The sequence below is a fragment of the Cobetia sp. 4B genome, assembly GCF_018831605.1.
In the GTDB taxonomy this organism is placed as follows: Bacteria; Pseudomonadota; Gammaproteobacteria; order Pseudomonadales; family Halomonadaceae; genus Cobetia; species Cobetia amphilecti.
In genome coordinates this window covers 2,066,511-2,124,181 of the sequence record NZ_CP059843.1, presented here as the reverse complement: position 1 = coordinate 2,124,181, position 57,671 = coordinate 2,066,511, and the positions used below count along the sequence as shown (strand labels likewise).

The 57,671-nt window shown below is 61.8% G+C and carries 46 protein-coding genes (2 of these 46 cut by a window edge); 18 read left to right on the top strand and 28 right to left on the bottom strand.

Features of this window, described 5'->3' with window-relative positions:
• From H2O77_RS08945 to H2O77_RS08920, 6 genes are all read left to right on the top strand, one after another.
• Positions 1-662, top strand: the 3' portion of a protein-coding gene (locus tag H2O77_RS08945) for an ABC transporter ATP-binding protein (protein ID WP_215824418.1). It extends 391 nt beyond the left edge of the window; only the last 662 of its 1,053 coding nucleotides appear in the window; the start codon falls outside the window, past its left edge; its stop codon occupies positions 660-662.
• 50 nt (positions 663-712) lie between these two features.
• Entirely contained in the window at positions 713-1,738 is a 1,026-nt protein-coding gene (locus H2O77_RS08940; protein WP_240548801.1) for an oligopeptide/dipeptide ABC transporter ATP-binding protein, read from the top strand.
• A gap of 351 nt (positions 1,739-2,089) precedes the next feature.
• Positions 2,090-3,001, top strand: a complete 912-nt coding sequence (locus H2O77_RS08935; RefSeq protein WP_107334801.1) for a LysR family transcriptional regulator — start codon at positions 2,090-2,092, stop codon at positions 2,999-3,001.
• Positions 3,002-3,134: 133 nt separating this feature from the next.
• Entirely contained in the window at positions 3,135-4,499 is a 1,365-nt protein-coding gene (gene pepQ, locus H2O77_RS08930) for a Xaa-Pro dipeptidase (protein ID WP_215824416.1), read from the top strand.
• Positions 4,500-4,846: 347 nt separating this feature from the next.
• Positions 4,847-5,905 (top strand): hydrolase, encoded by a 1,059-nt coding sequence (locus tag H2O77_RS08925; protein ID WP_215824415.1) that lies wholly within the window; start codon positions 4,847-4,849, stop codon positions 5,903-5,905.
• A gap of 349 nt (positions 5,906-6,254) precedes the next feature.
• A complete protein-coding gene (locus H2O77_RS08920) occupies positions 6,255-7,424 on the top strand; it encodes a dicarboxylate/amino acid:cation symporter (RefSeq protein ID WP_131432039.1) in 1,170 nt (389 codons plus the stop codon).
• Between the two features lie 164 nt (positions 7,425-7,588).
• On the opposite strand, the gene msrA is transcribed toward H2O77_RS08920, so the two are convergent.
• The gene (gene msrA, locus H2O77_RS08915) at positions 7,589-8,227 is read right to left on the bottom strand and encodes a peptide-methionine (S)-S-oxide reductase MsrA (protein WP_153635761.1); all 639 of its coding nucleotides are present in this window, start codon (positions 8,225-8,227) and stop codon (positions 7,589-7,591) included.
• Between the two features lie 49 nt (positions 8,228-8,276).
• Here msrA and H2O77_RS08910 point away from each other — a divergent pair, with 49 nt between their 5' ends.
• Entirely contained in the window at positions 8,277-8,753 is a 477-nt protein-coding gene (locus tag H2O77_RS08910; RefSeq protein ID WP_153635760.1) for a YchJ family metal-binding protein, read from the top strand.
• A gap of 148 nt (positions 8,754-8,901) precedes the next feature.
• Here H2O77_RS08910 and H2O77_RS08905 read toward each other — a convergent pair whose 3' ends face one another.
• From H2O77_RS08905 to H2O77_RS08895, 3 genes are all read right to left on the bottom strand, one after another.
• A complete protein-coding gene (locus H2O77_RS08905) occupies positions 8,902-13,074 on the bottom strand; it encodes a translocation/assembly module TamB domain-containing protein (RefSeq protein ID WP_215824414.1) in 4,173 nt (1,390 codons plus the stop codon).
• Between the two features lie 92 nt (positions 13,075-13,166).
• Positions 13,167-15,230 carry an autotransporter assembly complex family protein gene (locus H2O77_RS08900; RefSeq protein WP_215824413.1) on the bottom strand — a complete coding sequence of 688 codons (2,064 nt, stop codon included), beginning with the start codon at positions 15,228-15,230 and terminating at the stop codon, positions 13,167-13,169.
• A 153-nt stretch (positions 15,231-15,383) separates the two neighbouring features.
• A complete protein-coding gene (locus H2O77_RS08895; RefSeq protein ID WP_215824412.1) occupies positions 15,384-16,580 on the bottom strand; it encodes a hypothetical protein in 1,197 nt (398 codons plus the stop codon).
• A 654-nt stretch (positions 16,581-17,234) separates the two neighbouring features.
• Here H2O77_RS08895 and H2O77_RS08890 point away from each other — a divergent pair.
• Positions 17,235-17,819, top strand: coding sequence for a Fe-Mn family superoxide dismutase (locus H2O77_RS08890; protein ID WP_043334256.1), 585 nt, complete (start codon positions 17,235-17,237; stop codon positions 17,817-17,819).
• Between the two features lie 392 nt (positions 17,820-18,211).
• Entirely contained in the window at positions 18,212-19,339 is a 1,128-nt protein-coding gene (locus tag H2O77_RS08885; protein WP_215824411.1) for an alcohol dehydrogenase family protein, read from the top strand.
• A gap of 232 nt (positions 19,340-19,571) precedes the next feature.
• Here the strand turns inward: H2O77_RS08885 and H2O77_RS08880 are convergent, their stop codons facing one another.
• The 3 genes from H2O77_RS08880 to mtnA all read right to left on the bottom strand — a co-directional run bounded on the left by H2O77_RS08880 (position 19,572) and on the right by mtnA (position 23,116).
• Positions 19,572-20,858, bottom strand: coding sequence for a nucleotide sugar dehydrogenase (locus H2O77_RS08880; protein ID WP_107334805.1), 1,287 nt, complete (start codon positions 20,856-20,858; stop codon positions 19,572-19,574).
• Positions 20,859-20,861: 3 nt separating this feature from the next.
• Complete coding sequence (galU, locus tag H2O77_RS08875; protein ID WP_054556681.1) at positions 20,862-21,746, bottom strand: UTP--glucose-1-phosphate uridylyltransferase GalU; 885 nt, start codon at positions 21,744-21,746, stop codon at positions 20,862-20,864.
• Positions 21,747-21,931: 185 nt separating this feature from the next.
• Positions 21,932-23,116 (bottom strand): S-methyl-5-thioribose-1-phosphate isomerase, encoded by a 1,185-nt coding sequence (gene mtnA / locus H2O77_RS08870; RefSeq protein WP_215824410.1) that lies wholly within the window; start codon positions 23,114-23,116, stop codon positions 21,932-21,934.
• A gap of 270 nt (positions 23,117-23,386) precedes the next feature.
• On the opposite strand from mtnA, the gene ubiG reads away from it, so the two are divergent.
• Positions 23,387-24,103, top strand: a complete 717-nt coding sequence (gene ubiG / locus H2O77_RS08865; RefSeq protein WP_054556732.1) for a bifunctional 2-polyprenyl-6-hydroxyphenol methylase/3-demethylubiquinol 3-O-methyltransferase UbiG — start codon at positions 23,387-23,389, stop codon at positions 24,101-24,103.
• A 2-nt stretch (positions 24,104-24,105) separates the two neighbouring features.
• On the top strand, positions 24,106-24,786 hold the full coding sequence (locus H2O77_RS08860) for an HAD-IA family hydrolase (protein WP_215824540.1): 681 nt from the start codon (positions 24,106-24,108) through the stop codon (positions 24,784-24,786).
• Positions 24,787-25,011: 225 nt separating this feature from the next.
• On the opposite strand, the gene H2O77_RS08855 is transcribed toward H2O77_RS08860, so the two are convergent.
• The 13 genes from H2O77_RS08855 to H2O77_RS08795 form a co-directional block, all read right to left on the bottom strand.
• Positions 25,012-25,776, bottom strand: a complete 765-nt coding sequence (locus H2O77_RS08855; protein ID WP_054556682.1) for a YciK family oxidoreductase — start codon at positions 25,774-25,776, stop codon at positions 25,012-25,014.
• A 209-nt stretch (positions 25,777-25,985) separates the two neighbouring features.
• Positions 25,986-26,771 carry a tol-pal system protein YbgF gene (gene ybgF, locus H2O77_RS08850; RefSeq protein ID WP_107334807.1) on the bottom strand — a complete coding sequence of 262 codons (786 nt, stop codon included), beginning with the start codon at positions 26,769-26,771 and terminating at the stop codon, positions 25,986-25,988.
• Positions 26,772-26,909: 138 nt separating this feature from the next.
• A complete protein-coding gene (pal, locus tag H2O77_RS08845; RefSeq protein ID WP_054556684.1) occupies positions 26,910-27,419 on the bottom strand; it encodes a peptidoglycan-associated lipoprotein Pal in 510 nt (169 codons plus the stop codon).
• A gap of 70 nt (positions 27,420-27,489) precedes the next feature.
• Positions 27,490-28,782 (bottom strand): Tol-Pal system beta propeller repeat protein TolB, encoded by a 1,293-nt coding sequence (gene tolB, locus H2O77_RS08840; protein WP_107334808.1) that lies wholly within the window; start codon positions 28,780-28,782, stop codon positions 27,490-27,492.
• Positions 28,779-29,978, bottom strand: a complete 1,200-nt coding sequence (tolA, locus tag H2O77_RS08835) for a cell envelope integrity protein TolA (protein ID WP_215824409.1) — start codon at positions 29,976-29,978, stop codon at positions 28,779-28,781. Before tolA ends, tolB begins: the two co-directional genes overlap by 4 nt.
• Positions 29,979-29,981: 3 nt before the next feature.
• Positions 29,982-30,428, bottom strand: a complete 447-nt coding sequence (gene tolR, locus H2O77_RS08830; RefSeq protein ID WP_054556687.1) for a protein TolR — start codon at positions 30,426-30,428, stop codon at positions 29,982-29,984.
• Between the two features lie 14 nt (positions 30,429-30,442).
• Positions 30,443-31,120, bottom strand: coding sequence for a protein TolQ (gene tolQ, locus H2O77_RS08825; protein WP_215824408.1), 678 nt, complete (start codon positions 31,118-31,120; stop codon positions 30,443-30,445).
• 135 nt (positions 31,121-31,255) lie between these two features.
• A complete protein-coding gene (gene ybgC, locus H2O77_RS08820) occupies positions 31,256-31,690 on the bottom strand; it encodes a tol-pal system-associated acyl-CoA thioesterase (RefSeq protein WP_176677072.1) in 435 nt (144 codons plus the stop codon).
• Positions 31,687-32,730, bottom strand: coding sequence for a Holliday junction branch migration DNA helicase RuvB (gene ruvB / locus H2O77_RS08815; RefSeq protein WP_043333609.1), 1,044 nt, complete (start codon positions 32,728-32,730; stop codon positions 31,687-31,689). The genes ybgC and ruvB overlap by 4 nt, the downstream gene beginning before the upstream one ends.
• 240 nt (positions 32,731-32,970) lie before the next feature.
• Positions 32,971-33,585, bottom strand: coding sequence for a Holliday junction branch migration protein RuvA (gene ruvA, locus H2O77_RS08810; protein WP_215824407.1), 615 nt, complete (start codon positions 33,583-33,585; stop codon positions 32,971-32,973).
• A gap of 312 nt (positions 33,586-33,897) precedes the next feature.
• On the bottom strand, positions 33,898-34,476 hold the full coding sequence (gene ruvC, locus H2O77_RS08805; protein WP_043333606.1) for a crossover junction endodeoxyribonuclease RuvC: 579 nt from the start codon (positions 34,474-34,476) through the stop codon (positions 33,898-33,900).
• A gap of 280 nt (positions 34,477-34,756) precedes the next feature.
• Complete coding sequence (aspS, locus tag H2O77_RS08800; protein WP_043333603.1) at positions 34,757-36,544, bottom strand: aspartate--tRNA ligase; 1,788 nt, start codon at positions 36,542-36,544, stop codon at positions 34,757-34,759.
• A 147-nt stretch (positions 36,545-36,691) separates the two neighbouring features.
• Positions 36,692-36,916: a zinc ribbon domain-containing protein gene (locus H2O77_RS08795; RefSeq protein WP_043333602.1), complete on the bottom strand. Its 225-nt coding sequence runs from the start codon at positions 36,914-36,916 to the stop codon at positions 36,692-36,694.
• Positions 36,917-37,235: 319 nt separating this feature from the next.
• On the opposite strand from H2O77_RS08795, the gene H2O77_RS08790 reads away from it, so the two are divergent.
• Positions 37,236-38,288, top strand: a complete 1,053-nt coding sequence (locus H2O77_RS08790; RefSeq protein ID WP_215824406.1) for a D-2-hydroxyacid dehydrogenase — start codon at positions 37,236-37,238, stop codon at positions 38,286-38,288.
• Between the two features lie 138 nt (positions 38,289-38,426).
• Here H2O77_RS08790 and H2O77_RS08785 read toward each other — a convergent pair whose 3' ends face one another.
• Positions 38,427-40,343, bottom strand: coding sequence for a hypothetical protein (locus H2O77_RS08785; RefSeq protein WP_215824405.1), 1,917 nt, complete (start codon positions 40,341-40,343; stop codon positions 38,427-38,429).
• A gap of 170 nt (positions 40,344-40,513) precedes the next feature.
• Here H2O77_RS08785 and H2O77_RS08780 point away from each other — a divergent pair, with 170 nt between their 5' ends.
• The 3 genes from H2O77_RS08780 (at position 40,514) to H2O77_RS08770 (ending at position 44,114) form a co-directional block, all read left to right on the top strand.
• A complete protein-coding gene (locus tag H2O77_RS08780; protein WP_054556692.1) occupies positions 40,514-41,434 on the top strand; it encodes a ribokinase in 921 nt (306 codons plus the stop codon).
• 151 nt (positions 41,435-41,585) lie between these two features.
• Positions 41,586-42,539, top strand: a complete 954-nt coding sequence (locus tag H2O77_RS08775; RefSeq protein ID WP_215824404.1) for a nucleoside hydrolase — start codon at positions 41,586-41,588, stop codon at positions 42,537-42,539.
• Positions 42,540-42,959: 420 nt separating this feature from the next.
• On the top strand, positions 42,960-44,114 hold the full coding sequence (locus H2O77_RS08770) for a bifunctional nicotinamide-nucleotide adenylyltransferase/Nudix hydroxylase (protein WP_107334817.1): 1,155 nt from the start codon (positions 42,960-42,962) through the stop codon (positions 44,112-44,114).
• A gap of 149 nt (positions 44,115-44,263) precedes the next feature.
• Here the strand turns inward: H2O77_RS08770 and H2O77_RS08765 are convergent, their stop codons facing one another.
• Complete coding sequence (locus tag H2O77_RS08765; protein ID WP_054556694.1) at positions 44,264-45,196, bottom strand: LysR substrate-binding domain-containing protein; 933 nt, start codon at positions 45,194-45,196, stop codon at positions 44,264-44,266.
• A gap of 321 nt (positions 45,197-45,517) precedes the next feature.
• Here H2O77_RS08765 and H2O77_RS08760 point away from each other — a divergent pair, with 321 nt between their 5' ends.
• The gene (locus tag H2O77_RS08760) at positions 45,518-46,927 is read left to right on the top strand and encodes an aspartate ammonia-lyase (RefSeq protein WP_235507031.1); all 1,410 of its coding nucleotides are present in this window, start codon (positions 45,518-45,520) and stop codon (positions 46,925-46,927) included.
• Positions 46,928-47,064: 137 nt separating this feature from the next.
• On the opposite strand, the gene H2O77_RS08755 is transcribed toward H2O77_RS08760, so the two are convergent.
• The 5 genes from H2O77_RS08755 to H2O77_RS08735 form a co-directional block, all read right to left on the bottom strand.
• Positions 47,065-47,553, bottom strand: a complete 489-nt coding sequence (locus tag H2O77_RS08755; protein WP_215824402.1) for a hypothetical protein — start codon at positions 47,551-47,553, stop codon at positions 47,065-47,067.
• Between the two features lie 158 nt (positions 47,554-47,711).
• On the bottom strand, positions 47,712-49,601 hold the full coding sequence (locus H2O77_RS08750) for a protein kinase (RefSeq protein WP_215824401.1): 1,890 nt from the start codon (positions 49,599-49,601) through the stop codon (positions 47,712-47,714).
• A gap of 42 nt (positions 49,602-49,643) precedes the next feature.
• Entirely contained in the window at positions 49,644-51,461 is a 1,818-nt protein-coding gene (locus H2O77_RS08745; RefSeq protein ID WP_215824400.1) for a dihydrolipoyllysine-residue acetyltransferase, read from the bottom strand.
• 21 nt (positions 51,462-51,482) lie between these two features.
• A complete protein-coding gene (locus H2O77_RS08740) occupies positions 51,483-52,451 on the bottom strand; it encodes an alpha-ketoacid dehydrogenase subunit beta (RefSeq protein ID WP_043333588.1) in 969 nt (322 codons plus the stop codon).
• Between the two features lie 134 nt (positions 52,452-52,585).
• Complete coding sequence (locus H2O77_RS08735) at positions 52,586-53,896, bottom strand: thiamine pyrophosphate-dependent dehydrogenase E1 component subunit alpha (protein WP_215824539.1); 1,311 nt, start codon at positions 53,894-53,896, stop codon at positions 52,586-52,588.
• Between the two features lie 228 nt (positions 53,897-54,124).
• Here H2O77_RS08735 and H2O77_RS08730 point away from each other — a divergent pair, with 228 nt between their 5' ends.
• Complete coding sequence (locus tag H2O77_RS08730) at positions 54,125-54,340, top strand: hypothetical protein (protein WP_215824399.1); 216 nt, start codon at positions 54,125-54,127, stop codon at positions 54,338-54,340.
• A gap of 189 nt (positions 54,341-54,529) precedes the next feature.
• Positions 54,530-55,786, top strand: coding sequence for a dicarboxylate/amino acid:cation symporter (locus H2O77_RS08725; protein WP_054556697.1), 1,257 nt, complete (start codon positions 54,530-54,532; stop codon positions 55,784-55,786).
• A 141-nt stretch (positions 55,787-55,927) separates the two neighbouring features.
• Here the strand turns inward: H2O77_RS08725 and H2O77_RS08720 are convergent, their stop codons facing one another.
• Positions 55,928-57,671 carry the 3' portion of an AMP-binding protein gene (locus H2O77_RS08720; RefSeq protein WP_276315235.1) on the bottom strand. It continues 59 nt past the right edge of the window, so 1,744 of the gene's 1,803 nt are visible here — the last part of the coding sequence; its start codon lies beyond the right edge, outside the window; the stop codon is at positions 55,928-55,930.

Below are 57,671 nucleotides of genomic sequence, written 5' to 3'. Positions count from 1 at the left end.
CCCTGCACAAGCTCAATCAGGTCTTCATTCCCTCTCCGGAAAAACGCCTGGATCAGTACCCCCATGAGCTGTCCGGCGGCATGCGTCAGCGCATCATCATCGCCATCGCGCTGCTGCTGGACCCGGATATCATCGTCGCCGATGAACCGACCACCGCGCTGGATGTGACCATCCAGGCCGAGATCATGGAGCTGTTGCTGCTGCTGTGCGAGAAGCACAACGTCGGGCTGATCCTGATCACCCACGACCTGGGCGTGGTCAGCCAGGTCACCCAGCGCACCCTGGTGATGTATGCCGGGCGCGTCATCGAACAGGGGCCGACCCGCGAGATCATCAATGATGCTCAGCACCCCTACACCCAGGGGCTGATCAACGCCCTGCCCCAGATGGCCACTCCGGGCAGCCGTCTGAACCAGATTCGTGGCTCGATGCCGACCCTGACCAAGATTCCGGCCGGCTGCGCCTTCAATCCGCGCTGTGACTTCGCGGCGAATATCTGCCTCGAGAAGGTGCCGGCCTTTGCCCATTCCGGCAACTGCAAGGTGGCCTGTCATATGGTCGATGCCATGGTGGCCGGCGAGCGCTGGACCCCGATCATCACCGATGCCTACGGCAATGGCGCCACTCCCACTGACAGCCACCGCACGGAGGTGAACGCATGAGCGCGGCAATTCTGAAGGACGCTCAGTCCTCCTCCCAGGCCTCCCCCCGTATGGATAGCGCCGAGCTTGGCGAAACCCTGGTAGAAATTCGTGATCTCGAGAAGCGCTTCTCGTTGTCCGGCGACTTTCTCGAACAGCTGACCTTCGAGAAGGGACGCCTGCGTCGCAAACAGGAATACGTGCACGCCATCAATGGCGTCACACTGGACGTCAAACGCGGTGAGGCGCTGTGCGTGGTCGGGGAATCCGGCTGCGGCAAGTCGACGGTCGCGCGGACCGTGATGGGGCTGCTCAAGCCCAGCGGTGGCGAGGTCCGTTTTGACGGCACCCGCATCGATGACATGGCCCCGCGTGACCTGCTGCCCTACCGCCGTCGCATGCAGATGATCTTCCAGAATCCCTATGCGTCGCTGAATCCGCGCATGACCATCCAGCAGACGCTGGAGGAGCCGCTGCGCTTCCATCAGCCGACGCTCAAGGATGGCGAGGTGCGCGACAAGATCGAGGAGGTGATGCGCTCGGTGGGCATCGACCCCGACTGGGGCAAGCGCTTCGCCCACGAATTCTCCGGCGGCCAGCGTCAGCGTATCTCGATCGCCCGCGCGCTGGCGGTGGACCCGGAATTCATCGTCGCCGATGAGCCGATCTCGGCGCTGGACGTGTCGATCCAGGCGCAGGTGCTCAACCTGATGATGGAGGCGCAGGAGCAACGCAACCTGACGTATCTGTTCATCACCCACGACCTGGCCGTGGTCGAGCACTTCGGCACCCGCGTCGCGGTGATGTATCTGGGCACGCTGTGCGAGCTGGCGGACACCCGTTCACTGTTCGCCCGCCCGCGTCACCCCTACACCCAGGCATTGATGTCGGCGATCCCGCGTCTGCACGATGACAAACCCAATCACATTCGCCTCGAGGGTGAGGTGCCGACGCCGGTCAATCTGCCTTCGGGCTGCGTCTTCCATGGCCGTTGTCCGCATGCCAATCAGCGTTGCCGCACGGAGATTCCGCGCCTGATCGCCACGGACACCGGTCAGGTCGCCTGCCACGCCGTGGAAGAAGGCCGCATCGACTGATGTGATGGCAGTGACGAAAGTGATGACGGCGATGTGATGGGCGCCATCGATCATTGCGTTTCCGGCCCCAAGCAAGGAAAGACCGCGTAAGGTTGCCATTGTCATCGGCAACCTTGCGTCTTGCGCTCATTGACGATTGCATCTCGCGTTTTGTATGGGCAAGATTTCGCTCATCCGCTACTGACCAACAGGTCAATTGGCGCCATTGCCCACGATGCTTGAAGAAGATTCAGCGTGGCACCGGGCCCCGATGACGCATCCCCAAGATACTCTGGTGTGACACGTCCGAAGAGATGTGCGCCCGACCTCCTGACATGGCCTTCTCCCAGGCCGACGAGGCACTCCGATTACATGGAAATTCGCTGGCTCGAAGACTTCATCGTTCTGGCTCAGACCCGGCATTTCTCGCGGGCAGCCGATGCACAGAATGTCTCTCAGCCCACCTTTTCCCGCCGCATCAAGTTGCTGGAAGAGGAGATGGGCACCACCTTGATCAATCGTCAGACCCTGCCGCTGTCGCTGACTCCCGCCGGAGACGAGTTTCTCCAGCTGTGCGAGCAGATCACCGAGCGCGTGCGCATCACACGCGAACGCCTGCAGGACATGGCCCAGCAGCAAGCCAGCAAGATATCGCTGGGGGCACCGCAGTCTCTGGTGTCCCACTTCCTGCCTGATTGGCTCGATCAGCTTCAGCTGCGTGAACAGGTGCTGCCCTATCTGCGTGCCACCGGCTGGCTGGCGGCCGACTATTTCCACGGGCTGGATCGCGGCGAATGTGATCTGGCGCTGTGCTATTGGCCCCAGGCACGTGTGGATCTGGGCTTTGAGCTGGACAGTTACCAATACCTGGTGGTCGGCGAAGAAACCTTCATCCCGCTGTGCGCGCCCGGCGCGGATGGCAATCCCCGCCATCAGTTGCCGGGCACGCGGCGCAATCCGCTGCCGTTCATCAGCCCGCATCCGCGCGCCGTCATCGCCACCTCGCTGATGGCCCATCTCGCTCAGGTCCCGATTCAGGCGCATCTGGTCACCATGAACGAGAATATTCAGGCGGCCAACATCAAGGCGCTGGTCTTGCAGGGCTATGGCATCGGTTGGTTGCCGCAGCGGCTGGCCGCAGAGGAAATCGCCAGCGGCAAGCTGGTACGTGCCGGTGACCCGCGCTGGGACCTGAGTCTGCATATCCGCCTGTATCGCCCGCGCGTGCCGCGCCACGACAGTGTCAGTGAACTCTGGCACCAGCTGGAAGCCCATTTCTCGTGAGTCATCCGGGCAGGAGGGTCGACAGCGCCGGCTCAGCGACGCTCTCCCCTTCATTCCTACATTCTCCATTACCTCACGCCATTGACGTTCACTCATCCAGGTCAGGCGTGCCGACCGTTTGCAAGGAAACATGATGTCTGACAGCCAGCTCAACGACCCGACTATCACCCACGCCGCGGCACACCGCGCGCATCTGGCGGCGCTGCAATCCGGCTACGAAATCGCCATGCAGCAGCATGATCTGGACGCCATCGTGCTGCACAGTGGCAAACCGAAGCGGCATTTCGCCGATGATCAGGATGCCAGCTTCAAATCCCATGCCCATTTCCTGCACTGGGTGCCGATGGCGGGCCTCAGCGATAGCTGGCTGGTGATTCGTCCGGGTGAGCGCCCGACGCTTTACCTCTATGCCCCTGATGACTTCTGGCATCTGTCACCCAGCCTGCCGACGCCGGACACCGCGCCCTGGGCCGAGCAGTTCGAGATTGTCCATCTGCGCAAGCCGACACTGCCACAGCGCCCTGAGGGCCGCGTGGCGCTGCTGGGCGAGATCGCCGAACTCCAGCCGCAGGTGGTCAGCGAACTTGAGGCACTGCCCAACCCGGTCGGCCTGGTGCGCCAGCTCGACGAGGGGCGCGTCTGCAAGAGCGAATTCGAGATCGCCTGTCTGCAAGAAGCCAGCCTGCGCGCCGCGCGTGGCCATCTGGCTGCCCGGCGCACCTTCATGGAAGGCGGCGCGGAGCTCGATATCCAGCTGGCCTATCTTGGCGCGTCGCGGCAACGAGAATCGGATGTGCCCTACGGCAACATCGTCGGTCTCAACGCGCATGCCGCCGTCCTGCATTACCAGCATTATGGCTTGCAGGCCCCCGCCGCCCGTCACAGCCTGCTGGTGGATGCCGGCGCCAGCGTGCACGGCTATGCCTCTGACATCACACGCAGCTGGGCGGGCGATGATGCCCTGCCGCTCTATCGCTCGCTGATCGAGGGCGTGGAGGCGCTGCAGAAGCGTCTGATCGCAAGACTCGCGCCCGGGGTGGACTACGTCGACCTGCACCTCGAGATGCATCGTGAGCTGGGTGAGCTGCTGCGGGAATTGGGCGTGGTGTCCCTGCCCGCCGAGGATCAGGTCGCACAAGGCATCACGGCAGCCTTCTGCCCGCATGGTCTCGGGCATCTGCTGGGACTGCAGGTCCATGATGTGGCGGGTCGCATTCCTGATCACACCACCGGCGATATCCGTCATCCGCCGCAAGGTCACCCGATGCTGCGCCTGACGCGTGTGCTCGAGACCGGCATGGCCATCACCATCGAACCGGGTTGCTACATCATCCCCATGCTGCTGGAGCCGCTGCGCAACGATGCACGCGGTGAGCATATCGACTGGAAGCTGGTCGAGGCGCTGGCACCGCATGGTGGTGTGCGTATTGAGGACAATCTGGTCATCACCGCAGACGGTGCCCTCAATCTGACACGCAGCCCGGCGACGGGTCTGTAATCAGGCCTGTCACAACACTGTCTGAGCCTCTCGCTGTGACGCTTGCCGTCACATGCCTGCCTCACGCCGCCATGGGCCCTGTGCCGATGGCGGCTTTTTGTCGCGTAACCCGGGGCTAAGTATTTGAGCGCCAGGCCAGGAATGTGATCCAGGGTCGAGCTATCACCATTGGCGTCGATGCGTATGCTGCACTGCGACTAGCGATTGGCGTCGCCAAGTGAAATGATGCCAACGATATCCGTGCAGAAATTTCTGTCAGATCTTGCTGCAGGCCACCGCCATCAAGGGCATGTCCATCACCCGACCACCAACGTCATCGCCCTGGCCTGCCACTGGAGCTACCTCACATGCCGCACTCCATCTTCACGTCAGAGTTTCGCCCTGCCCTTGGCCTGCGCAATCGCCATGTCCAGACCTTGTTGCCGCGATTTCTGCCCCGCGCGCCCCTGAGTCGACGCACCGAGATTCTCAATCTTCCCGATGGTGACTTCGTCGAGCTCGCCTGGGTCATCAGCGACGGTCATGAAAAGCGGGAGCGTACGACGACCCTGAGCGACGATGCGCCCCTGTTCGTGCTGTTTCATGGCCTTGAGGGTGACTTGAGTTCGCCCTACGCCCGTGAGCTGCTCAATGCGGCCGCCCGGATGGGCTGGCGACCGGTGATGATGCATTTCCGTGGCTGCGGGCAATCTCCCAACCGCCTGCCACGCGCCTATCACAGCGGAGATACTGCAGACGCCTATTGGGTGCTCGGCGAGCTGGGGCAACGCTATCCGCACGCCATCAAGGTCGCCTGTGGCGTATCGCTGGGCGCCAACATGCTGCTCAAGCTGGTGGCGGAGCAAGGCGGTGATGGTCTGGACCTGGCCGGCGCGATCGCCATCAGCGCCCCGCTGGATCTGGCAGCCAGCGCGGACGTGCTCAACCAGGGCTTCTCGCGCCTCTACCAGCGCCATCTGCTCAAGGGCTTGAAGGCCAAGGTGGCAGCGAAGCTTGCCAATGGTCCGTTACCCATCTCGATCGGAGCGCATCAGCTGACCCAGCTCAACAGTTTCTGGGCCTATGACAACGAAGTCACCGCACCCCTGCATGGCTTCACCTCGGCGAGTGATTACTACACGCGCTCCTCGGCGGGCCGTCTGCTGAGCGAGATCGAACTGCCAACGCTGATACTGCAGTCGCTGGATGACCCCTTCATGCCACGCGATCTCTTCGCACGATTCCACCAACCCTCCGAGGCCGTGCGTATCGAGCTCAGTGAGCGCGGTGGGCATGTCGGCTTCGTCGAGTGGCGCCGTGGGCGACTGAGCTCCTGGTTGGCTCGCCGTGTCAGTCAGCAACTGGATGCCTGGAGCGGGCTGCCCAAGCCGCAAGCGCAGGCAGAGGTGCAGAGCGAAGCGCACTGAGCTGCCTGTATTTAACCGGCTGCATTGAACTGTCGTGCATCGAACTGGCGGCATTGTCCGCCATTCAGACGCCAACACGCTTTCCCCTCCCTGGCTTTCTTGTCCTTGGCTTTCCATGCCTCTTTTGCTTCTTCCACCCTTGCTCGCCTTCCCACCTTCAAGTTCGGTGGGAAGCCCTGAGCCCTGACTACGACCGTATGCGTTTTGGGATGGCTAAATTTAGAGCATTAAAAAATGATAACGGTATACAGGATGTATGGTGTGAAGGGTGACACGGATCACTGTCACGATTCAGGGAGAATGGTAGACTGCGCGCCCATCCTACGTTCAAGACTCTACTGGCCTGATAATGAACCTGATTTTTCGCCTGGTGCTCGGCATCGTGGCTGGCATACTGCTGGGACAATGGGCTCCCGAATCCCTGATCCGCGCCCTGCTGACCTTCAAGGTACTGTTCGGTGAACTGCTGGAATACGCCATTCCGCTGATCATCCTGTTCTTCATCATGAGCGGGATCGCACGTCTCGAGCGCTCCTCGGGCCGTCTGCTGACCCTGACCATCGTGCTGGCCTATGCCTCGACCACGCTGGCAGGACTGTTGGCGGGCATCGTCGGGCTGGAGGTCGTGCCGCATATCGTGCAACAGGACCAGCTGCCGGTCAGTCATGCCATCAAGCACTTGAGCCCCTACTTCACGCTGGATATTCCGCCGCTGACCGATATCAGCACCGCCCTGGTGACGGCCTTCCTGTTCGGCATCGGCATTTCCGCCACCGAGCATGACGGCATGCGCCAGCTGGCCGACGGCGGCCGCGACATCGTCGAGCGCTTCATCGCCAAGGCGTTGATTCCTGCCCTGCCGTTCTATATCGCCGGCCTGTTCTGCGAGATGACGATCGCCGGCACGGTAGCCAACACCCTCAAGAGCTTCGGCATGATCCTGCTGCTGGCACTGACCCTGCACTGGCTGTGGCTGAGCTTGCTCTACGTCACCAGCGGCACCAGCACCGGCCGCTCGCCCATGAAGGCGCTGGCCCACATGCTGCCCGCCTACTTCACCGCCGCTGGCACCATGTCTTCCGCGGCCACGATTCCGGTCACCGTGCGCCAGATGCACCTCAATCACATCTCGCCGTCCGTGGCGAGCTTTGCAGTGCCGTTACTGGCCACCATCCACATGTGCGGCAGTGCCATCACGCTGACCGTGTGCGCCATTGGCGTGATGCTGGTCACTCCCTCACTGGCAACGCCCGAGCTCACCACCCTGCTGCCGTTCATCGCCGCACTGGGTGTGACCATCATTGCCGCACCCGGCTCGCCCGGCGGGGCCGCGATGACCTCGGTGGGCGTATTGCAGAGCCTGCTGGGCTTCGATGCCGCCGCCGTCGGCCTGATGATGGCGCTCTATCTGGCGCAGGACAGCTTCGGCACCGCGTGCAACGTCACCGGCGATGGTGCCCTGGTGCAGTGGATCGATCGCTTTGCAGAAGCCGAGCAGGATCGACAGCGCTACCGCTGACACTGTGCCTCGCAGCGCCTGACCGAAGGCTGCTCCAGACAGAAAAAAGCCTCATGGCGGCCGTGAACTTCGCGGCGACCATGAGGCTTTCGTGTCTCTCAGCGGCAATCTGTCACCAACAGTCTCATGACGGCATGCCCTGCCTGTCATGACTGCCGAGGCTATCAGCCGATGGGGCAGCTGATTCCCGTGCCTTTCAGGCCGCAGTAGCCGCCCGGATTCTTGGCCAGATACTGCTGGTGGTATTCCTCGGCGTAGTAGAACTCGCGCAGCGGTGCGACCTCGGTGGTGATGCGGCCGAGACCGGACTGGTCCAGCGCCTGCTGGTAGTCGGCCATGCTCTTCTCGACGATGGCGCGCTGGTCATCGCGGGTGTAATAGATCGCGCTACGGTACTGGTTGCCGATGTCATTGCCCTGACGCATGCCCTGGGTGGGGTCATGGGCCTCGAAGCTGGCCCGCAGGATCTCCGGCAGGCCGATCACCGTCGGGTCAAAGATCACGCGTACGACCTCGGTGTGGCCTGTCTTGCCGGTGCAGGTCTCTTCATAGCTCGGATTCGGCGTATGGCCGCCGGCATAACCGACCGCCGTCACCTTGACGCCCGGCAGCTGCCAGAAGAGGCGCTCGGCTCCCCAGAAGCAGCCCAGCCCCAGCACGATCTCCTCACACTCACTGTCGAACGGCGGTACAATCGAGCGGCCATTGACGTGATGAACGCCGCTGATGCGAACCGCTTCACTGCGCCCTGGCAAGCTGTCCTGCGCTGAAGGAATGGTCTGCTTATCTTCCGTTATCCACATGGCGGACTCTCTCCTGTGTCGCGTCGTGCAATCGTGTATAGGTTCAATGATGTCATCTCTGCCCCCCAAGATCTGCCCCTGCCAGCCCAACAGCGCCCAGGCGCGACGCTACGCCGATTGCTGTCAGCCGATTCATGCTGACATCACCCGCGCCGAACGCCCCGAGCAATTGATGCGCGCCCGCTACAGTGCCTTCTGCCTGTCGCTCGCCGACTTCCTGATCGACAGCTGGGACCCGGCCCATTGCCCGGCACGCGCCGACCTCGAAGGTGCTGGCCCGCAGTGGCTGGCATTGGAGATTCTGGACAGCGGACAAGACGCCGATACCGGCATGGTACGCTTTCATGCCACCTTCTTCGAGCAGGGAAAGTTCCAACAATTGCAGGAACTTAGCCGCTTTCATCACGATGGCCATCACTGGCGTTATGTCGACGGTGATGCCGAGTGGCAGACACTGACGCCGGGGCGCAACAGCCTGTGTCCCTGTGGTAGCGGCAAGAAGATCAAGCGTTGCTGCACTGCGTGACCGTCAGCGTCTTGTGCTGTCGCGCGTGCGCTTGAGCTCTCAAGCATAAGCGAAACTAGCACCTCTGAAATGCCCCTCCATAACGAGACAGCCCCCACCGAACCTGTCGATGGGGGCTGAACCTGTGGCAATCAATTGGCCTGACGTGTCATCTGTCCTTGCCGACTCTGGGCGCCAGCTCGCTGCGACCCAGCGAGAAGCTGTAGAGCAGATCCACGGCCTGCGCCGTGCCGGACACCGCTTCGGCATACAGATTGCGGAACAGCTTGTAGCGCAGCGTCAGCTCCGCGATCGGCGAGAACAGCCCGACGCCGTAACTGAGCTTCAGGTCCGGAGCGATATAGCCGCTGACCACCACCTGGCTGTCATCCCCGCTGCCGGAGCTGTCCAGACTCAGGTCGCGCACACCGAAGGTTTCCCCGATCTGGCCGACCACCTGGCCACTTTGCGCCAATGACATGCCGATCAAGGCGGACGTGACCGCACTGTCACTGCTGGTGTCGCTGTCCAGGCCCTCACCGCGCAGCAGATAACTCAGTGCCGAGGACTCATCCATCGACGGGTCCGAGAAGATCTCGACGCTGGGTGACGAGGCAAGCCCCGTCACACGCACCCCTGCGGTCACGTCGTCCTCGGTGTTGTCAGGATCACGGATCGCCTCGATATTCAGACGCGGGCTCGAGGGCGGCCCGGCCAGCAAGACTTGTCCCTTGCTGATCTGCAGGTCCTGCCCGAAGCTCTTGTAGGTTCCGTCGACCAGATTGACCTCACCGAAGACCTGCACGCCGCCCTTGGACTGACGCACATCGAGATCGCCTCTGAGCTTGGTCTTGAGCCCCATTGCCTCCAAGCGCGCATCCGGTCCGATATGGATGCCGATACGCACATCCAGCGCCATGCCGGCCTCGTTGAGCGCCTTGGCGGTATCGCTGCCATCGGCAAGCTCGGCCGGGTTGGAGGTGGCCTCATCACTGGGACGCTCGATGATGATGGTGTCACTGGAGGGTGACACGGCAGACGGCGGCACCTGGTCCACTTCGATGCGTGTCCACGGCACCTTGACGTCACCCCGGAGCTTGAGCAGCGTGGGGCTGGCATTGATCTCGAGATCCGGCGCGACGCGCATGCGGCCGATCCCGGCGATATGCAGCTCGAGCGGGTTCTTCGCGCCGTCGAGGTTCAATGACGCCGTCCAGTCCTCAAGCGTCGGCCAGGCCGCCTCGCCATCGATGCCCCAGCGCGCATCATTGCCCATCAGATAGCCATCGATATCGGCATTGTTGCCATCGAAGTCAACGGAGAACTGGGCATCCGACAGCGACACCGGCAGGCCTTCGCCCTGCACCTTGACACCGGTCAGCGCGATTGGGCCGGTCAACGACGGTAGGCTCAGATTGCCGCCGACCTCGACGTCACCCGCCAGCATGCCTTCCAGCTGAGTCATGCCCGCCACCAGCGGACGATACGGCGAGAGGTCGATGTCGCGGATGGCCAGCGAGCCATCCAGCTGGCCTGCGCCCGCCGGGTCGAGGACCGACACGGTGAGACCGATGCCGCCAGCGCTGTCGAGGCGAATCTGGGTATCGAGATCAGCCTTGTCGGGCGTGGCCTCCAGCGCCAGTTGCAGGGTGGTCTCCGGCAGTGACCAGGCATTGCCGTCGGCGTCTTCGCCGGCCAGCGTCAACTTGCCCGCCAGCTCCGCGTCAGCATTCCAGCGTTGGCCACCCTGCTTCCAGCTTGCCGTGATCTTGCCGCCCGTGGCACCGCCGATGGTCCAACTCTCCGGCATGGCGCTCTGGGCCATGTCCAGCGGTATCCCCTCGAGAGTCACCACGGCCTGACCGTCATTGCCCGCGCTCAAGGGTTCGGCGACACAGATCTGGCCGCCCTGTTCGCGACTCAGACAGAACGGCTGCACCAGCACGCTGCCCTTGGCGAGATTGGCATCGAAGCTCGCCGGTGTGTCGAAGTTGAAGTCCCCGAAATCGGTATTCGCCGTCAGCGGAGACAGCGCACCGCGATAATGCTCACGCGCCTTGTCGAGCCCCCCCTTGAGGGTCAGCCCCAGACGAGAAAGCGGCATCTCACCGGCCATCTCGGTATCGAACTGCAGGGTGTGATCGCTCAGGAAGCCTCCCAGCGTCAGCGCGACGGTCGCGATCTGCTGTCCGCCAGCTCTGACATCATCGGCATTGAGGGCGATATCCAGTGCCGGGTCATCAATCCCCCGCTTGCGGGCATCGACCCCGGCCGACAGTGCCATGTCGGAGATACGGTTCTCACCGATCTGCAGGCGTCGTGCGGTGAAGTTGCTGGCCAGCTGAGGCTTGTCGAGAGTGCCCGAGGCATCGATCTTGCCCTTGAGCTCACCCGCGATATCCGGCATCAGGGTCGATAGCGCCGGGAAATCGATGTTGGCCGCCAGGGTGATGGTCTTGGCAATCTTGCCATTGGCGCTCAGACGGTTCTGGCCCTGGCGCAGCTCCAGCGCGTTGACGTCCCACTGCATGTCGGCATTGCCTGAAAGCTTGCCGGTCAGCGTGAGCGGACGCTCGAGCAAGGTGCCATGGATATCCAGCTTGCTGACATCGACGGCCCACGGACCTTGTTGCGGCTGATGGAAGCTGGCCACGAGATTGCCGCTCAGCTCACCACGCACGGCTTTCTGGCCGCCTCCGGCCGGGGCCGGCAGCAAGTCTTCGGGATGCAGCTTGTCGAGGGCCAGCTCGGCGGCGACCTGAATACCTTGCTGCCAGTGAATCTCGCCACGGGTGGTGGCGGAGCCGCGCTTGAGCGCGATCTTGAGTGGCTGCCAGCGGTAATGCTCGAGATCGCCGTCGCCTGCCAATGACAAGGTGGCGCGCGGAATGTCACGCCCCTCGATGATGGCATCCAGCGTGGTCGTATACCCCGACAGTGAGCCCTTGGCGACCAGCGCCAGATTCTCGACGCTATAGTCAGGCGTGAAGGAGGCAGCGGCAGCGGAGCCAGACGTGTTCTTGCCATCCTTGGCTTGGGTCGCTGTCTGAGCGCCTTTCTGCGCATCCGCGGAGGTGTCATCAGAGGCATCAGTGACAGCGGCAAAGGGCCAGGTGATCCGCTCGGAGCTCAGGCGCGCCTCGAAGGGCAGATCGCTGTCCAGTACATCCGCGCTGGCCACAAGCTCAGCGGCAAGTGGGCCGTCGGCCTTGAGAGAGGCTTCAAGATCCGCCAGCGAGCCTTCCAGAGACAGGCGCAGCTTTTCATGACGCACGGGATCAATCAGGGTCTCGGCATTGAGCGTGGCGCTCAGGGGATACTCGTCCTTCAAGGTGACCTGCGCCACGAGATCGGCGTTGACGTCGCGGGAATCGACCTCGAGACGCGAGAGCGTGATGTCATGCCCTTCCGCCTTGAGTGCCAGCGACAGGCGGCTGACCTCATACGGGCTTGGCCCCTCGATCGCAAAGTCTTCGATGGCGAGATCGGGAACCTCGATGGTCAGCGGAATATAGACTTCCGGCAAGGCGATGCGCCCGGCCTGTGCTGTCTGATCCGAGGTTTCAGCGGCAGTCTTGCCAGACACTTCTGCGGCGTCATCCGTGATGGTCTTATTCGAGATAGCCTTGGCGGCGCTCTCTGCTTGAGACGTCACGACCTGAGTGTGGACCACTGCACTTGCCGCTTGCTGAGCCTCAGGCGTGATGCTCACACCCTCGAGACTGACGGCATCTGACGCCGTTTGAGCCGCGTCGGCATCGGCCGGAATGAAACGACTGGTGATAAGGCGTGTCTCGCCCAGCGTCAGCGTACTCACTGACAGCGCGGCCGAGGTATGGAAATGATCGAAGGTGACGCGACTGCCATCCGCCAGCGCCAGGGCGAAGTCATCAATGGCGACCTTGCGCACCTCGATGGGAATCGGCACCACGATGGGCACATTGAGACTCTCACCGCTCTCCGGTTCCGGTTCAGTGCTGGCACCGCTATCGCTCAGGGTGATCGCGAGGCCACTGGACTCCAGCGACTCGAGACACAGCTTGCCCTTGAGCAGGCAGTCCTCGCCCCAGGCCAGCGACAGCGAGTCGGCATTGACGGCCAGCCCCGGCAGGTCCAGCGAGACGTCCTTGAGTGACAGCGCTTCCAGCGGTGAGCCGGAGGCCTGGGAGTAATCGATGAAGCCACGCGAGCGCGCCTGATCGAGCACCAGTCCGGTGCCCCACGGAGACAGCACGCCCCCGACCAGCAGCATCGTCAGCCCGATCAGGAACACGAGCAGCCATATCAGCAACCGGATGACCAGGCCGCCCCGACGTACATAGGGATTAGACAATTCCAACATCTCCATATCTTTTTTATCAGCTCACCCGCTCAGCTGATGGTCCTTTGCTGGCGCTTGATCCGCACGACACTCGCTCAAGAGACGCGAGCCGCTCAGAATTCCGGCCCGATCGAGAAGTGAATACGGTAATCGTTGTCATCGTCATCGAAGGGATGGGCGATATCGAGACGAATCGGCCCCACCGGCGAGATCCAGCGAATCCCCATGCCGGCCGCCGTCTTGAGCTCGAGTGCGTCCCAGCCATTGAAGGCGTTACCGGCGTCGTAGAAGGTCGCGCCCCACCAGTCGCCGGTCAGGCGGTAATCGTATTCCAGGCTGCTGGTGAGCAACGAGCTACCGCCTTCCAGGTCGCCGTCGTCATCTTCCGGGGCGAGTGTCTCGTAGGAATAGCCACGCACACTGTTGTCGCCCCCGGTGAAGAAGCGCATCGAGGGTGGCATGTCATCAAAGTTGTCGGTATCTACGTGGCCGACGCCCATGCGCGCCACGAAACGATGGTTGTCGCCGATGGAGCGTATCCAGTTGGTGTTGAACTGGGAGCGCAGGAAGGTCACGTCCGAGCCCCACATCTGATCGCCGTATTCGAAGGTCAGCTGTTGGCGGTCGCCCCACATCGGGAAGGTCTTGGGGCGCGTGCGGGTGCGGTTCCAGCTCACGCCGGGATACAGCAGCAGCACGGCCCCGGATTCATCCGCCTGGGTGTAGTCCTCATAGGTGGAACCGAAGAACACGCGCTGGGTCCAGCCATTGTCGAACTTCCACTCGCGGGTGAAGCGCACGGTGGTCTCGAGACTCTCGGTATCTTCATCGTCGGTGTTCGACATCCCGTACTCGAGGACATAGCTATCCTTGAGCGGGTCTTCGAGCGGCATGCGGTATTCGCCCTCGAAGGTCTGTTCCGGCGAGGACAGGAACAGGCTGTTGGTCAGGCTATGGCCATAGCGATTGACCCACGGCATCTCCCAGCTGAACTGCAGGCGTGGCCCGACATCCGTCGCGTAGCCGATACCGGTCTCGAACTTGTGACGGTCTGCGGGAATCAGGCTGATGTCCACGGGGATGATGGGGCCGTTGGCCGTCTTGACCGCGGCCTCCAGCGCATCGCCCGTCAGCACCGGCGTGTCGTTGCCGGCGGCTTCGGTAGTGCCAGCCACAGCGGAGCCAGCGTCATCAGCCTCCACGGCGGTCTGCGCGACGGGCGCCGTGGAGTCCGAGGGGGACGCCGCGTCAGCGCGGCGGCTCTCATCCCCCGCCTCGATTTCAGCCCTCTCGACCTCGGCAAGCCATGAGCCCTCATAGCCCTGTGCCTGGGCGTAAGGTGTCTTTATCTCGCTGTCGGGGCTGGTGGTCTTGAGCTCGGCGCCCGGATTGAGCTGTGGCTTGATCGCGGCCGAGCGGAACCAGCCGGCCTCGCTCAGCCGCTGGTTGAACTGGGTCAACTTGCCGGCTTCGTAATAATCACCAGTCTCGAACGGCTGCATGGCCTTGACGCGATCCAGCTCTATCTGACTATTGAGGTAGGTGATATCGCCGAAGCGGTAGCGCTGACCGCTCTGCATGACCAGATAGATGCGTGCCGAGTGCAGCCAGGGGCGTACCTCGATGCGCTGCTGGGAGAAGGAGGTGTCGAAATAGCCGCGTTCGAGGCTGAGCGACGTCAGGGTCGACTTGAGACTGTCATAGCGAGAGTGACGCAGCACATCGCCTTCCTCGAGGTCGGCGTCGGCCAGCACCTTCTTCATGACCTTGTCGCGCGCGGCGTCGCCCTCGAGTCGCAGCTCCAGCGTCTCGATGGTGACCGGCTCACCGGCATCCACCGTCACGACCACATCATCGCCGCCCAGCAACCCCTTCTCGGGATAGCTGAGCGTGATCTGGGCATCGTAGTAACCGAACGCCTGCAGCGCTTCCTGGGTCCGCCGGATGATCTCATCCTCATAACGCTCGGCCGGCGCATCGCCCTCAAGCGTCATCCCGGCCAGGAAGTTGACCACGTTAGTGGCCGTCGCGCCCTTGACGCCCTTGACGGCGGCATCGATCGCCAGCGCCTGCGGCGCGAAGCACAGGCCGCCACACACGATCAGCGGCGTCAGATAGCGATGCGGCAAACCGCGCGTCCCGGTCGCTCGAGCAGACTCTTTGTTGTCGCCACTCATGATTCGTCCTTTGTTGAGTGCTGGTGGAAAGCACTGTCCATCGTTCCCATTCATCATGTCGTGCGGCGCTCGGTCATCACGGGGCGTGTCACATGGCCCGCCAGAGTGGCGGACCATGCCATATCTCATTGCTTATATCCCTGCGGAGCCAGCTCAGCGACGTTCCAGACGGCTGACGCGCTGCTCAAGCTCAGATACCTGGCCCAGCAGCGACGCGACACGGCCACTCAGCTGACGGCGGCTGGCATCCAGCGAGCGCAACTGCTCTCGCGTGTCCTCTGACGCTCCCTGTGAGCTGGCTTCAAGGCCGGCACTGAGCGCTGTCTGCTGACGGCGCAGCTCACCCAGCTGGGAGTCCAGTGAGCGTTGCGCGGTCTCAAGCGCAGCCAGCTCGTCAAGCGGCGCGAAACGGCCCTTGAGCTTGCTGGCCAGTTCATCGCCATCAGCGGCCTCCACAGGCTCCGGCAGTGACTTCAGCGTCTCGCTCAGTTGCTGCTGCGATTGCTGCAAGTCACGCGTCTGGGTCTGTTGCGTGGCCAGGTCCGTCTTGAGTGCCGTGAGGCGAGTCTCGAGCGAGGCCAACTGCTCGGCGCTATTGTTCTCAACCTCGCTCTCGATATCGCTTTGCAAGCTCTCGATGCGGGTAGCCAGCGTGTCCAGAGTGCTGGAGGTCTTGTCCACCAGCGGCTCGAGGTGCTCAAGCGTGGCCGACTGGGCGTCCAGGCGCGCGCCCAACGCTGCACGGCCATCACGGCTGAGGGATTCCAGCGCCGCCATCGAGCCTTGCAGCGCCGTGATCAGGGTCGCGTGGTTGTCATCTGTCTGGGCAAGCGTCGTGACGCGACCCTCCAGGCGATCAAGCGCCTCGTCCATGGCGGTCAGACGCTCTTGAGCGCCATCCGCGTCCTTCGCCACCTTGTCTTCCAGCGTCTCGAGACGCGCGACGGCCTCACTGGACAGGGACGCCTTGTCCTTCTGCAGGTTGGTCAGCGCCGGCACGATAGTGTCATTCAACTGGCGGTCCAGGGCGCTGAGTTGCTCACCCAGTGCATCACGCAGTTCGCTCAGGCGCTCATCACCCTGCTGCTCAAGCTGGGCCACGGAACGTTCGAGCTGGCTGACACGCGCGCCGAGCTGATCGCGTTGATCGCCACCGAGGGTCTGCAGGTCATGCAGCTGCCACTGTTGCCAGCCCACCACGCCCCCCAGGGCGAGGAGGCAAAGCCACGTCGGCCAGCGTCTGGGCGCGGGGGGACGAGTGTGATGCACGCCAAGCGCATCGTCGGGACGCGCGACCAGCGCATCGTCCGGTGAGTCATTGAGAGACGGTTCAGCGTTGTGCGGCCGCATTCTGGCTCCAGGTCCGGCAAACGATCATCAGCGAAAGGTTCAGCGCAGCATCTTCAAGGCGGCGCAAGACGACCGGAAGTGCGCTTTTTCGCCTTGCTGTATAAAAATACAGTCATGCAGGTTCTGCAAAAGATAAGTCACGGTTCACGTACAGGAAATCGAGTCTAACAGCTGACCTCGGTCATCTCATCAGGTTCCCGCCACGGCCCGTCATCGAGGGCAGAGTGGCAGGAATGTGGCAAAAGCCTGGCAATGCACGTGAGCCTTGCAAGACGCTTGAGAGGATCCCGCGGTCAGTGCCCACCAGCGTTGGCCTGTCGGTGTCTGGGTGCTATAGTGCCAGACACTGCGATACGCGCAGCCTCTGTCTTCGTAGCTATCTGGATTCACAAGGTTTTTCACGCTGATTGCACATTTCATGCGCGTAGCCACGGCATGAAGGATGCACGGCGAGTCATGCACTTTCGCCCTTGCCCGCTGCCTGAGCGGGTGGCCAGTTTCAGGGCCGGGAGTGATGCTGGTCGCGGAGCTTGAGTCTGTGCTTGTCTGACCCTCTTCCATCACGCGATGGCAGATCAGGCATTGAAATACTCAGCCCCAAGCCCCACGAAGGCAGAGTACGACCCAATTGGTGAGGAAAAGGAGCTGATCCCCATGGCATTTGAACTTCCAGCACTGCCGTACGAAAAGAACGCACTCGAGCCGACCATCTCTGCCGAGACCCTTGAGTACCATTACGGCAAGCATCACCAAGCCTACGTCACCAAGCTGAACAGCATGGTCGAAGGCACTGCTGACGCAGAAAAATCTCTCGAAGAGATCATCCAGAGCGCCCAGGGTGGTCTGTTCAACCAGGCAGCTCAGGTGTGGAACCACACCTTCTACTGGCACTGCCTGTCCCCGAATGGTGGTGGCGAGCCGTCCGGCCCGCTGGCAGACGCCATCGTGGCCAAATGGGGCTCCGTGGCTGACTTCAAGGAAGCCTTCAACACTTCCGCCGCTGGCAACTTCGGTTCCGGTTGGACCTGGCTGGTCAAGAACGCCCAGGGCGAGCTGGAAATCGTCAACACTGACGACGCTGACACCCCGATCGCCAAGTCTGGTCAGACTCCGCTGCTGACTGTCGACGTCTGGGAGCACGCCTACTACGTCGACTACCGCAATGCGCGTCCGAAGTACCTGGAAAGCATCTGGAACATCATCAACTGGGAATTCGCTGCACAGAACTTCGCAGCCTGAGCTTTCCCAGAATAAGGAGGCCGAGTCGTTACCGCTCGAGACTCCAGCTGAGCCAAGGCAACCGACGTCACCCTGATATGACTCCTGGACGCCCTGCTCTGAAAACCCCGCCACCTGGCGGGGTTTTTTCGTTCAAGACAACGTCACCCAGCCGCGAGCCTGCTACACGCAAGGCTTGGCTACGCTGTATGCACCACCAGGAGAAGAATCTCGTCTGTCGACTTGCAAATGACGGTGGTGCCCCTATCTAATGATGTAGAAGTAGAACGTATGCTCTACCTCGTTGCGTCCCCTTGATCGCTCACAGGGATTCGACGACATGGTTGGCACACACTGCTTGAAATGCATTCCTTGACTGCACGAAATACATACTTTGAAAAAAGGGAATACCGATGCCCACTGACACCTCGACCTCCTCTCTGCCCGACTCCATGCTGGCGATCGTGACCACCGGCCATGGGGGTTATGAATGCCTCGAGACGCAGCAGCGCCCGGTGCCGACACCCGGTGAAGGCGAGGTGCTGATCAAGGTGCTGGCGGCTGGCATGAACAACACCGAGATCAATACGCGTCTGGGCTGGTATTCCTCCACGATCACTACCGCGACCCAACAGGCCAGCAGTGTGCATGACAACGCGGATGCAGATGCGGCGACTGACAAGCCGGCGCCACCGGAAGGTGGCTGGAAGGGAGAGACGCCCTTCCCCCTGATACAGGGCACGGATTGCTGTGGCGAGGTGGTGGCATTGGGCCCGAATGCGGATGCCAGCCTACTGGGCAAGCGCGTGCTGGTACGCTCCTGCATGCGCAGCGAGGGCTGGGACTCACTGGAAAATGAATGGATGGGCTCGGATTTCGACGGCGCCTTTTCGCAGTTCGTCAGCGTGCGCGCCAGTGAAGTGTTCGCGGTGGACTGTGACTGGAGCGATGTCGAGCTTGGCTCCCTGCCCTGTGCCTACGGCACGGCGGAGAACATGCTCGAACAGGCAGAGCTCAAGGCAGGCGAGCGTGTGCTGATTCTGGGCGCCTCGGGCGGGGTCGGTTCCGCTGCATTGCAGCTGGCCAAGCGCCGCGGCGCGACGGTGTATGCCGTGGCGGGCGTTGCCAAGCATGAGGCTCTTGCAGACCTTGGCGCCGACAAGCTTCTGGACCGCAAGGCCGACCTGCTCGAGCAGCTGGGCCATGAAAGCGTCGATCTGGTGGTCGACAATGTCGCGGGCGACAACTTTCCAGTCATGATGAAGTTGCTTGCGCGTGGCGGCCGTCTGGTGACCACCGGCGCCATCGCTGGCCCGATGGTGACGCTGGACCTGCGCGACCTGTACCTCAAGAACCTGCGCCTGCTTGGCACCACTGCCTGGTGTGAAGCCACCTTCCCCAATCTGATCCGCTATGTGGAGCAAGGCGAGATTCGCCCGCTGATCGCGGCCAGCTTCCCGCTGACCGAGATCGTCACTGCCCAACAGCAGTTTCTGAGCAAGGGCCACGTGGGCAAGTTCGTGCTCGAGCCCTGGGCCTGAAGACAGCCTGGCGGTCATCATGAAAAGCCTGGCGGTCTGCATAAAAGGCCTGGCGCTCATGATGTAAAGCCTGGCGGCCTAGATTTCAAACCTGAGCCCACGACAAAAAGCCCTCATCCGGAACCGGATGAGGGCTTTTGCATACTGAGCACGCAAGGGTCAGCCTGAAGGAGCGTCAGTCTGAGAGAACATCAACTTCAGAGCCCGTCAGCCTGACCCACCGAGTTGCCCATCAGGGGCTGGCACGGCGGCCGATGCCGCGATAGACCAGCCCCTGGCTTGCCACGTAACGCGGGTCGAAGATGTTGCGGCCATCGAGCACCAGGCCCGCGCCCAGCTCACGCTTCAGGCGCTGCCAGTCCGGGTTCCAGTAGCACTTCCACTCGGTGACCAGCATCAGGGCATCAGCGCCCTCCAGGGCGTCATACATGTTGCCATCGACCAGCTCCAGCAACGGATGCGCACCACAGGCCTCCCCCAGCGCCGACAAGGCCGCGGGATCATGCACGCGCACGCGCACGCCCTGGGCCCACAGCGCCTCAAGCAAGGTCAAGACCGGTGCATGGTCGATACGCGCGGTACCCGGCTTGAAGGCCGCGCCCCAGATCGCCACGGTACGACCGCGCAATTCACCATCGAAGTGCTGCCACAGCTTGCGGAACAGCGTCTCCTTCTTGGCCTCGTTGATGTCGAGCACATGCTCGAGCAGCATCGATTCCCGCCCTGTCTGGTGCTGGACATCGGCCAGACGCATCAGGTCACGCGAGAAGTTCGGGCCACCGAACCCACAGCCCGGATAGAGATAGCCGAAGCCGATGCGCGGATCGGCGCCCATGCCCTGACGCACATATTCCACATCGACGCCGAGGGAGTCGGACAGACCCGCCACTTCGTTCATGTAGCTGATACGCGTCGCGAGCATGCCGTTGATGGCCAGCTTGGTCAGTTCGGCGGCGCGGCGCGGCATGATCTGGAAGACATCTTCACGCCGGTTGAAGGCACGCAGCAGCTCCTGCACCCGCAGGGTGGCAGGTTCCGCTTCGCTGCCCAGCAACCAACGGGCCGGACGCTCGAAGGTGGCCAGTGAACGGCCCTCCTCCAGCATGTCCGGCAAGGCGACGGCGTACTGGTCGTCACGCGGCAGCAACGCCTCGAAACGCTCGGTCGTACCCACCGGGAAGGTCGAGTTGTTGACCAGCACCAGCGGCTCATCCAGGGTCGCCACCAGCTGCTCGACACGGCTCAGCGCGCTTTCGCGCTGGTCCGGCGAGACGGCGATCCAGTGGATATCGATGCGCCGCAGTGACTCGAGGTCCTCGATGAGAGTGAGATCGCCCCGTTCCCGATGGCGATCAAGACGTTCGCGCAGGCCTGGCTCACTGTTCAACCAGTCGACGCGTTCCAGGGCAGCCCAGTCCATGTCCTCATGTGGCCACCACCAGACACGGTGACCCACGCTCGCCAGAGCGGCGCTGGCCGTTGCCGCCGCCAGTTCGCTTCCGTGCACCAGCACCTGCATGGCTTATTTCTCCTGGTAGCGAGTCAGCAGCTCGCGGAAGCCTTCACCGAAGGTCGGGTGACGCTTGGCGAAGGAAAGAGTCGCTTCAAGATAGCCCAGCTGGTGACCGCAATCGTAAGTATCACCGGCCATGCGGTAGGCCGCGACGGCCTTGTCGTCACGCAGGGTGTCGATGGCATCGGTCAGCTGGATCTCACCACCCGCGCCCGGCGGAGTGTTCTCCAGAAGCTCGAAGATACGACCCGGCAACAGATAACGGCCGATGACCGCCAGGGTCGACGGCTCGGTGCCCGGGGCCGGCTTTTCGACCATGCCATTGATCAGGGCGGACTTGCCGGCTTCCGGCGTGTCGCCGTCGATCGCGACGATACCGTACTTGTAGGCCATGTCCTGCGGAACATTCTCGACCATGATCTGGGCGGCGTTGGTGGCTTCGTAGGCCTCCATCATGCGCGCCAGGTCATTCTTCTCGAGCCCTTCGCCATCGACCAGCACGTCCGGCAGCATGACGATGAACGGCTCATCACCGACGATCGGCTTGGCACACAGCACGGCGTGGCCCAGGCCCAGCGGCTCCGGCTGGCGCACGCTGATGATCTTGACGTCATCCGGGATGATGTTACGCAGCTGTTCGAGCAGCTCGAGCTTGCCCTTGGCTTCCAGGGTGGTTTCCAGCTCGAAGTGCTTGTCGAAGTGATTCTCGATGGCATTCTTGCTGGAATGGGTGACCAGCACGATTTCCTTGATACCGGCTGCGACCGCTTCTTCCACCACATATTGGATCACCGGCTTGTCGACGATGGTGATCATTTCCTTGGGGATGGCCTTGGAGGCCGGGAGGCAACGTGTGCCGAGACCGGCAACAGGCAGAACAGCCTTGCGTATCATGTAGCGTCTTCCTTGTGTCTATGTCGTGGTGAAGCCCGTCGAAGGACCTCCACCGAGTTACTGTCGTCGAAGCCAATCAACGACCATCCTTCATCATAGGCAGAGATTATGCCAGTTTGATCAAGGAGTGCGAAATTCCTGCACTATCCGAGGCTTGGTAAGCGCTACCACTCTGTGAAACGCCATCAGCGGCGCATGGCGCGCCCGAGCAGCGCACCGACACTGTCGCTATCGGGCGACTCTATCACGCCATGTTCGGTGACGATGGCATCAATATACTCATGCGGTGTGACATCAAAGACCGGATTGAAGACATCGATGTCCTGCGGCGCGATCTGACGACCACCCGCCTCGCGCAGCTCGGCGGCGTCGCGCGTCTCGATGGGGATGTCCGCGCCACTGGCCAGGCTGCCATCGAAGGTGGCCAGCGGGGCCACCACCATGACCTTGATGCCATGGGCGCGCGCCTGAACGGCCAGCGAGAAGGTACCGATCTTGTTGGCTGTATCGCCGTTGGCCGCAATGCGGTCCGCGCCGACGATCAACCAGCGCACCCCTTCCGGCGTCCGGGCACCCTGCTGCATGATCAGCGAGGCTGCGCCTTCCACGGCCAGACGCGCGGGAATCTTCTCCTGCACCAGCTCCCACGCCGTCAGGCGAGAGCCTTGCCACCAGGGACGTGTCTCGTTGACATGCACACGGCCGAGTATGCCCTGGGCGTAGGCGGTACGGATCACGCCCAAGGCCGTGCCGTGGCCGCCGGTGGCCAGCGCGCCGGTATTGCAGTGGGTCATGACCTCGCACCGCGTCTCGCCTTGCACGAGGGAGGCCGCAATCACCTGGGCGCCAAACTCGGCCATGCGCAGATTGTCATCCAGATCCTGCTCGTGAATGCGCACGGCCTCCTTCAGCAACGCCTCATACGGGGCCTGCGACCGGGTGGCGTGTGCGGCAATCACCTTGCGCATGCGATCCAGCGCCCAGAACAGGTTGACCGCTGTCGGGCGCGAGGCAGCCAGCACATCACAGGCGCTGGCCAGGCGTGACTGCCAGTCACCGCCCTCGCGGTTGATGACGAAAGCCTCCAGCGCCACGCCATAGGAGGCGGCGATCCCGATGGCCGGTGCACCGCGGACCACCATGTCGGTAATGGCAGTCGCGACCCCGCGTGCATCCTCGAGCAGCACCTCGCGGGTCTCACCCGGCAGCAGACGCTGGTCGAGCAGCGCAAGCTTCACCGCCGGCTGAGTGGCATCAGAAGTGACATCATGAGTGACGTCAGTGCTGGCATCGGGCGGGGTGCCTGCCGTGTCTTCTTCCCGCGACGCACACTCTTGCTGGCTTACCCAGCGAATCGGAACCAGGCTCATGACCACTCCCCGTTGCTACATGACAATAATGACGACTGGTCATCGCGCGTGGCGCGACGCCCCGCCCCATCGTAACGCAAGTGCCCGTCATGATGAGTTTTTTGCGCTGGACGCTGACCCGCGACGGCAGTCGGATTAGAATGGTGGAATCGTGCCCGAGGGTAAGGTGCCTGTACAGGCCTGCCACTTCCCGAACAGCACTTCCGTAACGGTAAGGATGCAAAGATGAGCGATAACGACACCCAGCAAGATGCCCAGCCCCAGGACCATCTGGGCAATGTCGATGCCAGCGAGATCGCCAAGTTCTCGGCATTGGCCAGTCGCTGGTGGGACCGTGACAGTGAATTCAAGCCGCTGCATGACATCAATCCGTTGCGGGTCGACTATATCGACACCCACGCTGGCCTGGCAGGCAAGCGCGTGATCGACGTCGGCTGCGGTGGCGGCATTCTCTCCGAAGCCATGGCGCATCGTGGCGCCCAGGTGACGGGTATCGACATGGGTGAGGCGCCGCTGTCCGTTGCCCGCCTGCATCAGCTGGAGTCCGGTGTCGAGGTGGACTACCGCCAGACCACCGCCGAAGCCGCCGCAGAAGAGATGGCCGGCCAGTTCGACGTCGTCACCTGTCTGGAAATGCTCGAGCACGTGCCGGACCCATCCTCGGTGATCGCGGCCTGCGCACGGCTGGTCAAGCCCGGCGGCATGGTGTTCTTCTCGACCATCAACCGCAATCCCAAGGCGTATGCCTTCGCGATTCTCGGCGCGGAATATGTGCTGCAGATGCTGCCGCGTGGCACCCACGAGTATCGCAAGTTCATCCGTCCGGCCGAGCTGGGTCGCTGGACACGCGATGCGGGCCTCAAGATGGAAGGCTCCACCGGCATGACCTACAACCCGCTGACGCGCAAATATCGCCTGAATTCCTCCGACCTTACCGTCAACTATCTGATGCACACGCGTCGCCCGACCGAGGAAGAGCTTGCGTGAGCCTGCCGGCAGCGCTACCTCGTCCCGCCGCCTTGATCTTCGATCTCGATGGCACCCTGGTGGACACCGCGCCAGACCTGGCGCGCGCCACCAATGAGCTGCGTCAGCATCACACCCTGCCGGCGCTGGACTACGACGTGATTCGCGCCGAAGTCTCGCATGGTGGCAGCGCTCTGGTGACGCTGGCCCTGGGTCATGAGCTCGATCACCCCAAACACGCCAGCGAGCGCACTCGTCTGCTGGAGTTCTATGCCCGCGATGTCGCGGCGCACAGTGTGCTGTTCCCGGGCTATGACGCCCTGATCGAAATCTGTCAGCGCGCCGGCCTGCCGTGGGGCATCGTGACCAACAAGCCCCGTCAGTTCGCCGAGCCGCTGATCGCCGCACTCAAGCTCACGCCCGGCTGTCTGCTGTGTGCCGATGACCTGCCGGTCAAGAAGCCGCATCCAGAGCCGCTGTGGGAGGCGGCACGCTGCCTCGGTGTCGACGCCTCCGAATGCTGGTATCTGGGGGACCACGACCGTGACATGCAGGCGGCACGCGCGGCGGGCATGCTGGCGGTCGCGGTGCGCTACGGCTATGTCCGCGAGGGCGACGATGTGGACGCCTGGCCTGCCGATGTGTGGTTTGACACCTCGGAAGAAGTCATCAATGCCGCGCTGCGGGCAGCGGACCTGCACTGACCGAGCGACACGCACGTAGCTCACACGAAGCTCGCACGAACCAGCCCCCCACGAGCGGGTGATCCGTAGATGGACATCAGAAGATAGACACAAGCAGCCAGAAACAAGCAGCTAGACACAAGAACGCCGACGGCCAATGCCGTCGGCGTTCTTGTTGCAGGGTATGACGAATGGCCCGCCTGGCGGCGTCACTCGTCAGCTAGCGAGATGACAGCTGACAAAGGCTCAGACTTTCGGCGGCTGGGCGTCGAACATCTCGCCGGTATGACCACGACTGTCCGGCCCCATCAACCACAGATAGGTCGGCATGATGTCGGCGGGCGTACGCAAGGTATCGGGGTCTTCGGCCGGGAACGCCGACTTGCGCATCGGGGTCCGCGTCCCACCGGGATTGAGCGTATTGACGCGCACCTGGCTGGTATTCTCCAGTTCCTGAGCCAGCATCTGCGAGAAGCCTTCCGTAGCGAACTTGGAGACACTGTAGGCGCCCCAGAAGGCACGCCCCTTGCGCCCGACACTGGAGCTTGTCAGCACGACGGAGGCGTCCTTCGAGGCCTTGAGCAACGGCAGCAATGCCTGGACCATCCAGATGGGGCCATTGATATTGACCTGCATGACCTGCTCCCACAGCGCCGGATCATACTGCTCGAATGGAGTGATCTTGCCCAGCAGGCTCGCGTTGTGCAGCAGGCCATCCAGACGACCGAACTCGCTGTGCAGGGTATCAGCCATCTGCTGATAATCCTTGAGCGATGCCCCTTCGAAGTTGAGTGGATAGATGGCCGGTTGCGGTGCTCCCAAGGCCTCGATCTCGTCGTAGACTTCTTCCAGCTTGGCAATGGTTCTGCCCAGCAATATCACTGTCGCTCCATGGCGCGCGTATTCGACTGCCGCTTCACGCCCAATGCCGGACCCCGCCCCGGTCACCAGAATGATTCGCCCTTTCAGCATGTCGTCCGGGGCCTGATAGTCGATCTTGCACTCTGCCATGGTGATATCCCTGTCTGAGATCTGTCGTCAACCGCCGATGAGAGTCACTGCCTCTTCACCGGCATTATTACTTGCTCGGCTACATGAAGCGCGCCCGGGTTGCCTGCCGATGGCATGAGGCGCCGAGCGCCACAAAACGCAAAGCCCGCACCTGGTAGAATACCAAGCGCGGGCTTTGGGGAATACAGGTGGCCAATGGCCACGGGCACTCAGGCGCCGGAGGACAGGAAGTCCTTGGCCATGGTGCCAGCCTTGCTGTCCGGATACTGCTGGACCAGCTTCTCGAGCAAGGAGCGACTTTCCTGCGCCTTGCCTTGACGCGCCTTGACCAGGCCCAGCTTGTACATCGCATCCGGCACCTTGCTGGATTGCGAGAATTCGCTGATCACGGTGTCGAAGGCCTGGGCAGAAGCATCCAGCTGGTTCTTGGCCGAATACAGCTCGCCCAGCCAGTAATGGGCATTGGCGGCGAGGTTGGAATCCCCATGGTCCACCACGAAGGCTTCAAAGGCGACAATGGCACCGTCGAAGTCGCGAGACTGCACCTTGGCGAAGGCATTCTCGTAATCCTTCTGGGCAGCTGCACCGCTGTCGGCATTGCTGGCGCCATTGGTGCTGGCTGCACCACCGGCACTTGCGCCGCCAGTGACTGCCGCTGCTGCCTGTGAATCGACAACCTGACCGTTCTCCCCGGCGGAAGCGCCGCCAGAAACCCGCTGTTCCAGATCCAGGTAGCGTTGCTGCGACATCTCGGTCAGACGCTTGAACTGGTATTCCAGCTCATCGATCCGGCCGCGAAGTCGGGCAATTTCCTGTGCCTGTTCGTCGAGTTGATTGAGAAGGGTCAGGGTGCCGCCGCCACTCAAACGAGTATTGGCCTGCTGATAGAGCGAGTTTGATTGCCCAGTGAGGTCCTCGACCGTCGGTGCGGCCAAAACGGACAACGGGAGCAACAAGGCTCCCGCACCGAACAACCCTTTCAGGCTGTGTTTCATGCTGTCGGCTCCGCCGAATCATCATGGTATCGCGCAAGCAAGCCCGGGGTTCAAGGACACGCCTCTTGCCCGGGCCAGCTCAACACAAGTTTCTAGCGTCTCCACGGCTCATTGGAGAGTCGCGGAGATGAACCGTACTTAGTAGTCGAAGACCACACGACGATTCTTGGCGTAGGAAGACTCGCCGTGGCCCTGGACAGCCGGACGCTCTTCACCGTAGGAGACGATCTCGATCTGTGACGGAGACACGCCCTGGACAGTCAGGAAGCGTGCGACAGACTTGGCACGACGCTCGCCCAGACCCAGGTTGTATTCACGAGTACCGCGCTCATCAGCGTGGCCTTCCAGAACGACATTGGCGCTGGTGTTGGCTTTCAGGTACTGAGCGTGACCCATCAGGACGCTTTCGAACTCAGGACGGATGGTGTCCTTGTTGAAGGCGAAGTAGATGGTACGCACGTCAGGCATGGTGGCGTTGCTCATCTGGTTGGCGTTGCTGTTGGCACCAGTGTTCATGCCGGCAGTGTTCGCACCGCTGTTGGCTGAATCCATGTCGCCGTCCTGAGCGCCGCCGCTGCTGGAACAACCTGCCATGACGCTCAGGGACAGGGCAACCAACAGACCTTTTGCATACGGGGTGAACTGCATTGTGAAACTCCTTGCTCTAATGGGTACGAATGCCAAGCCTTTCTTGGTGGCTCAGTTGCATTCTAGTGGTTTAGTTCAGGAACGGCGACCACGCAGGTTCACGCACGTCGCCTTGTGCTGACGGCAGGGAGAATTGTGCCCTTCCGTCTGCCGACACCTGTCCCAGGACCCCGCGGGTTCCTTGCTGAGTGGCATATATCACCATAGTGCCATTCGGCGCAACACTTGGTGATTCATCCCACTGAGTATCGGTCAGGGAGGTAACCCGACCGCTCTTCAGATCTTGCTTGGCAACCTGATAACCGTTGCCTGCGCGGTTGATCATGAACAGGTTCTCTCCATCGGGTGAGATGCGCCCGCGGGAGTTGTAATTGCCGGTATATGTCACACGTTCCGTGCCGCCGGACAGATCAAGACGATAGATCTGTGGGGAGCCTGCACGATCAGAGGTGAACACCATACCGCTACCATCCGGCAACCAATCCGGCTCGGTATCGATCGCAGGATTGTTGGTCAGACGCTGGAACTGACGGCTGGCAATATCCATCACATAGATTTCCGGCTGGCCATCCTTTGACAATGCCATTGCCAGTTTACGTCCGTCCGGCGACCAGGCCGGGGCACCATTGATGCCTCGGAAACCTGTCAGTTTTGCACGACGACCACTGCCCAATTCCTGCACATAGATAGCGGGACGTTCGGCTTCAAAACTGACATAGGCCAGCTTCTTGCCATCCGGCGACCATGCCGGTGACATGATCGGTTCATCGGAGGCCAGAATCTCCTGACTATTGTGGCCATCTGAATCCGCCACGTACAGGGCAAAACGAATATTGTCGCCAACACCATTGGCGGTAATGTATGCGATTTTTGTCGAGAAAGCACCGCGAATTCCAGTGATTTCCTCAAATATTTCATCGCTCATATAATGGCCACGCGCGCGCAGCTCACCATTGCTTCCGGTGATGACTTCGCCAAGCATGCGCTTGTTGCCCAGCACATCCATCAGCTCATACTGGATGCTATAACCGCCATTGCTGGCCGTCTTTACCTGGCCCACCACAAGGTAACTGGCCCCCAGACGCTTCCAGTCATTGACGAAGACGTCCTGCGTCGTGCCCGGCAACGCAATCAGATTGTCGCGCTTGATCGGGTCGAACTGGCCACTGCGCGCCAGGTCATCGGAGATGATGCGTGCGAGGTCCTGCGGCAGACTTCCCCCTGTCAGATTCTCGAACGGCACGACAGCGATAGGTGTGGCGCTGTCATTGCCCTTGGTGATCTCGATGGTCAGGTCAGCTCTTGCCAGGCTGGTCACTGCCAGCAAGGCGGCTGCCATCATCCATGCGGTCAATCGTCTCATCGGCCCAGGTCCTCTGGATTGAAGTCTAATGTAAAGCTTCGGAACTGACTTTTAGCACTAGCTGGCAACTGCTGCATCTCTGTGAATGGTGCTGCTTTTTGAAGCGCTTGGATAGCCGATCGATCGAAGGCGGCGTTGCCACTGCTCTTGCTGACCGCAGCGGAGACCAACTCCCCAGTAGGCAGCAAAGACACGCGAACGAAAACTCTCATACCAGGAGTAGTACCAGACGGCCGGTTCCAATTCTGTCCGACATACTTCTTAATCAGGTTCTCGAAGCCATTGGCTGCCTGAGCGGCCTGTTTGGCGCCACTGATGGCGTCGCTTTCACTGTCTATCAGGCTATCCAGCGAGCCGGCAGAGGCCTGCGCCGCTTTCTCGGCAAGTGCCTTCTGGCGTGCGGCTTCCGCGGCCGCCTTCTTGCGCGCTTCTTCCGCCGCCTTGGCCTTGGCTGCCTTCTCCTTGGCGGCCTTGTCGGCTGCCGCCTTGGCCGCCTTTTCCTTCTCGGCCTTCTCCGCTGCTGCCCTGGCCTTGGCTGCCTTTTCGGCTTCCGCCTTCTTGGCTTCAGCGTCTGCCTTGGCCTTGGCAGCCTTCTCTGCTTCGGCTTTCTTGCGCGCTTCTTCTGCGGCTTTTTCCTTGGCGGCCTTTTCGGCTTCCGCCTTGGCCTTGGCAGCCTTCTCGGCTTCCGCCTTCTTCAAGGCATCGGCCTTGGCCTGCTTTTCCGCTTCGGCTTTCTTGCGATCAAGGGCAATCGCCTTGGCTTCCTCTGCACGCCTGGCCGCTTCTGCCTTGGCCTTTTCGGCCGCCGCCTGCTCAGCCTTCAACTGCTCCGCCGCCTTGGCCTGCTCAGCCGCCTTTTGCTGTTGCGCCTTCTGGGCAGCCGCCTTTTCCTCGGCGGCGCTGCGTTGCTGCTCCGCTGCAAGCTCTGCCTCTCTGGCCGCCTCTTCCTTGGCGCTCTGGCGCTGATCGGATTCTTCGGCCGCATCACGCGCCTTGCTGGACTTCGCCTGCTGGGCCTGATTGGTCGTGGTCTCGGTACTGACCAGTGTCGCGTTGACGATGGTGGTGTTGGTCTTCTCCGGTTCGGATTCTGGCCAACTCACCAGAGTCAGAATCAGGATGCCCAGGTGCAGGCCAACGGCCAGCACCACAGGCAATCCCAACCCGACCCGCTGTTCTATCTCTGGCTGACTCATCCATCAGCCCTCGGTCGGTGGTTCTGAAATCAGCCCGACATTGGGGACACCGGCACCCTGCAACGTGCTCATCAACCCCATGACATCGCCGTAGGGCGCCGTCTTGGCACCCTTGACCAGCACGGGCGTCTTGGGCTTCTCGGCCACGATGGATGCGACCTTGCTGCCCAGTTCATCCAGTGCCACCGGCGTGCGCTTGTCTTCATCCGACCCCAGGTCGATGTAGTAATTGCCGCTGTCGTCCAGCGAGACGATCAATGGTGTCACATCATCGGGATTGTCGATCGGCTTGGAGGTGACCTTGGGCAATTCGACCTGAACCCCCTGCGTCATCATCGGCGCGGTGATCATAAAGATGACCAGCAACACCAACATGACGTCGATGAAGGGCACCACATTGATCTCGGAGGACAGCTTGCGCTTGTGGCCTCTGCTATACGGTCCTTTCATTGACTCGCCTCCCTTCAAGCGTCGTTGCTGCCACGACCGTGCAGATTACGATGCAGAATGGAGTGAAGTTCTTCGGCGAAGTCTTCATAGCGGCCTAGCAACTGATCAGCACGGCTGGCCAGACGGTTGTAGAAGATGACGGCCGGGATTGCCGCGAACAGGCCCATGGCGGTCGCGACCAATGCTTCGGCAATCCAGGGGGCGACAGTGGTCAGAGTTGCCTGCTGAGCCGTACCCAGTGCCTGGAAGGAGCCCATGATGCCCCACACGGTACCGAACAGGCCGACATAGGGGCTGACGGAGCTGACCGTGGCCAGAAACGGCAGATGAACGTTCAGGCGCTCTTCTTCACGTGACAGCGTGACGCGCATGCTGCGTTGCACACCATCCATTACCGCATCGGCATTGCGGGACTTGGGCTTGAGGCGACTGTACTCGCGGAAGCCGGCACGGAAGACGCCAGAGGCGCCCGGGGTGGATTCTTCATCCGTCGGCAATTCACGATAGAGGTGATTGAGGTCGACCCCGGACCAGAAGCGCTTTTCAAAGGCCGCGTAAGCCTGCTTGGCACGGGACAATGCCATCCCGCGCTGAAAGATCACCACCCAAGATGCAATGGAAGCTGCCAGCAACAGCAACATGACTGCCTGAACGACCAGACTGGCGTTCACGAACAGCGAAATGATCGACATCGAATCTTCCACGGAAATCCCTCTTTACTTGGTTCAGTCTGTGCCACCGTCAATCAGTGACACGATAAATAATCTGTTCATCAGCCTGGCGCCTCGGCGCCTGGCTGGCAGTGGCCTCATCTGCGCCTTGTGATCTCAGACCTCAAGAGCCGCAAGCAATTCCCCGGGCCAGCGTCTGGGGCGCAAGGTCGTGGCATCGACGCAAGCGATCACGACTTCCGCTTCGCTCAAGATCTGCTCACCGCGCAGCGCCTTCTGGGTGAACGTCAGGCGTGCACCGCGCAAGGCGCCTGCCGTTGCCGTCACGGTCAGCAGGTCATCCAGATGCGCAGGACGAAGATAACGATTTGTTACACTGTGTACTACCAACTGAATGCCTTTTTCAAGCAAGGCTTGCTGCGTGAAGCCCTTCGCTCGCAACCATTCACTGCGCGCGCGCTCCATGAAGCGCAGATAATTCACGTAGTAGACGATGCCACCGGCATCAGTATCCTCGATGTAGACGCGCACAGTGTGGTGAAAACATGCAGCTTCACCCTTCAACGTATTTCCTGCGTCTTCAGATGTCATGACGCGTCATTTCCTTCCTGTCCCAGCCGCGCCTGCTCTTCACGCGGGGTGATCCCGAAGTGCAGATAGGCCGAGCGCGTGACCAGACGCCCACGCGCCGTGCGCATCATGAAGCCCTGCTGAATCAGGTAGGGCTCCAGCACATCCTCGATGGTATCGCGCTCTTCCCCGATAGCCGCCGCCAATGAATCGACCCCTACCGGCCCGCCATCGAACTTCTCGATCATTGCCAGAAGCAGTCGACGGTCCATGTGATCCAGGCCGTGGCTGTCGACATTGAGCATGTTGAGCGCCTTGTCGGCCACTTCCAGCGTCAAGCGACCATCCGAGCGCACTTCAGCGAAGTCACGCACCCGGCGCAGCAGGCGATTGGCGATACGCGGCGTGCCGCGGGAACGACGCGCAATCTCCAGCGCCCCTTCCATCTCGACTTCCATGCCGGAAAGCCTGGCACTGCGCGCCACGATGTCGGTGAGTGACTCGATATCGTAGAACTCGAGGCGCTGGACGATGCCGAAGCGATCGCGCAGCGGCGCCGTCAGCAGTCCTGCACGCGTCGTCGCGCCGACCAGGGTGAATCGTGGCAGCTCAAGCTTGATCGAGCGGGCCGCGGGGCCTTCACCGATCATGATGTCGAGCTGATAATCTTCCATCGCCGGATAGAGCACTTCCTCGACGGCCGGTGACAGCCGGTGTATCTCGTCGATGAACAGGACATCGCCTTCCTGCAAGTTGGTCAGCATCGCTGCCAGGTCCCCTGCCCGCTCCAGCACAGGCCCGGAGGTCGACTTGATATCGACACTCATCTCGCTGGCGATGATATGCGCCAGCGTCGTCTTGCCGAGTCCGGGCGGGCCGAAGACCAGGGTGTGATCCAGACTATCGCCTCGTCCTCGCGCGGCACTGATGAAGATTTCCATCTGCTCGCGGACGATGGGCTGTCCGATGTAGTCACTCAGCGTGCGTGGCCGGTTGGCGCGATCGATCCGCTCTTCCGGATCATGCGTCGCCGCGGAGATCAGTCGGTCCGACTCCATCATGATGCTTGCTCAACTCCTGATGACGCAGGTCACGCACATGACGCGGGTCATGGGCCATGAACGTGCGTCAGTGGCAGGTGGCAAGGTTTGCCAGGGCGGTGCAACGATCTAGCGCATCTGCGTTCAAGCGCGCACTTTCTACCCCAGTAACCTGCCAACCCCTAGTCAATAAATCCAATCACGATGCGCCGTTTCCTTCACGGAAACTATAGGGCGCATGTTTGCTGCCCTGGCGGGGCCTCAGCTGGCCATCTTGCGCGCCAGCGCCGCCTTGATGAGCGCTTCCGTGGAGGCGCCGGTCTCGAGCCCGGAGAGCATCTTGGCCGCCTCGACAGGCTTGTAGCCCAGGGACACCAGCGCGGCTTCGGCATCCGCCAGAGGATGGGTGACCGGCGGTTGCGGCTGGGAGGCACGCGCCATTTCATCCAGCCCATCATCCGACGGCAGCGTCCAATGCTTGAGGCGATCACGCATCTCGATGATCAGGCGATCCGCCGTCTTCTTGCCGACGCCCGGCAGTCGTGTCAGCGCCCGGCTGTCTTCGTCGTGCACACAGCGAATGAAATCGGACTGCTCCATTCCCGACAGAATCGCCAGCGCCAGACGCGGGCCGACACCGGAGATCTTGATCAATTCACGGAACAGACGACGCTCGGGCTCCTTGCCGAAGCCATACAGCAACTGCGCGTCTTCGCGCACCACCAAGTGGGTGTAAAGCTGACAATGTTCGCCCACGGCCGGCAAGCCCAACAGGGTGTTCATCGAAGCTTCCAGTTCATAACCGACACCCTGTACATCAAGCACCAGCTGCGGCGGTTGTTTTTCCAGCAATGTCCCGGTCAGGCGTCCAATCATGTTGCGGCTGTCCTTGCTCGGCAGAGAACGTGTTCGGTGGGATCGTGCTGCTCGCAGACCCGATTCTCTGCACGGATTGTTACAATGCGGGCAAGCCTACCAAAGATGAAGCGTAGGCGGCATGTCCCAGTGTCACGACGAATTTGTCGCATCTTTCTGACAGTCATACCTTGGGTGATGGCACGAAGCCTGATGCCACGCGGCTTGGCGCATCACGCAATCGACTGCTGCCAGGCTCGGCAGACATTCTACAAGTGACTGAAAAATCGCTATTAATTGAGCACAATACCGCATTTGTCGCTCAGCGGCATGTCAGGCGTCGGGCTCGAAGTCTCGCCAGCTGCTGCTACGCCGCACGCGGGTTCCCTTGCGTCGACTGGTATTCCCCAGCCCCAAGGCTTCCAGCTGATCATTGCCGGGCGTCAGGCGTCGACGTGCGAAACAATGCGTCAGGGCAATGGCCAGCGCATCGGCGGCATCAGCCTGCGGCGTGGCGGAGAGCTTGAGCGTATGCGTGACCATATGCTGCACCTGAGACTTCTCGGCGGCACCGGTACCGGTCACGGCCTGCTTGATCTGCCGCGGCCCATATTCGAACACCGGCAAGCCGTGATTGGCCGCACACACGATGGCAGCTCCGCGCGCCTGGCCCAGCTTGAGCGCCGAATCGGCGTTCTTGGACATGAAGACCTGCTCGATGGCGAATTCCGCGGGGCGATGCAGGGCGATCACCTCGCTGATACCGGCATAGATCTGCGCCAGGCGCTGATCTAGGCTGACCTGTGACATGCGAATGCAGCCACTGTCCACATAGCGAGGCTGGGCCGCTGAGACATCCAATACCCCGTACCCGGTCAGACGTGAGCCCGGGTCGATGCCAAGAATGATCATGCTGCCGCCTCTTCTCTCACACCTTCCACCTTCGCTGTCGTCATCGCGCCATCGCTCTTACTGTGTATATAACCAGCCACCATGCCACAAAAAAGGCGGTGCGACACTGTCATTGCCTGACGTGAACGCCAGCAAACAGTCTCGCACCGCCTTGTCGGGCTTGCTCGCCCCCTCGCCTACCAGGCGAAAGGGACAAACCTGCCATTGAGGGACCGCCCTTGTCTGATCGAATCAGTCCAGACGGCCCCACCAGTCACTCTCTCGGTCATGCGCCGCTGAATCAGGCCTGACCGCTTTCGTCCTCGACCTTGACCTTCTGACGCAGACGGATGTTCAGCTCCTTGAGCTGCTCACCGCTGACCACGCCCGGGGCGTCGGTCATCATGCAGCCGGCGCTCTGGGTTTTCGGGAAGGCAATCACTTCACGAATGGTCTTGGCGCCAGTCATCAGCATCACCAGACGGTCGAGACCGAAGGCCAGACCACCATGGGGCGGCGCGCCGAACTTCAGGGCGTCGAGCAGGAAGCCGAACTTCTCTTCCGCTTCTTCTTCACCGATGCCCAGCACTTCAAACACGGTACGCTGCATGGCCTGGTCATGGATACGGATGGACCCGCCACCCAGCTCAGTGCCGTTGATGACCATGTCGTAGGCGCGAGATAGTGCCGCTTCCGGGTTGGCCTTGAGCTCTTCCGGCGTGCAGGAAGGCGCGGTGAACGGGTGGTGCAGCGCGCTCAGGCGGCCGTTGGCATCGGCTTCGAACATCGGGAAGTCGACGACCCACAGCGGTGCCCACTCGCGGGTGTAGAGGTTGAGGTCTTCACCCAGCTTGACGCGCAGCGCACCGATGGCCTCGGCCACGATGTTGGCCTTGTCAGCGCCGAAGAACACGATGTCGCCATCGACGGCGCCACAGCGGTCCAGCACTTCATCCACGACGTCTTCCATGAACTTGACGATCGGCGACTGCAGACCCTCGATGCCCTTGGCACGTTCGTTGACCTTGATCCACGCTAGGCCCTTGGCACCGTAGATGCCGACGAACTTGGTGTAGGCGTCGATTTCCTTGCGTGACAGGCTGGCACCGCCCGGCACACGCAGTGCGGCGACACGGCCCTTGTCGTCCTTGGCCGGACCGGAGAAGACCTTGAAGTCCACGCCGCTCATCAGGTCATCGACATCGACCAGTTCCAGCGGGATGCGCAAGTCCGGCTTGTCGGAACCGAAGCGGCTGATGGCCTCGGAATACGGCATGGTCGGGAAGTCACCCAGCTCGACATCGAGCACTTCCTTGTAGAGGCCACGGATCATGGTCTCGGTCATGCCCATGATGTCCTGCTCGTCGACGAAGCTAGCTTCGAGGTCGATCTGGGTGAACTCCGGCTGACGGTCAGCGCGCAGGTCTTCATCACGGAAGCATTTGGCGATCTGGTAGTAACGATCGACACCGGCGACCATCAGCAGCTGCTTGAACAGCTGCGGAGACTGCGGCAGTGCGAAGAAGCTGCCGGCGTAGGTGCGGCTCGGCACCAGATAGTCACGTGCGCCTTCCGGCGTGGCACGTGTCAGGATCGGGGTTTCGATGTCGAGGAAGCCCAGGGCTTCGAGCTGGGCGCGCACGCTGTGAGTGATGCGCGAGCGCAGACGCAGCTTCTCGATCATGTCGGGACGACGCAGGTCGACATAACGATACTTGAGGCGAACTTCCTCACCGACCTTGTTGTGGTCGTCGAGCTGGAACGGCGGCGTCTGTGCGGTGTTGAGCACTTCGACGTCCTTGGCCAGCACTTCGATCATGCCTGTCGGCATGTTCGGGTTCTGGGTGCCTTCCGGGCGCAGACGGATACGGCCCTTGATACGCAGCACGAACTCGCTGCGCGCCTTGTCGGCAGTGGCGAAGGCATCGACGGTGTCCGGATCGACGACGATCTGGGCGATGCCATCACGGTCGCGCATGTCGAGGAAGATGACGCCACCGTGGTCGCGACGGCGGTGCACCCACCCGCACAGAGTGACATCCTGATCGATCAGGGTCTCGTTCAGTTTGCCGCAATAGTGGCTGCGCATGTTGATTCCTTGTTGCTCAAATTCATGATCGACGCGCTGATGCGCATCTGTCTCAGAGGGCCTGCCGTTGGCGATGAGGGTCAAGGGTACCCGCCGGGCGCCCTTGACCCTCATCACGCTGATGCCTGACGCACTATCCCAGCTGTGTCAGGCGGTGCTGTCGCTACCACCGGCCAGATTCTTCTTGCTGCCGGACTTGAAATCCGTCTCGTACCAGCCACTGCCTGCCAGACGGAACCCGGCGGCGGAGACCAGCTTCTCGAGCTGGTCCGTCTTGCATTCCGGGCACTCCGTCAGCGGCGCAGCGCTGATCTTCTGCAACTTGTCCATCCGATGGCCACAGGCCTTGCAGTGGTATTCATAGATCGGCATGGTTTTCTTTCCTGACAATACTGGTCACGGGGCTGTCTGAGCACCGTGAACCATGACAATGTTATGCCTTGCGGCGCATCTTGCGTTCAGCGCGCCTGCGACCCCAACATGAGAGCTTTCGCAAGCACCAGCAAGAGACGCCTACAATAAGGCCAGTTGAGCGGCTTTCAAGTCAAAGCGAAAGGGGCACATTATAGCGTGCTCGGCCCCGTGCGGGGCAACACCCAAGCACAAACCGGCCCAGACGCTACGTACTCGTCATTTCCGGGCCAGCCTTTCTGTCTTCCTATCTATCTTCCTACGCCATCATGAGGCACCTATGTCCGATCACGATCGTACTGCGCAGTCTCCCTCTCATTCTTCCACTCCCGCTTCCTCTCACTGCGAGCCTGCCTCGTCCACCGGCGCCCCGCAGGCCGTCATGCTCGATGCCGGCTCCGTCGGTGACGGGCTGGACTTCTCGGGTCTCGAGGCCCGCCTGGAAGGATTGGTCTGTCATGACGCGACCACGCCCGAGGAAGTGGTGCCACGACTGAGCGGTGCCTCCATCGTGCTGGTCAACAAGGTACGCATCGAGGCGCACCACATGGATGAGCTGCCGACCCTCAAGCTGATCGCGGTGATGGCGACCGGCACCAACAATATCGACATGGCGGCCGCCGAAGCACGCGGCATTCGGGTCATGAATGTCAATGCCTACGGCACTCACTCGGTGGCGCAGCACACCTGGATGCTGATGCTGGCACTGGCAGGCCGCCTGCCGGAATACCAGACCGACATCGCCGCAGGCGAGTGGCAACGCAGCGCGACCTTCTGCCTGATGGGCCGCCCCGTGGTGCAGCTGTCCGGCAAGCATCTGGTCATCATCGGCAAGGGGGAGCTCGGCACTGCGGTGGGCAGGCTGGCCGAGGCGTTCGGCATGCGCGTGACCTTTGCCGCCCGACCGGGCACAGCTCCCACTGCCGAGCGCCCCGCGCTGGAAAGCCTGCTGCCCCAGGCTGACGCCATCAGCCTGCACTGCCCGCTGACCCCAGAGACGCAGCATCTGATCGATGAACAGGCGCTCGCCGCCATGAAGCCCGGTGCATTGCTGGTCAATTGCGCCCGTGGGGGCATCATCGACGAGGACGCAGCGCTGGAGGCACTGGCCACCGGACAACTCGGCGGCCTGGCGGTGGATAGCCTGCCGGAGGAGCCGCCACGTGAAGGCCACTCGCTGCTCTCGGCCCTGGAAAGCCAGCACCATTCGGCGAGTGCACCCTTGAACCTGATCGTCACGCCGCACAATGCCTGGATCAGCCAGGAGGCGCGCCAGAACATGCTCGATCTCAGTCTGGCCAATATCGAGACATTCCTGAGCGAACATGCCTGACACGGCCACAGCCTCGCGGCCTCAACCTCGCGATGACAGCCACTGACGCCGAGTGGCAGGTGTGAGCGGTACGTCACGAAAAAAGCCCCCGAACCGGCATATGCGCCGAGTCGGGGGCTTTTTATGAGTGGCCTGGCGTCAGCGGATGCGGATATGCATGCCCGCCGCCTTGAGGGCGTTGCCTTCAGCGTCCCACGACACCACACGACCGCGTGAGCTCAACAGTACCCATCGGGTGCCGCTCGCTCGCTCGCCGTCCTCATGCTCACCGTCATCGTCAGCGCTCAGGCCCCGCTGTTGCACGGACTTGTCGCCAGCCTTGCCTGTGGCATCCGCCATCCCTGCCTCGTTCATTCCCATCGCCTCGATCTGCTGCAGGTCCTCTTCCTGCGGCGCACGCATCCGGTACTGGCACTCACAGCTTTCGCCGTAGGTGGTGATGATCTTGTGTCTGAGCGCATGTACCTGCTCGAGATCCTCCGGGTGTATCAAGCGATCGAAGTCCATTTCGCGCATCGCCAACGGCTCGTGGCCCGAAGCGCCGAGCATCTTCCAGAGATTGGGGTGGATCTGGACGATGCGCTCAGGAATGTCCATTTCCCACAGGCTATCGCCACTGGCTTCGAGGGAATCCAGCAAGCGACGCTCGCTGGACTGCAATTCCTTATGGGTCTGGCGCAGCCGCTGGTACATCTCTTCGGCGGTGGCGTTGGCATCATCCAGCTCGACGATGCCACTGCCACCCGCGGACTCGACTTCCGCGCCCATGCCGATGCGATGCAGACGCTCACGCAGCTCGGCAAGCGGCACCGAGAGGCGACGGCTGATGTGGTGCGTGCGCCAGCTCATGAGAATGAAGAAGGTGAAATAGAACAGGATCAGGCCACCGACCAGCGCCATACCGACCAGCTGGAAGTTGCGCCCGATCTCGGCGGTACGAAAGAAGACGGCGCTTTCCTCGACCATGCTCAACATGATCCAGCCATTGCCCGGCAAGCGCTCCCACGCCACCTTGTAGGGTGCCCCCGCCACATTGACACTCTCCAGGCCACGCCGCTGCTCGAGGATACGGGGCGCGAGTCTCTTGAAGACATCATGACCTTTCAGCTCCAGCTGGGCGGGCCGAATGACATCCTCTTCCTGGAGGTCATTGGCATCGGGGATCTCCAGCGGCAGCAGCGACAACAACTGCTCACCGGCGCGCGGGACGGCGAGTGAGCGTCCCTCGGCATCAAACAGCATCGCGAAGCCTTGCCAGGGCAGCTCCATCGCCAGCACCTGATTGACGATCACGTCCAGGGTCATGTCGACGCCGGCGACGCCGAGAAATTCGCCTTGCTCGGAATAGAAAGGACTGACGGCCGACGTCATCCAGCCATTGCCGGCCGGGTCTTCGTAGATGTCGGTCCAGATGGTGTTTCGCGAGGGATTTGCCTCTGGCGCGGCCAGATAGAAGAAGGAGAAGTCACGACAATCGTGGTCGGCTGGCACCAGCGAGGCCAGATCGACATAGGGGAAGAGACGGACATAGCAGTCGGCCATCGTGACGAAGGACTGCACCACGGCCGAGTGCGAGGACACGACACTGCGCATGATCGGGTCGACCGCCGTCATGCGCAGCGCCATGGGGATGTCCTGCTCGAGGCCTGGCAAGGCGGGATAGAAGCCGCTGCCCTGATTGTCCGCCGTCTGCTGACTGGCCCAGACACCGCTGGGCAGGCTTGCGTGACGGGCAACCTCGCGCGCCGCTACCCCGGTACCGGTGTCGCCCATGGCCAGTTCGCCTGCCTGGGCACCGAGCCCGCGCGACAGGTTCTGGACATGCTCCAGTTGCTGGCTGAGTGACTTGGCCTCCCGCAGCATCGCCAGATTGAGCTCGCTGCTCGACTGGGATTGCAGGTAATTGAGGTTGGCATCACGAATCTCGTCATTGGACACGAAATACACCGCCACCAGGGCGGTCTCGACCAACAGCAACGGAATCATGGTACTGGTGAAGAGCGCTCGCCAGACCCACTTCTTGATCGTGACGGCGGGTTGCTTCGACTCCGACATGGGCGACTATCCTGAATCCAGCGAGATGACAGGAAGTATGCACTTTCTCTTGCGTTCCAAGAGGCTAATAGCTTCAACGCTTAAACATGACCTGAAGGTCAGACCTTGGTGATACGACTGGGGACAGGCGGCCAAGGCTTTGCTAGGATGCTCGACCCCAAGGAGGCTGCATGCTTTACAACTACGGTTCTATCAATATCGATCACGTCTATCGGGTACCTCACCTGGTACGACCGGGTGAAACCCTGGCGAGTCTCTCCTACCGTCAGGTACTGGGTGGCAAGGGTGCCAACCAGTCGCTCGCGCTTGCGCGCGCCGGAGGCGACGTCACGCACTGGGGCCGCCTTGGCAACAGTGATCGCTGGGCACTTGAGCCGCTGGAAAGCGCCGGTGTCATCACCTCGCAGGTCGAGCTGAGCGCCAGCGCCAGTGGCCACGCCATCATCCAGGTGGACGACCACGCCGAGAACAGCATCATTCTGCATCCGGGTGCCAACCACGGTTTCACCGATGAGCATCTCGCGACGCTGTTCTCCGGCGTGACGCAGGGAGATTGGCTGCTGCTGCAAAATGAGTGCAACGCACTGGGCAAGGTCATCGAGCTGGCACATGCCAAGGGCATGAAGATCGCCTTCAACCCCGCCCCGATGGGCGCTGATGTCCTGCGCCTGCCGCTGGAACACTGCCAGGTGCTGTTCCTCAATCGCGGTGAAGCGGCACAGCTGGTCGAGCTGGAAGAAAGCGCGCCTGTCGCCACCCTGCTCGCCGCACTGCACACTCGCCTGCCTGACACCGAAGTGGTGATGACCCTGGGCAGTGAAGGCGTCTGCTACCAGCTGGGGGAACAGCGCATCCAACTGCCGGCGCACCGCGTCAATGCCGTGGACACCACCGCGGCAGGCGACACCTTCATCGGCTATTACCTGGCAAGCCAGATCGAAGGCCAGAGCATCGAGGAAAGCCTGCGTCGTGCCAGCACCGCCTCAGCCCTGTGCGTGAGCCGCGAAGGCGCAGCGCCGAGCATTCCGCTGGCCAGTGATGTCGCCGCTGCCCTGGCCGAATGGCCGACGCTCGACGTCCTGAGCAACTGACTTTCTGGGCAACTGAGCCTTTCAGCAACTGAACAACTGAGCTACCTGCACGGGACACCACCACGTGTCCCGTGCCGTGCCCGTGTCACCTCATGGGCGCCCTGTTGGCGTAACGCCCTCTATTGCAGGTCACTTCTTTCACGAGGTCAGCATGAAAACACCGATTATCTTTGATACCGATCCGGGCGTGGATGATGCCCAGGCGATTGCCATCTGTCTGGCGCATCCGGACATCGAATTCCTCGGCATGACCACCACCTTCGGCAACGTCACCATCGAGACGGCCACCTCCAACGCCCTGCTGCTGGGCGAACTGGCGGGGCAGGAGATACCGGTCGCCCAGGGCGCTGCCCAGCCGCTGGTCAAGGACAAGTTCCCGGCGCCGGCGCACATCCACGGTGCCAATGGCCTGGGCAACATGGAGATCCCGGAGCCCAAGGGCAAGGCGCTGTCCATCAGCGCACCGCAGTTCATCGTCGAGCAGGTCAATGCGCGTCCTGGCGAGATCACCCTCGTCGCCGTCGGCCCGCTGGGCAATCTGGCCACCGCACTGCAGCTGGACCCGAGCATCATCAGCAAGGTCAAACAGGTCGTCATCATGGGCGGTTCCATCCGTGAAGGCGGCAACGTCTCACCGGTTGCCGAGGCCAACATCTTCAATGACCCGCATGCCGCCGCCAAGGTGCTGACCGCCGGGTGGCCGCTGACCATGGTCGGTCTCGATGCGACGCACCGCTGCGTGCTGTCTCCGGCCCATGTCGAGCGCATCCGTGTCGCGCAAGGCGCACTCGGCGAAGTGCTGTCCGGCAGCTACCAGTTCTACAAGGCCTTCTATCAGGAAGCGCGCGGCATCGATGGTTGCTGCCCGCACGACAGCTGCGCCCTCGCCTGGCTGATGAAGCCGGAGCTGTTTACCACCGAGCGCGGCCACCTGAATGTCGAAGTCGAAGGCCTGGCCGAAGGTCAGACGCTGTTCGCCCCTGAGGGTCGCGAATTCCTCGGCAACCAGTGGTCCCAGACGCCGCTGGTCGACGTCTGCGTCAATGCCCAGGGCGACAAGGTCGTCGAGTGGATCACCGACGTGCTGACCACCAAGGCGTCCTGATCCGGCGCCCGGCAGGCCCGCCTGGGCCTGCCATCGGCCTTGCCACAAACCGAGACAACGCCCGCCAACAATGACGCTGACGGGCGTTGTCTCGGTTTGAGCACTCGCGCTTGTTCACTTTCCCCTTTCCCCTTTCCTTCCTCCTTCCTCCTTCCTCCTTCCTCCTTCCTCCCTTCTCCTCTTTTCCTCTTTGGCGTCTCTCCTTTACCGCAACGTCCTTCCCACGCCCCGAATACCGAGAAGTTGCTGGGTTATGAAGACTCTTTCAGTAAGATAACGGGATAAACTTTTGACTACCCCTTACCAGACGAGAGTGAATGGCGAGCCGTTCGGCGCATGCACATAATCTGATACGCTAGCGGAATCTCACTGGGCAAGCTCGACATACGCCGCCCCATCCTGCCTGCCACGGAGCTCATCATGCCTTCGACGACAACGTTGCCCTCTGCACCCGCTGCAACGCTTCGCACTCAGGATTCTCCCGCGATCGCCGACACCCAGTACGATTGCCTGGTCTTCATCGGTCGCTTCCAGCCCATGCACCATGGCCATGTTGCCGTGATGGAAGAGGCCCTGCGCCTCGCGCGGCAGGTCATCGTGCTGGTCGGTTCTGCCTGGCAGGCACGTTCACTGCGCAACCCGTTCACCTTCTCTGAACGCACGCGCATGATCCGCAGTTGCTTTGACGATGCCGACAATGCGCGTCTCGAAATCGTGCCGTTGCTGGATGCCCTCTACAACGACGATGTCTGGGTGCGTGATGTGCAGCGCAAGGTACGCGATATCGCGCGTCCTCAGGCCAACCGGATGCCGAGAATCGCGCTGATCGGTGCCAATCGTCGTGACAGCAACAGCCAGTCAAGCTACTACCTGAGTCTCTTCCCGCAGTGGGAGTCAGTGGCGGTGCCACTGCGCGAGGGGATGGAGGCCAGCCGTATTCGTGAGGTCATCTTCACCGAGCGTGCCCGCGCCGAGGATTGGCTGGACAACGAGGGGCTGGAGCTGCTGCCACCGCCGGTGGCTCAGCACCTGCATGGCTTCTTGGATGAGACAGCGTGGCAAGGGCTGGTCGAGGAACGTCGCCTGCTGGAGCAATATCGCGCCGCCTGGAGCGATGCGCCCTACCCGCCACTGTTCATCACGGTCAACGCCGTGGTGGTGCAGTCCGGCCATGTGCTGCTCACCACGCGGCGCGCGGCGCCGGGCAAGGGGCTTTACGCCCTGCCTGGCGGCTTCGTGCAACCCCAGGAGCGCCTGCTGGATGCCTGTCTGCGTGAGCTCAAGGAGCGTGTGCGCCTCAAGGTGCCGGAACCTGTTCTGCGTGGCTCTCTGCGCGGTCAGCGTCTGTTTGACGCACCACATCGCAGCTGGCGCGGACGCACCCTGGCAGAGGCCTTCTACTTCGCCCTGCGACCGGAGCAGCAGCTCCCCAAGCTCAGAAGCGGCGGCGGCGAGAACGAGGAGCAGGCACGCTGGGTCGCGCTGGCGGATCTGGAGCCCGACACCCTCTTCGAGGACCACTTCTTCATCATTCAGAATTTCCTCGGCCTGCATGCAGGCCAAAGTAGTTTCTGACTTCCCGGAACGGCCTATGCAGGCGCGCGCACTTCCCTGCATCAGCACAACGAAAACGGCAGCCCCGCGGGGCTGCCGTTTTCGTCTGAAGACACCTGGCTTTCTTTTGTCTTTTTCTTCGCCTTTGACTTTGCCTGTAACACTCAGGCTCAGGCTTCAAGAAAGTCGCGAGGCAGGTTCATCAGCTGTTTCCATAGCTTGTCGATGCCGGGCTTGTGGACCAGTGAGCAACGATAGAGACGAATCTCCAGCGGGATATCCCACGCCTCGTTGCCCGCGCGCACCAGCTTGCCGCTTTCCAGCTCATCGCGAATGCAGAAATCCGGAATCCACGCCATGCCGACGCCCTGCAAGGCCATGCCCTTGAGGCCCTCGGCCATCGCCATTTCATAGACGGTGCGCAGGCGCAGGCGCAGCGGATCATTCTTCAAAAGCATCTTCACGCTGCGACCCAGAAATGCGCCCTGGGTGTAGGACAGCAGGGGAATCGCATCCTGGCTGGTCTCGCTCTGCCCGGTCAGCGGGAAGCGGGGCTCGCCATTCTCCAACGGCACGCACACCGGCAGCATGTTGACCTTGGCGACCGAGAAGGACGGGAAGGCCTCGGCGTCCAGCTGCATGCTGGCGTAAGGGTCATAATAGGCGAGCATCAAGTCGCAGTTGCCTTCGCGCAGCGAGTGAATGGCGTCGCCGACATTCATCGCGGACAGGCGTGTCGGCAACTCCCCCAGGCCCTGCTGGAGACGCGAGATCCACTTGGGGAAGAAGGCCAGCGCCAGCGAATGCGCGGCCGCGATATCCAAAGTCTCGTTGGCCATGCCCAGCCCGCGCAGGTGGGCGAGACACTCTGACAGCTGCTCTGTCAGGTTGCGCGCGGTGACCAGGAACAGCTGGCCCTCCGGCGTCAGACTGACCGGGGTCGTCGAGCGGTCGACCAGCGTAGTGCCCACGGCCTGTTCAAGCGCACGAATGCGGCGACTGAACGCAGGCTGGGTAACGTGTCGCAGGCGAGCCGAGGTGGAGAAGCTGCGGGTATTGGACAGCGCAACGAAATCTTCCAACCACTTAGTTTCCAGGTTCACCCGAACTCCCAAAAATGTCGAACATGCCCAAGCGAGGCTTGCCTGGCCGGTCATGCAGGGTCTTGTCATGGAGAATGGTGCGTCGCGGCGCACCACCACCTTCGTCTTATGCGTTTGACGTATACGGCAGCGTTGAATGGCATTGGCCGCCGAGGGGCTGCGCTGGTTACCCTTGTCCACCTAGCCGCCATTCAAGCGCCACAGTGTACTTCAGCCAGGAGTTCCGCCCAAGTGAACCATCTCTCGGAAACCCCCATCGCCGCCAATGCCACCCCGGCAGCTTCCACGCCGGCCGACCTGAGCCATGCCGAGCGTGAGGCACTGGCCAACGGCTTCCGACTTGAAAAGGATCTCCTCGGGCGCGAGCCGGTGCCGGCTGATGCCTACTACGGTGTGCAGACCCAGCGCGCGCTGAACAACTTCCACCTCTCCGGCGTGCCGTTGTCGCACTTCCCGCGTCTCGTCGAAGGGCTCGCGCTGGTCAAGGCCGCCGCCGCCGAAGCCAACCATGCGCTGGGCTATCTCGAGACACGCGAGCACGATGCCATCCAGCACGCCTGTGCGCGTCTGATGAATGGAGATCATCACGATCAGTTCGTGGTCGACATGATCCAGGGCGGCGCCGGCACCTCGACCAACATGAATGCCAACGAAGTGATCGCCAATCTGGGCCTGGAATTCCTCGGCTACGAGAAAGGCGATTACCAACAGCTGCACCCCAACAATCACGTCAACATGGCGCAATCCACCAATGACGCCTACCCGACCGCCATCCGTGTCGGCCTGCTGCGCAGCCACTCGGTACTGGTGGATGCGCTGAGCGAACTGGCCAATGCCTTCGCCAGCAAGGCGCTGGAATTCGATGACGTGGTCAAGATGGGCCGCACCCAGCTGCAGGACGCGGTGCCGATGACGCTGGGCCAGGAATTCCGCGCCTTCGCCAATACTCTGCGCGAAGACGTCGATCGCATCGCCAACCTCAATGAGTTGCTCAAGGAGGTCAATCTGGGCGGAACCGCGATCGGCACCGGCATCAATGCCGACCCGCGCTACAGCGCACTGGCGATCGAGGCGCTGGCGCGTCGTTCCGGGATCGACTTCCGCCCGGCGTCGGACCTGGTCGAGGCCACCAGCGACATGGGTGCCTTCGTGCTCTTCCACGGCATGCTCAAGCGCCTGGCGGTCAAGCTATCCAAGATCTGCAACGACCTGCGCCTGCTGTCCTCAGGCCCGCGCACCGGCTTCAACGAGATCAACCTGCCGCCTCAGCAGCCGGGCAGCTCGATCATGCCGGGCAAGGTCAACCCGGTGATTCCGGAAGCCGTCAATCAGGTCGCCTTCGATGTCATCGGCAACGACACCGCGCTGACCATGGCGGCGGAAGCCGGCCAGCTGCAGCTCAACGTGATGGAGCCGCTGATCGCCTACAAGCTGCTCGACTCCATCCGCCAGCTGAGCCGTGCCATGACCATGCTCAAGAATCGCTGCGTGATCGGCATCACCGCCAACCGTGATCGCTGCGCCGAGCTGGTCAACAATTCCATCGGCCTGATCACCGCGCTCAACCCGTATATCGGCTATGACAACGCCACCCGCATCGCCAAGGAAGCCCTGGTCAGCGGTCGCAGCGTGCTGGAACTGGTACGCGAGGAAGGCCTGCTGGATGAAGCACGCCTGGAGGCACTGCTGTCCCCGCAGGCCATGACGCGCCCGCGTCAGATGAAGGACTGACCCTTCAGCGAGAGTCTGCTCGCTTGCCGCATCAACCTGTTGTCACATGCGACAGCGCCGCACCAGAAAGCCTCTGGTGCGGCGCTGTCGTATCAAAGCAATAAATCAGACGACTTTACCGACTTCGGGCATCACGCTTACTGCTGTGCGCTGGTCTGCGAGATTACATCATCACGATGCGCGGCAAAGTATTTGCGTGCACGCTCGGCTTCTTCCTCGGTGGGTGTATAGGTTGTCCATTCTCCGCCCTTCTCATCACGATAACGCACGACACCCTCGTCATGGTCGATTTCGTAATAAGGGTGGACTTCACGCAGATTGAAGAATGCGGCGGGGGCAAAGAACAGGATATCAAGCGCCAGATAACCACCATTGAACTTCAGCGGCAGAATGCCATACATGGGCATCTTGTTGTCATCCACTACTTCAAACTCGTAATTGCCGAAGCTGGTGGTGGGTAGCGTTTCTTGAACGGTAGACTGATCTCTGGTGACATCTTTCAAGTTGATACGCGCGGTCTCTGACGGGCTGCTGATCGTCGTATGCGCGCTACATCCTGCCAGCAGCGCCAGAACAGCCAGACCACCTGAGGCTTGACGCAATTTCCGGGCGATAGGTCGAGACATGAGTACGTTCCCTGTAGGTTATCGATTTTAATCGATCTGATTATTGAGTTCAGCAAGATCAGCAATGATCACGCGATGTGACACTAACACGAATCACGATAATCACGGTTATATAAATCGACATCACCATGCGACTGCCTTCCAAGGCAAACTCCTTTTCACACCGCACGCGGGTCCCGAGGATAGAAGCGTTCGGGTTGCGCCTCGATATGATCGAAATGCTTGGTGTTCTTGTAGGGCATCTTCATGAAGCCGGAAATTCCCAACCCGGAGATCAGCGGCACGGCATCGAGAATCTCCGCCAGCAGACGCGCGAATTCCTGCTCTCGCGAGGGGTCCAGCAGTCGGTAATAACTGTGAATCTTGAGGTGGTGTGGCAGGGCTTCGAAGATCAGCATGCCGGTGTGGTGGATGGCATTGAGTGACTCCAGTGCCTTCAATATCTCCTCGGGCAGCACCAGCAGTTCTTCAGGGTCCGGGCCGTCCTCGAAGTAGGAGTGCACGCGCGAGTCATCCTCGAGCTCCGGCACCGCACTGACCTCATAGCTCAAGCGAGGTCTGGCCTCCCCGTCTGCCGTCGGCGCGAAGACGAAGGCGGCCTCCGGGTCTTCCCGCTCCAGATGCAGGGTATCGCGGGCATTGAACAGACACGCCTTGAACACGCCCTGGCGATAGATGGCACGCGCCAGAGCGACCATGTTGTTGATCGCGACGACGAAGGCGGCCTTCAAGGCAGGGTCATGCAGGTGCAGCGCAGTATCCACGAAGATGCCTTGCGGCTCCCAGCGAATCGCCAGACCGCCGACGATAGGGTATTTGCCCAGACGACTGACCGCGGCCAGGAAGGCTTTTTCGGTGCCGCCCATGCCTTGCATGAAGTTCTTGTAGTAACGATCCAGCTGGACATCATTGACGGCGTCCAGCGCGTTGCCAGCATGTTCGCCGGTCTCGTCTGCCTCGAAGGCCTCACGCAGGAAGGATTTGCGCGAGGTATAGACGACCGTGTCGATCTCGCGCGTTGCCGGCCTCACCCATACCGGCAGCAGAGACTGTGGCGGCTCGAGAGGCAATTCCGGCATCACCAGCCGCGAGATCCTGCCCATCTCGCGCAGGAAGTAGTCGCCGGCCTGCATGCGCAGCTGCGGGTCATCCGCCAGCATGCCATCGAGCAGACGCGCGAATTCCCGGGGTAACCCCAGCGACACCGCCGGAATGGCGCGCACGCCGAAGCGACACGACTGGCCAGACGCCAGCGCATAGAGTGTGGCGGCCACGCCCTGCTCATCGAAGCGCGGCGAGGACAGCGCACCATTGAGCTGCTCCTCGCCGATGAAATAGACATCGCCCAGACGCGCATTGGTCTGTTGCAGGTTATCCGACATCAGCTGCATCACGTTGGTGGTGATGAACTGCTGATGCTCATCGAGCTGAGCGAATACCGAACTGCCCCAGTCGATCAATGCCACCTGTTCCCGCTCGACATCGAAGACCAGATTCGACGGCTTGATGTCACCATGCACGACTGGTGGCGTGCCTGCCCCTGTCGATGACCCGCGCAGCGACTTGAGAATGTCGGCCAGCTGACTGGCGATCTTGACCACCAGACGCGGCGACATGCGCCCGTGACGCAGCGAATATTCCTCGAGATTGATGCCCGGCGCGCGCTGCATGACCAGAATCGACTGCCGCCGTACCCGCTGATAGCTGACCAGACGCGGAATCAGCGGGTGAGCGACCTGGTCGAGCATGTAGGCCTCTTCCTCCAGGCGGTCCTGCAGTGCCTGGGGCAGGGTCACCCGCGTGAACTTGAAGACATGTTCTTCACGCGTGCGCCGGTCTTCGCCCAGGCGCCAGCCCGCGAACACGAAACCGTAGGCGCCCTTGCCGACCAGATGGATATCCCGGTAGCCAAGCCCCTCGAGCTGGGCGATGCACAGCGCCACCCAGTCCTTGAGCTTCTTGGCATCATGATGCGAGAGCAGATAGATCGACTGCTCTTCCGGGATATAGAACTGTTGCAGACGCTCGTGGGCGCGCGCATCACTCATGCGAGATGCTCTCTAGCTGGGGCCTCTGGAGCAAGCAGCGCCTCATGACAGCGACAGCAGCATTTCGTCAGGGTGCTCGAGATAGTGCTTCCACAGATTGCTGAAGCGCGCGATGGTCCCGCCATCGATGATGCGATGATCCCCCGCCCAGGTGATGGTCATGATGTCACGCGCACAGACATTGCCCTCGCCATCGAAGCGCGGTAGACGCTGAGTGCGCCCCAGCGCGACGATGGCGACCTCCGGCTGGTTGATGATCGGCGCGGCGTAGGTGCCGCCCAGAGCCCCGATATTGGAGATCGTCAAGGTGCCGCCCTTGAGGTCCGCCTGGGCAACGCGCCCGCTGCGCGCAGCCTCGGTCAGCCGCCCGACCTCACGCGCGATCTCGAGAATGCTCAGACGCTCGACGCCCTTCACATTCGGCACCATCAGCCCGCTGGCACTGTCCACCGCCATGCCGATGTTGCAGGCGCCCTGATAGAGAATCTCGCTCTCATCCTCACTGAGACGCGCATTGAGAATCGGCTCCTCGATGACCGCCAGCGCCATGGCCTTCATGATGAACGGCATCAGGGTCAGGCGAATGCCCTGCTGCTCGGCGCGTACCTTGAGGCGGGCCCGCAACGCCAGCAGGTCGGTGATATCGAGCTCATCGCCGTAATGGAAATGCGGGATCTGCGTGCTGGCCTGCACCATGCGCCGAGCCATTACCGCCGCGACACCCTTGAGCGGTACCGCTTTCGACTCAAGGCGTGACGATCGCACCTCGTCACTGGCCACGTCACTGGCTACGTCACTGACCACAGCACACGCTTCGGCATCTGCCTTGTCGGTCTCGGCGGCCGCGCCGACCTTGTGAGAGTCATCAGGTGTCACGTCAGTCTCGTGAGCCTCGGATTGCTTGAGATAAGCCAGCACATCTTCCTTCAGCACCCGGCCGTTACGCCCCGAGCCTGCGATGACCTGGATATCGAGCTGATGTTCGCGCAATAGGCGGCGCACGGCAGGGGTCGCGGGTATGCGAGGCCGGCTCTCCTCGTGACGCCCGTCTTGCCCACTCTTGTCGTCGCCCTCCTGGCGGTGCTCCGCCAGACGCTCTGGCTGAACCTGCTTGCGCTCAGGCGAGGTGACGTCGCTCTCAGTACTCTCGGCGCTTTCAGCCTCTGCCTCCTCATCAGGGACGTAGGCATACAGCGGCGTATGCACTCGGGCATTTTCGCCCTGGGCGTAATGGAAGCGCACGATACGCCCGGGCTCCGAGGCGGTGATCTCGACCAGTGCCTTGTCGGTCATCACATCGACGATCGTCTGGTCTTCTTCCACCGTGTCGCCTTCCGCGACGTGCCAGGTGACCACCTCACATTCGACGATGCCTTCGCCGATATCCGGCAGGATGAAATCACGCGAGCGTCGCTCAAGGGCCGCGGCTGTCGGTGTGGCGGCTGCACCATTTATGGCTGCCGCCGCGGGTGCTGACGTTGTGACATCCGACTGACTGCTGGTCGCCTGGCTGGCAGCTGACTGAGTCTGTGCCGTCGAGCGAGCAGGCGCTGCAACCGTCATGACATCACCGGCGTGGTCATTCTCACGCTCGCCGTGTCCGGTCTTGTCACCATCACTGTCACTGCCATCATCCACCGCAAACAGCGGCGCATGGACTCGGGCAATCTCGCCTTCCTGACAGTAAAGCTTGACCACGGTGCCGGCGTGGGGCGCGGGGATTTCCACCAACGCCTTGTCTGTCATGACCTCGGCCACCGGCTGATCTTCCTCGATCACGTCGCCTTCCTTGATCAACCACTTGACCAGCTCGCACTCGACGATGCCTTCGCCGATATCGGGCAGGATGAAATCATTCATGGCGCGCATCACTCCCTGTCATCAGTAATTCAAGCTTTGCTTGATGGCCTCGTAGATCTTGAGCTCGTCCGGCAGATGCTCCTTCTCGAGCACCAGCGGGAACGGCGTATCAAGGCCAGTGACGCGTCGGATCGGCGCCTCGAGATACAAAAAGCAACGCTCCTGCACGGTGGCGGCAATCTCGCTGGCAAAACCTCCCGTCAGCGGCGCTTCATGACTGACTACCAGGCGCCCCGTCTTGAGCACCGAGTCACACACCGTCTCGATGTCCCAGGGCAGAATGCTGCGCAGGTCAATGATCTCGCAGTCGATGCCATCCTGCTCGGCGAGCGCAGCGGCCTTCTCGATGACCTCCATCTGAGCGCCCCAGCCGAGCAACGTGATATCGCGGCCTTCACGAATGACGTCGGCCACGCCCAGGGGCAGTTCGTAATCGGCTTCTGGCACCTCACCCACCGAGGCGCGATAGAGCCGCTTGGGCTCCATGAACAGCACCGGATTGGGATCGCGAATCGCCGCCAGCAAGAGCCCCTTGGCCTGGTGGGGATTGCGTGGCATCACGATCTTGAGGCCCGGGGTATGCGCGAAATAGGCCTCGGGCGACTGGGAGTGATAGAGCCCGCCTGCGATGCCGCCACCATAGGGCGTGCGAATCGTCAGGCCGCCGACATCGAACAGATCACCGGAGCGATAGCGGAACTTGGCCGCCTCGTTCACGATTTGGTCAAAGGCGGGGAAGATGTAGTCGGCGAACTGGATCTCGGCCACCGGCGTCGAGCCCTGCGCCGCCAGCCCGTTGGCGAACCCGATGATGCCCTGCTCGGTGAGTGGCGTATTGAAGCAGCGCTCTCGACCGTATTTGTCCTGCAGGTGGCTGGTGGCCCGGAAAACGCCGCCGAATACCCCGACGTCCTCCCCGAACAGCACCACACGGGGATTGGCGGCCATGGCGATATCCAACGCATTGTTGATCGCCTGCAGCATGTTCATCTGTTTCTTGCCCGAGGCCGAGGCTGCTCCATCCTTGCTGCCCGTCGCCGCAGACGCTTCTTTCGCCGCTGAACTCGCCGCAGCTGAGTCTGTCACTGGCGTTTTCTCCAACGGCTGTTCACTCATCTGCTCACTCATGATGTCTGGCCTCCATCCACAGGCTGATGGCTCTCTACCGGCTGATGGTTCTCAACAGGCTGATGGCTCTGCATGCGCTGCTGACGTGCCTGATACGCCTTGCGACTGTCTTCCAGCTCCTGCGCAGTGAACCCCATGCTGGCGGCGCCCTTGGGATAGGCATGCGGATACTTGCGAATATGCTGTTTCACGTCTTCGAGCTGCTGCGTGAGCAACGGCGTCGGCGTGTCGTAGACATCGCTGATCAGCGTGTCCAGCGCCGGTGGCGCCAGTTTCTCGGCACGCTTCATGGACTCAAGCACTTCGCGACGCAGTTGATCGCCAGTGGCCTTTTCCTCCTCCTCGCTCCACCAGCCTTGCGCTTCCAGCCAGTTGCGCATGCGCAGGATGGGGTCCTTGTCACGCCAGATGGCCTCCTCCTTCTTGCTGCGATACCCGGAGGGGTCATCCGAGGAGGAGTGCGCTGCCAGACGATAGGTCATCGCCTCGATCAATACCGGCTGATTCGTCTCGACCGCGATCTTGCGCGCCGCCAGGGTGGCTTCGTAGACGGCGATCACGTCATTGCCATCCACCCGGATGCTCTGCATGTGATAGCCGAAGGCGCGTGGCGCGATGCCATCGGCAGCGAATTGCTCGCATGACGGGGTGGAAATGGCATAGCCATTGTTGCGACACAGGAAGATGCACGGCACCCGATGCACGGAGGCCATGTTGAGGGCGGCATGGAAATCGCCCTCGGAGGCGGCCCCTTCACCGAAGATGGTGATGGTGCACTGCCCCTTGCCCGCCAGCTTCTGGCCGTAGGCATAGCCGGTCGCCTGGGGAATCTGGGTCGCCAGCGGCGAGGAGATGGTCATGTAGTGCAGGTCACGCGACCCATAGTGGATCGGCATCTGACGGCCCTTGCCGTAGTCGCGCTCGTTGCCGAACATCTGGTTCATGAATTCGTCGCAGCTGAAGCCGCGCCAGGCCAGCGCCCCCTGCTCACGGTATTGCGCCATGATCATGTCATCGTCTTGAAGCGCCGCCGCACTGCCGATCACCGTGGCTTCCTCGCCGGTGCATTGCATGTAGAAGCTCAAGCGCCCCTGGCGCTGGGCGGCCAGCATGCGCTCATCCAGCACCCGGGTGAACAGCATCGTCCGGTAGATCTTGAGCGCCGTGTCGCGGTCGATAGGTGAACTGTCCTGCGACTGGCCTCCCCGGGTATCGTCACTCTGCCCCTGTGGCACATCGACGGGATAAAGGGTGCCGTCCTGACGCAGGCGCTTGAAGATCGGGATGCAGAGTTCATCGCCGGTCATGAAGGCCAGGTGATGCAGCACCGTCGGCCCCTGCGGCGCGATCTGGTCTGCCGTCGGCATGGCGGTCAAGTCATTGAGCTCTGGCTGTGAGCCATCGGGCGGCGCGGTCCCCGGGGATACGGGTCCGCGTGTTGTTGTATCGGACATGCTCAGCGTCCTCTCTTACCGATCAGGCGTTTGAGGGATTACCCAGCCCTCGTGAGGCCGGGCAGGCAATGGCGTACCTTCATGAATGTCGAACCGCAAGCTGCCGAACCGGAAGCTATCGATTCGACGATGACAACAGTGCCTACCATCAGACTAGTGGAAAGTCGCTCTGGCGGCCCAACAGTTAACGTTAACGTCAAGGTAACGCAAAGACAGACGATATGCCTGCCTGACAACTACTTCTTTGGTGGAACCTTTTGCGGCATGGGCTCATGCGCGTTCGGCATGGAAAGCTGAATTCGCCTGTAAGAACGCTTTTTTGCGACTAAAGGTGCAGAGGGTGAGTGAAGGCTGACTGTTAATCTTCCCGCACCAAAAAAGTGCTTAATGCAGTGCGCAATCGTGACAAGGCATCGAGACGACAGACTCGGGCGCGCCCTGAGCATCATCAGCGATGATCATCGCTAGACACCTAAGGACAGTTCCATGAGTGATTCCTCCCGCCCTAACCTGTGGCGCCGTTTGCCGTTGTGGCAGAAGATCCTGGGCGGCCTCGCCCTGGGGGTACTCGCTGGTGCCCTGATGGGAGAAAGCGCCAGCATGTTCAAGCCGCTGGGCGATATCTTCATCAATGCGATCAAGATGCTGATCGTGCCGCTGGTCTTCAGCACCCTGGTGGTCGGTATCACCTCGATGCGTGACCCGCAGAAGATGGGCCGCATAGGCGGCAAGACCATCGCCCTCTACCTGCTGACGACCGCCTTCGCGATCGCCATCGGCATGCTGGCCTCCAGCATCTTCCAGCCAGGTGCCGGCTTCGAGTTCAACTTCGACAAGGCGATGGAAACCAAGGATGCGCCCTCACTGGTGCAGATTCTGGTCGACCTGGTGCCGAGCAACCCGATCGATGCGCTGGCCAACGGCAACATCATGCAGATCATCGTCTTCGCCATCGGGATCGGCATCTCGCTGATCATGATCGGCGACAAGGGCGAGCCGGTCGTGCGCGTCTTCGATAGCTTCGCCGAAGTGATGTACAAGCTGACCGAGTTCGTGATGGCCTTCGCGCCGTTCGGTGTCTTCGGTCTGATGGCGCATGTCTCCGGCAACTACGGCCTGGATGTGCTGCTGCCGCTGGCCAAGGTGATCGGCGTGGCCTATCTGGCGAGCATCGTGCACGTGCTGGTGGTCTACTCCGGCCTGCTGGCGACGCTGGGCAAGCTGAACCCGGTGCGCTATCTGCGCGGTATCGTCGATGCACTGGTCGTGGCCTTCTCCTCGGCTTCAAGCTCCGGCACCCTGCCGATCTCCATTCGCTGCGCCCAGAAGAACCTCGGCGTCTCGGAAGGTGTCTCCGGCTTCGTGCTGCCGGTCGGCGCGACCATCAACATGGATGGCACCGCCATCTATCAGGGCGTGGTGGCACTGTTCATCGCCCAGATGACCGGCATCGAGCTGTCGATGATGGACTACGGCATGATCGTGCTGACCGGTACCCTGGCCTCCATCGGCACCGCCGGTGTGCCGGGCGCCGGCCTGATCATGCTCTCCATCGTGCTGAGCCAGGTAGGCCTGCCGCTGGAAGCCATCGCGGTGATCGCCGGTATCGACCGTATCCTCGACATGGCGCGTACCACCGTGAATGTCGCGGGCGACCTGATGGTCACCACCCTGGTCGGCAAGTCCGAGAACGAGCTGGACCTCGAGGTCTACAACGCGACCCAGCCCAAGAAAGACGCCTGACGCCAGGCGCAGGCATTCTCGCCAGCGCCTTGCCTTGAAACACGAACGCCCCGCTCATTGAGCGGGGCGTTCGTGTTTCAAGGGCTGTGTTTAGGCTCCGTATTTCAGGCTGTCACCAACGGGGAGAGCACAAAGGCAAGGTCAGGCAGATTCCGGCGGCGAGTCGCGCAGCTCACGTCTGAGCACCTTGCCGACGTTGGTCTTGGGCAGCTCGTCGATGAAGACCACCTGACGCGGCACCTTGTAGCTGGCCAGTTCCTTGCGCGACCAGTCTCGCAGCGCATCCGCCTCGAGCTCTGCGCCATCCTTGAGCACGACATACAGCTTGATCGCCTCACCACTGCGCTCATCCACCACCGAGACGGCGGCCGCCTCGAGCACGTCCGGGTGACGCACGATGACGTCCTCGACCTCATTGGGATACACGTTGAAGCCGGAAACGATGATCATGTCCTTCTTGCGATCGACGATGCGCATATAGCCATCGTCCTGGAAGACCGCGATATCACCGGTGCGCAGGAAGCCATCGGCAGTGAAGCTGTCCTTGGTCGCCTGCTCACGCTGCCAGTAGCCCTTCATCACCTGCGGCCCCTTCACGCACAGCTCGCCCGGCTCCCCCATCGCGACCAGCGCGCCTTCATCGTCATATAGGCGCACCTCGGTGGAGGGCATCGGCCGACCGATGGTGCCGAGCTGAATGGCATCCAGCGGGTTGAACGACACGATCGGCGAGGTCTCGGTCATGCCGTAGCCCTCGGAGATATCGCTGCCGGTGACCCGCTTCCACTCTTCTGCCGCCTTGCGCGTCAGCGCCACGCCCCCTGAGGTGGTGATCTTGAGCTTCGAGAAGTCCAGTGCCTGGAAGCCGGGGTTGTTGCACAGCGCCACGAACAGCGTATTGAGACCGACGAACATCGTGAAGTCGTGCTTTTGCAGCGTCTTGACGAAGCCCGGGATATCGCGCGGATTGGGAATCAGCAGGGTGTGATTGCCTTCACTGAGCATGCAGGCCAGATGAATGGTGAAGGCGTAGATGTGATAGAGCGGCAGCGGCGCCACCAGCGTCTCATGGCCGGGATTCAAGCCCTGCGTGAGGGCCATCTTGCCTTGCAGCATGTTGGCGAGCAGGTTGCGGTGAGTCAGCATCGCGCCCTTGGCGACCCCGGTGGTGCCGCCGGTGTACTGCAGCACAGCGACATCATCGAGTGCCAGTGTCGGCCGTTCCCAGCGCTCGGACTTGCCCTGCGAGATGGCCGTGCGCAGCGAAATGGCGTCGGGCAGATGATAGCTCGGCACCAGTTTCTTGACGTGCTTGACCACGGTGTTGATCAACAGCCGCTTGAAGGCCGGGTGCATGTCGCCCAGCTCACAGACCAGCACGTACTCGAGACCAGTGCGCTCCCGCACGCGTTCGACCTTGTCCGCCATGTTGGCCAGCACCACCAACGCCCGCGCGCCGGAGTCATTGAACTGATGCTCCATCTCACGTTCGGTATACAACGGATTGGTATTCACCAGCACCAGGCCTGCACGCAGCACGGCGAAGGCCACCACCGGAAACATCAGCGTATTGGGCAGCTGGATGGCGACCCGATCGCCCAGCTTGAGGTCAGTTTCATGCTGGAACCAATCCGCCAGCTGACGACTGGTGGCATCCAGCTCCGCAAACGTCATGGTGCGGTCCATGCAGGTAAAGGCAGGACGCTCGCCATGCGCCGAGCAGGCCTTCTCCAGCATGTCCATCAGGGAGTCGTAGCCGCTGAAATCCACCTCCTGAGAAGACCGCAGGCACGACATGCCACTCATGTCGCCTGCCGTTGGCTGTGCTCGCGAAGCGTCGGGCGAGGCATCTGCCACGTGGGAAGGTTCTGTAGTGGAATCGGCA

Coding starts and splice junctions, on each gene's coding strand:
- H2O77_RS08940 (WP_240548801.1), top strand. CDS start 713: ATGGATAGCGCCGAGCTTGGCGAAACCCTGGTAGAAATTCGTGATCTC.
- H2O77_RS08935 (WP_107334801.1), top strand. CDS start 2,090: ATGGAAATTCGCTGGCTCGAAGACTTCATCGTTCTGGCTCAGACCCGG.
- pepQ (WP_215824416.1), top strand. CDS start 3,135: ATGTCTGACAGCCAGCTCAACGACCCGACTATCACCCACGCCGCGGCA.
- H2O77_RS08925 (WP_215824415.1), top strand. CDS start 4,847: ATGCCGCACTCCATCTTCACGTCAGAGTTTCGCCCTGCCCTTGGCCTG.
- H2O77_RS08920 (WP_131432039.1), top strand. CDS start 6,255: ATGAACCTGATTTTTCGCCTGGTGCTCGGCATCGTGGCTGGCATACTG.
- msrA (WP_153635761.1), bottom strand. CDS start 8,227: ATGTGGATAACGGAAGATAAGCAGACCATTCCTTCAGCGCAGGACAGC.
- H2O77_RS08910 (WP_153635760.1), top strand. CDS start 8,277: ATGTCATCTCTGCCCCCCAAGATCTGCCCCTGCCAGCCCAACAGCGCC.
- H2O77_RS08905 (WP_215824414.1), bottom strand. CDS start 13,074: ATGTTGGAATTGTCTAATCCCTATGTACGTCGGGGCGGCCTGGTCATC.
- H2O77_RS08900 (WP_215824413.1), bottom strand. CDS start 15,230: ATGAGTGGCGACAACAAAGAGTCTGCTCGAGCGACCGGGACGCGCGGT.
- H2O77_RS08895 (WP_215824412.1), bottom strand. CDS start 16,580: ATGCGGCCGCACAACGCTGAACCGTCTCTCAATGACTCACCGGACGAT.
- H2O77_RS08890 (WP_043334256.1), top strand. CDS start 17,235: ATGGCATTTGAACTTCCAGCACTGCCGTACGAAAAGAACGCACTCGAG.
- H2O77_RS08885 (WP_215824411.1), top strand. CDS start 18,212: ATGCCCACTGACACCTCGACCTCCTCTCTGCCCGACTCCATGCTGGCG.
- H2O77_RS08880 (WP_107334805.1), bottom strand. CDS start 20,858: ATGCAGGTGCTGGTGCACGGAAGCGAACTGGCGGCGGCAACGGCCAGC.
- galU (WP_054556681.1), bottom strand. CDS start 21,746: ATGATACGCAAGGCTGTTCTGCCTGTTGCCGGTCTCGGCACACGTTGC.
- mtnA (WP_215824410.1), bottom strand. CDS start 23,116: ATGAGCCTGGTTCCGATTCGCTGGGTAAGCCAGCAAGAGTGTGCGTCG.
- H2O77_RS08855 (WP_054556682.1), bottom strand. CDS start 25,776: ATGGCAGAGTGCAAGATCGACTATCAGGCCCCGGACGACATGCTGAAA.
- ybgF (WP_107334807.1), bottom strand. CDS start 26,771: ATGAAACACAGCCTGAAAGGGTTGTTCGGTGCGGGAGCCTTGTTGCTC.
- pal (WP_054556684.1), bottom strand. CDS start 27,419: ATGCAGTTCACCCCGTATGCAAAAGGTCTGTTGGTTGCCCTGTCCCTG.
- tolB (WP_107334808.1), bottom strand. CDS start 28,782: ATGAGACGATTGACCGCATGGATGATGGCAGCCGCCTTGCTGGCAGTG.
- tolA (WP_215824409.1), bottom strand. CDS start 29,978: ATGAGTCAGCCAGAGATAGAACAGCGGGTCGGGTTGGGATTGCCTGTG.
- tolR (WP_054556687.1), bottom strand. CDS start 30,428: ATGAAAGGACCGTATAGCAGAGGCCACAAGCGCAAGCTGTCCTCCGAG.
- tolQ (WP_215824408.1), bottom strand. CDS start 31,120: ATGTCGATCATTTCGCTGTTCGTGAACGCCAGTCTGGTCGTTCAGGCA.
- ybgC (WP_176677072.1), bottom strand. CDS start 31,690: ATGACATCTGAAGACGCAGGAAATACGTTGAAGGGTGAAGCTGCATGT.
- ruvB (WP_043333609.1), bottom strand. CDS start 32,730: ATGATGGAGTCGGACCGACTGATCTCCGCGGCGACGCATGATCCGGAA.
- ruvA (WP_215824407.1), bottom strand. CDS start 33,585: ATGATTGGACGCCTGACCGGGACATTGCTGGAAAAACAACCGCCGCAG.
- ruvC (WP_043333606.1), bottom strand. CDS start 34,476: ATGATCATTCTTGGCATCGACCCGGGCTCACGTCTGACCGGGTACGGG.
- aspS (WP_043333603.1), bottom strand. CDS start 36,544: ATGCGCAGCCACTATTGCGGCAAACTGAACGAGACCCTGATCGATCAG.
- H2O77_RS08795 (WP_043333602.1), bottom strand. CDS start 36,916: ATGCCGATCTATGAATACCACTGCAAGGCCTGTGGCCATCGGATGGAC.
- H2O77_RS08790 (WP_215824406.1), top strand. CDS start 37,236: ATGTCCGATCACGATCGTACTGCGCAGTCTCCCTCTCATTCTTCCACT.
- H2O77_RS08785 (WP_215824405.1), bottom strand. CDS start 40,343: ATGTCGGAGTCGAAGCAACCCGCCGTCACGATCAAGAAGTGGGTCTGG.
- H2O77_RS08780 (WP_054556692.1), top strand. CDS start 40,514: ATGCTTTACAACTACGGTTCTATCAATATCGATCACGTCTATCGGGTA.
- H2O77_RS08775 (WP_215824404.1), top strand. CDS start 41,586: ATGAAAACACCGATTATCTTTGATACCGATCCGGGCGTGGATGATGCC.
- H2O77_RS08770 (WP_107334817.1), top strand. CDS start 42,960: ATGCCTTCGACGACAACGTTGCCCTCTGCACCCGCTGCAACGCTTCGC.
- H2O77_RS08755 (WP_215824402.1), bottom strand. CDS start 47,553: ATGTCTCGACCTATCGCCCGGAAATTGCGTCAAGCCTCAGGTGGTCTG.
- H2O77_RS08750 (WP_215824401.1), bottom strand. CDS start 49,601: ATGAGTGATGCGCGCGCCCACGAGCGTCTGCAACAGTTCTATATCCCG.
- H2O77_RS08745 (WP_215824400.1), bottom strand. CDS start 51,461: ATGAATGATTTCATCCTGCCCGATATCGGCGAAGGCATCGTCGAGTGC.
- H2O77_RS08740 (WP_043333588.1), bottom strand. CDS start 52,451: ATGAACATGCTGCAGGCGATCAACAATGCGTTGGATATCGCCATGGCC.
- H2O77_RS08735 (WP_215824539.1), bottom strand. CDS start 53,896: ATGACCGGCGATGAACTCTGCATCCCGATCTTCAAGCGCCTGCGTCAG.
- H2O77_RS08730 (WP_215824399.1), top strand. CDS start 54,125: ATGAATGTCGAACCGCAAGCTGCCGAACCGGAAGCTATCGATTCGACG.
- H2O77_RS08725 (WP_054556697.1), top strand. CDS start 54,530: ATGAGTGATTCCTCCCGCCCTAACCTGTGGCGCCGTTTGCCGTTGTGG.